The sequence below is a fragment of the Cupriavidus sp. 96C5-1 genome, from assembly GCF_057798855.1.
In genome coordinates this window covers 1-56,824 of sequence record NZ_JBYOJU010000007.1, presented here as the reverse complement: position 1 = coordinate 56,824, position 56,824 = coordinate 1, and the positions used below count along the sequence as shown (strand labels likewise).

50 protein-coding genes, 1 other RNA gene and 1 pseudogene (1 of these 52 cut by a window edge) are annotated in these 56,824 nt (G+C 65.4%); 39 read left to right on the top strand and 13 right to left on the bottom strand.

Going from position 1 to position 56,824, the window contains the following annotated elements:
* A protein-coding gene (locus tag AC3FOF_RS11040) for a DUF1653 domain-containing protein (protein ID WP_488726608.1) crosses the window boundary here: on the top strand, positions 1 to 573 show its 3' portion. Its footprint begins 297 nt before the window's first position; the window shows 573 of its 870 coding nt (coding positions 298-870); the start codon falls outside the window, past its left edge; its stop codon occupies positions 571 to 573.
* Positions 574 to 577: 4 nt separating this feature from the next.
* Positions 578 to 1,414: pseudogene (locus AC3FOF_RS11035) on the top strand (phosphatase PAP2 family protein); the annotation flags it as partial.
* A 157-nt stretch (positions 1,415 to 1,571) separates the two neighbouring features.
* Here AC3FOF_RS11035 and paeA read toward each other — a convergent pair.
* On the bottom strand, positions 1,572 to 2,885 hold the full coding sequence (gene paeA / locus AC3FOF_RS11030) for a polyamine export protein PaeA (protein ID WP_017230342.1): 1,314 nt from the start codon (positions 2,883 to 2,885) through the stop codon (positions 1,572 to 1,574).
* A 99-nt stretch (positions 2,886 to 2,984) separates the two neighbouring features.
* Positions 2,985 to 3,938 carry a LysR family transcriptional regulator gene (locus tag AC3FOF_RS11025; protein ID WP_488726607.1) on the bottom strand — a complete coding sequence of 318 codons (954 nt, stop codon included), beginning with the start codon at positions 3,936 to 3,938 and terminating at the stop codon, positions 2,985 to 2,987.
* A 122-nt stretch (positions 3,939 to 4,060) separates the two neighbouring features.
* On the opposite strand from AC3FOF_RS11025, the gene AC3FOF_RS11020 reads away from it, so the two are divergent.
* The 4 genes from AC3FOF_RS11020 (at position 4,061) to AC3FOF_RS11005 (ending at position 8,149) form a co-directional block, all read left to right on the top strand.
* Positions 4,061 to 5,323 (top strand): D-amino acid dehydrogenase, encoded by a 1,263-nt coding sequence (locus AC3FOF_RS11020; protein WP_488726606.1) that lies wholly within the window; start codon positions 4,061 to 4,063, stop codon positions 5,321 to 5,323.
* Between the two features lie 149 nt (positions 5,324 to 5,472).
* Positions 5,473 to 6,393, top strand: coding sequence for a glutamate/aspartate ABC transporter substrate-binding protein (locus AC3FOF_RS11015; protein WP_276269001.1), 921 nt, complete (start codon positions 5,473 to 5,475; stop codon positions 6,391 to 6,393).
* A 178-nt stretch (positions 6,394 to 6,571) separates the two neighbouring features.
* The gene (locus tag AC3FOF_RS11010) at positions 6,572 to 7,369 is read left to right on the top strand and encodes a transporter substrate-binding domain-containing protein (RefSeq protein ID WP_017230324.1); all 798 of its coding nucleotides are present in this window, start codon (positions 6,572 to 6,574) and stop codon (positions 7,367 to 7,369) included.
* A 120-nt stretch (positions 7,370 to 7,489) separates the two neighbouring features.
* Positions 7,490 to 8,149 carry an amino acid ABC transporter permease gene (locus AC3FOF_RS11005; protein WP_017230323.1) on the top strand — a complete coding sequence of 220 codons (660 nt, stop codon included), beginning with the start codon at positions 7,490 to 7,492 and terminating at the stop codon, positions 8,147 to 8,149.
* A 228-nt stretch (positions 8,150 to 8,377) separates the two neighbouring features.
* On the opposite strand, the gene AC3FOF_RS11000 is transcribed toward AC3FOF_RS11005, so the two are convergent.
* The 3 genes from AC3FOF_RS11000 to cphA (AC3FOF_RS10990) are packed head-to-tail and all read right to left on the bottom strand — an operon-like array spanning position 8,378 to position 14,003.
* On the bottom strand, positions 8,378 to 8,755 hold the full coding sequence (locus AC3FOF_RS11000; RefSeq protein ID WP_488726605.1) for a hypothetical protein: 378 nt from the start codon (positions 8,753 to 8,755) through the stop codon (positions 8,378 to 8,380).
* A 20-nt stretch (positions 8,756 to 8,775) separates the two neighbouring features.
* Complete coding sequence (gene cphA / locus AC3FOF_RS10995) at positions 8,776 to 11,346, bottom strand: cyanophycin synthetase (protein ID WP_035816849.1); 2,571 nt, start codon at positions 11,344 to 11,346, stop codon at positions 8,776 to 8,778.
* 20 nt (positions 11,347 to 11,366) lie between these two features.
* Entirely contained in the window at positions 11,367 to 14,003 is a 2,637-nt protein-coding gene (cphA, locus tag AC3FOF_RS10990) for a cyanophycin synthetase (protein WP_276267685.1), read from the bottom strand.
* 239 nt (positions 14,004 to 14,242) lie between these two features.
* Here cphA (AC3FOF_RS10990) and AC3FOF_RS10985 point away from each other — a divergent pair, with 239 nt between their 5' ends.
* Positions 14,243 to 16,555, top strand: a complete 2,313-nt coding sequence (locus AC3FOF_RS10985; RefSeq protein ID WP_488726604.1) for a cyanophycin metabolism-associated ABC transporter — start codon at positions 14,243 to 14,245, stop codon at positions 16,553 to 16,555.
* A 14-nt stretch (positions 16,556 to 16,569) separates the two neighbouring features.
* Positions 16,570 to 17,043: a cyanophycin metabolism-associated DUF1854 family protein gene (locus AC3FOF_RS10980; RefSeq protein ID WP_017230319.1), complete on the top strand. Its 474-nt coding sequence runs from the start codon at positions 16,570 to 16,572 to the stop codon at positions 17,041 to 17,043.
* A gap of 36 nt (positions 17,044 to 17,079) precedes the next feature.
* On the opposite strand, the gene AC3FOF_RS10975 is transcribed toward AC3FOF_RS10980, so the two are convergent.
* A complete protein-coding gene (locus AC3FOF_RS10975) occupies positions 17,080 to 17,952 on the bottom strand; it encodes a hypothetical protein (protein ID WP_488726603.1) in 873 nt (290 codons plus the stop codon).
* 505 nt (positions 17,953 to 18,457) lie between these two features.
* On the opposite strand from AC3FOF_RS10975, the gene AC3FOF_RS10970 reads away from it, so the two are divergent.
* From AC3FOF_RS10970 to AC3FOF_RS10945, 6 genes are read left to right on the top strand one after another with little or no spacing between them, the layout of a single operon-like run.
* A complete protein-coding gene (locus AC3FOF_RS10970; protein ID WP_017230317.1) occupies positions 18,458 to 19,051 on the top strand; it encodes a TetR/AcrR family transcriptional regulator in 594 nt (197 codons plus the stop codon).
* A 51-nt stretch (positions 19,052 to 19,102) separates the two neighbouring features.
* Complete coding sequence (locus AC3FOF_RS10965; RefSeq protein WP_488726602.1) at positions 19,103 to 19,588, top strand: hypothetical protein; 486 nt, start codon at positions 19,103 to 19,105, stop codon at positions 19,586 to 19,588.
* Positions 19,589 to 19,595: 7 nt separating this feature from the next.
* Positions 19,596 to 20,720, top strand: coding sequence for an ABC transporter permease (locus AC3FOF_RS10960; RefSeq protein WP_488726601.1), 1,125 nt, complete (start codon positions 19,596 to 19,598; stop codon positions 20,718 to 20,720).
* Positions 20,721 to 20,730: 10 nt separating this feature from the next.
* On the top strand, positions 20,731 to 21,462 hold the full coding sequence (locus tag AC3FOF_RS10955; protein ID WP_017230314.1) for an ABC transporter ATP-binding protein: 732 nt from the start codon (positions 20,731 to 20,733) through the stop codon (positions 21,460 to 21,462).
* Positions 21,455 to 22,396: an HlyD family secretion protein gene (locus AC3FOF_RS10950; protein WP_276267690.1), complete on the top strand. Its 942-nt coding sequence runs from the start codon at positions 21,455 to 21,457 to the stop codon at positions 22,394 to 22,396. The genes AC3FOF_RS10955 and AC3FOF_RS10950 overlap by 8 nt, the downstream gene beginning before the upstream one ends.
* A 10-nt stretch (positions 22,397 to 22,406) precedes the next feature.
* On the top strand, positions 22,407 to 23,840 hold the full coding sequence (locus AC3FOF_RS10945) for an efflux transporter outer membrane subunit (RefSeq protein WP_488726600.1): 1,434 nt from the start codon (positions 22,407 to 22,409) through the stop codon (positions 23,838 to 23,840).
* 223 nt (positions 23,841 to 24,063) lie between these two features.
* Here AC3FOF_RS10945 and AC3FOF_RS10940 read toward each other — a convergent pair whose 3' ends face one another.
* From AC3FOF_RS10940 to ompA, 5 genes are all read right to left on the bottom strand, one after another.
* Entirely contained in the window at positions 24,064 to 24,264 is a 201-nt protein-coding gene (locus AC3FOF_RS10940; protein WP_276267691.1) for a hypothetical protein, read from the bottom strand.
* Positions 24,265 to 24,625: 361 nt separating this feature from the next.
* Positions 24,626 to 24,984, bottom strand: a transfer-messenger RNA (tmRNA) gene (ssrA, locus tag AC3FOF_RS10935).
* 54 nt (positions 24,985 to 25,038) lie between these two features.
* Positions 25,039 to 25,743 carry a phosphoglycolate phosphatase gene (gph, locus tag AC3FOF_RS10930; RefSeq protein ID WP_488726599.1) on the bottom strand — a complete coding sequence of 235 codons (705 nt, stop codon included), beginning with the start codon at positions 25,741 to 25,743 and terminating at the stop codon, positions 25,039 to 25,041.
* 2 nt (positions 25,744 to 25,745) lie between these two features.
* Positions 25,746 to 26,495 carry a bifunctional 2-polyprenyl-6-hydroxyphenol methylase/3-demethylubiquinol 3-O-methyltransferase UbiG gene (gene ubiG / locus AC3FOF_RS10925; RefSeq protein ID WP_488726598.1) on the bottom strand — a complete coding sequence of 250 codons (750 nt, stop codon included), beginning with the start codon at positions 26,493 to 26,495 and terminating at the stop codon, positions 25,746 to 25,748.
* 110 nt (positions 26,496 to 26,605) lie between these two features.
* Positions 26,606 to 27,268 (bottom strand): outer membrane protein OmpA, encoded by a 663-nt coding sequence (gene ompA / locus AC3FOF_RS10920; RefSeq protein ID WP_017230569.1) that lies wholly within the window; start codon positions 27,266 to 27,268, stop codon positions 26,606 to 26,608.
* Positions 27,269 to 27,725: 457 nt separating this feature from the next.
* Here ompA and gyrA point away from each other — a divergent pair, with 457 nt between their 5' ends.
* The 7 genes from gyrA (at position 27,726) to aroA (ending at position 37,267) form a co-directional block, all read left to right on the top strand.
* On the top strand, positions 27,726 to 30,419 hold the full coding sequence (gene gyrA, locus AC3FOF_RS10915) for a DNA gyrase subunit A (protein ID WP_017230570.1): 2,694 nt from the start codon (positions 27,726 to 27,728) through the stop codon (positions 30,417 to 30,419).
* Positions 30,420 to 30,500: 81 nt separating this feature from the next.
* Complete coding sequence (locus tag AC3FOF_RS10910) at positions 30,501 to 31,064, top strand: DUF2059 domain-containing protein (protein WP_017230571.1); 564 nt, start codon at positions 30,501 to 30,503, stop codon at positions 31,062 to 31,064.
* Positions 31,065 to 31,184: 120 nt separating this feature from the next.
* The gene (gene serC / locus AC3FOF_RS10905; RefSeq protein WP_488726597.1) at positions 31,185 to 32,345 is read left to right on the top strand and encodes a 3-phosphoserine/phosphohydroxythreonine transaminase; all 1,161 of its coding nucleotides are present in this window, start codon (positions 31,185 to 31,187) and stop codon (positions 32,343 to 32,345) included.
* Between the two features lie 141 nt (positions 32,346 to 32,486).
* On the top strand, positions 32,487 to 33,626 hold the full coding sequence (gene pheA, locus AC3FOF_RS10900; protein ID WP_035817268.1) for a prephenate dehydratase: 1,140 nt from the start codon (positions 32,487 to 32,489) through the stop codon (positions 33,624 to 33,626).
* 117 nt (positions 33,627 to 33,743) lie between these two features.
* The gene (gene hisC, locus AC3FOF_RS10895) at positions 33,744 to 34,859 is read left to right on the top strand and encodes a histidinol-phosphate transaminase (protein ID WP_488726596.1); all 1,116 of its coding nucleotides are present in this window, start codon (positions 33,744 to 33,746) and stop codon (positions 34,857 to 34,859) included.
* A gap of 109 nt (positions 34,860 to 34,968) precedes the next feature.
* Positions 34,969 to 35,877, top strand: a complete 909-nt coding sequence (locus AC3FOF_RS10890; protein ID WP_017230575.1) for a prephenate dehydrogenase/arogenate dehydrogenase family protein — start codon at positions 34,969 to 34,971, stop codon at positions 35,875 to 35,877.
* A gap of 79 nt (positions 35,878 to 35,956) precedes the next feature.
* Positions 35,957 to 37,267 (top strand): 3-phosphoshikimate 1-carboxyvinyltransferase, encoded by a 1,311-nt coding sequence (gene aroA / locus AC3FOF_RS10885; protein WP_488726662.1) that lies wholly within the window; start codon positions 35,957 to 35,959, stop codon positions 37,265 to 37,267.
* Here the strand turns inward: aroA and AC3FOF_RS10880 are convergent, their stop codons facing one another.
* Positions 37,268 to 37,495 (bottom strand): DUF2061 domain-containing protein, encoded by a 228-nt coding sequence (locus tag AC3FOF_RS10880; RefSeq protein WP_017230577.1) that lies wholly within the window; start codon positions 37,493 to 37,495, stop codon positions 37,268 to 37,270.
* A 134-nt stretch (positions 37,496 to 37,629) separates the two neighbouring features.
* Between AC3FOF_RS10880 and cmk the strand changes: the two genes are divergently transcribed.
* From cmk to cysM, 11 genes are all read left to right on the top strand, one after another.
* Positions 37,630 to 38,292, top strand: coding sequence for a (d)CMP kinase (cmk, locus tag AC3FOF_RS10875; protein WP_276267698.1), 663 nt, complete (start codon positions 37,630 to 37,632; stop codon positions 38,290 to 38,292).
* A gap of 149 nt (positions 38,293 to 38,441) precedes the next feature.
* Positions 38,442 to 40,136: a 30S ribosomal protein S1 gene (gene rpsA, locus AC3FOF_RS10870; protein WP_006158411.1), complete on the top strand. Its 1,695-nt coding sequence runs from the start codon at positions 38,442 to 38,444 to the stop codon at positions 40,134 to 40,136.
* Between the two features lie 32 nt (positions 40,137 to 40,168).
* Positions 40,169 to 40,666 carry an integration host factor subunit beta gene (locus tag AC3FOF_RS10865; protein ID WP_035817269.1) on the top strand — a complete coding sequence of 166 codons (498 nt, stop codon included), beginning with the start codon at positions 40,169 to 40,171 and terminating at the stop codon, positions 40,664 to 40,666.
* Positions 40,667 to 40,879: 213 nt separating this feature from the next.
* A complete protein-coding gene (locus AC3FOF_RS10860; RefSeq protein WP_276267700.1) occupies positions 40,880 to 41,206 on the top strand; it encodes a LapA family protein in 327 nt (108 codons plus the stop codon).
* A gap of 3 nt (positions 41,207 to 41,209) precedes the next feature.
* Entirely contained in the window at positions 41,210 to 42,457 is a 1,248-nt protein-coding gene (gene lapB / locus AC3FOF_RS10855; protein WP_017230581.1) for a lipopolysaccharide assembly protein LapB, read from the top strand.
* A 43-nt stretch (positions 42,458 to 42,500) separates the two neighbouring features.
* On the top strand, positions 42,501 to 43,874 hold the full coding sequence (locus tag AC3FOF_RS10850) for a UDP-glucose dehydrogenase family protein (RefSeq protein WP_276267701.1): 1,374 nt from the start codon (positions 42,501 to 42,503) through the stop codon (positions 43,872 to 43,874).
* Positions 43,875 to 43,944: 70 nt separating this feature from the next.
* Positions 43,945 to 44,892, top strand: a complete 948-nt coding sequence (gene rfaE1 / locus AC3FOF_RS10845) for a D-glycero-beta-D-manno-heptose-7-phosphate kinase (protein ID WP_017230583.1) — start codon at positions 43,945 to 43,947, stop codon at positions 44,890 to 44,892.
* 47 nt (positions 44,893 to 44,939) lie between these two features.
* Complete coding sequence (gene rfaD / locus AC3FOF_RS10840; protein ID WP_488726595.1) at positions 44,940 to 45,935, top strand: ADP-glyceromanno-heptose 6-epimerase; 996 nt, start codon at positions 44,940 to 44,942, stop codon at positions 45,933 to 45,935.
* Positions 45,936 to 46,162: 227 nt separating this feature from the next.
* Entirely contained in the window at positions 46,163 to 46,549 is a 387-nt protein-coding gene (locus tag AC3FOF_RS10835; protein ID WP_488726594.1) for a ComEA family DNA-binding protein, read from the top strand.
* 293 nt (positions 46,550 to 46,842) lie between these two features.
* Positions 46,843 to 48,159: a solute carrier family 23 protein gene (locus tag AC3FOF_RS10830; protein WP_488726593.1), complete on the top strand. Its 1,317-nt coding sequence runs from the start codon at positions 46,843 to 46,845 to the stop codon at positions 48,157 to 48,159.
* Positions 48,160 to 48,261: 102 nt separating this feature from the next.
* A complete protein-coding gene (gene cysM / locus AC3FOF_RS10825) occupies positions 48,262 to 49,164 on the top strand; it encodes a cysteine synthase CysM (RefSeq protein ID WP_035813465.1) in 903 nt (300 codons plus the stop codon).
* A 104-nt stretch (positions 49,165 to 49,268) separates the two neighbouring features.
* Here the strand turns inward: cysM and mltB are convergent, their stop codons facing one another.
* Positions 49,269 to 50,375 (bottom strand): lytic murein transglycosylase B, encoded by a 1,107-nt coding sequence (mltB, locus tag AC3FOF_RS10820; RefSeq protein ID WP_017228222.1) that lies wholly within the window; start codon positions 50,373 to 50,375, stop codon positions 49,269 to 49,271.
* 117 nt (positions 50,376 to 50,492) lie between these two features.
* On the opposite strand from mltB, the gene AC3FOF_RS10815 reads away from it, so the two are divergent.
* From AC3FOF_RS10815 to AC3FOF_RS10785, 7 genes are all read left to right on the top strand, one after another.
* Positions 50,493 to 51,416, top strand: coding sequence for a histone deacetylase family protein (locus AC3FOF_RS10815; protein ID WP_276264199.1), 924 nt, complete (start codon positions 50,493 to 50,495; stop codon positions 51,414 to 51,416).
* 42 nt (positions 51,417 to 51,458) lie between these two features.
* On the top strand, positions 51,459 to 52,262 hold the full coding sequence (locus AC3FOF_RS10810; RefSeq protein ID WP_488726592.1) for an enoyl-CoA hydratase: 804 nt from the start codon (positions 51,459 to 51,461) through the stop codon (positions 52,260 to 52,262).
* 160 nt (positions 52,263 to 52,422) lie between these two features.
* Positions 52,423 to 53,457: a methionine ABC transporter ATP-binding protein gene (locus AC3FOF_RS10805; RefSeq protein ID WP_276264201.1), complete on the top strand. Its 1,035-nt coding sequence runs from the start codon at positions 52,423 to 52,425 to the stop codon at positions 53,455 to 53,457.
* Positions 53,447 to 54,100, top strand: coding sequence for a methionine ABC transporter permease (locus tag AC3FOF_RS10800; protein ID WP_035813463.1), 654 nt, complete (start codon positions 53,447 to 53,449; stop codon positions 54,098 to 54,100). The genes AC3FOF_RS10805 and AC3FOF_RS10800 overlap by 11 nt, the downstream gene beginning before the upstream one ends.
* Before the next feature lie 61 nt (positions 54,101 to 54,161).
* Positions 54,162 to 54,959 (top strand): MetQ/NlpA family ABC transporter substrate-binding protein, encoded by a 798-nt coding sequence (locus AC3FOF_RS10795; RefSeq protein ID WP_017228227.1) that lies wholly within the window; start codon positions 54,162 to 54,164, stop codon positions 54,957 to 54,959.
* Positions 54,960 to 55,162: 203 nt separating this feature from the next.
* Positions 55,163 to 55,912, top strand: a complete 750-nt coding sequence (locus AC3FOF_RS10790) for an electron transfer flavoprotein subunit beta/FixA family protein (protein ID WP_488726591.1) — start codon at positions 55,163 to 55,165, stop codon at positions 55,910 to 55,912.
* 19 nt (positions 55,913 to 55,931) lie between these two features.
* Positions 55,932 to 56,824, top strand: an 893-nt coding sequence (locus tag AC3FOF_RS10785) for an electron transfer flavoprotein subunit alpha/FixB family protein (RefSeq protein ID WP_488726590.1), incomplete at its 3' end; no start/stop codon positions are given.

Genomic DNA, 56,824 nt, shown 5'->3' with positions numbered 1-56,824 from the left:
CCGCGGGCGGCGGTGCTGCAGGTGCTGGCTTGCTACGATGCGCCATACCGTCGCTACCATGATCGCCGGCATGTGCTGGAGATGTTCGCGGTGGCGCAGGCGCGCGGCCTTGCGCTGACGCCGGCGCAGGCGCTTGCCGTGCTGTTCCACGACGCGGTGTACGTGCCGGGATGCGAGCACAACGAGGCCGCTTCGGCGGCGCTGATCGAGACCATGGCGCAAGGCGTCGATACGGCGGCGATGTCGCTGGCCGCGCGCATCGTGATGGATACCTGCGGACATCGCGCCTCGACGCCGGAATCTGCGCTGGTGCTGGATCTCGATCTCTATCGCCTGGCAGCGCCGGCGGCGGACTTCGATGCCTATACCCGCGCCGTGTTCGAGGAGAACCGGACGCTGCTGGCCAACCGCTCCGGGCTGGCCGGCGATGCCCTGTACGCTGGCTTCATGCAGCGCCGGATCGCTTTCCTGCAGGCGCTGGCGCAACGTCCCCAGCTATTCCTCAGTCCGGCCTTCTCCGATTGCGAAGTGCCCGCGCGGGCCAATATCGCACGCATGGCAGCGGGAGGCTGATCCGATGGTTGCTGCTCCCGTTCAGACGCTTGCCCTGGCGCAACCCGCCTCCGCCCCCTGGCTTACGCCGGCCACCGCGCTGGGCGTAGTGGGCCTGCTCGCCTTGTTCGCATTGTTGCTGTTATGCCTGGTGCGCGGGCTGTTGCTTGTGATCCGGCCGCTGGTGCGCCGCCTCGATAGCGCTCGCCTGCGCGGACACCTTGCACTGCAGGCCCGCCCGGGCCAGTGGCCGCGCCTGGTGCGCATGCTGGAGCGCGATATCGTGGAATTGCTGCTGCTGGCGCTGGGCGGCGTCCTCTTGCTGGCTTGCGCCGCTGCCTTGCTGTGGCTGGGCGAGTCCATTGTCGAGGGCGCACCGCTGGTACAGGTGGACCAGGCGGTGTACGCCCAGTTGCGGACCTGGCAGCAGGGCTGGCTGGATACGGTCATGGTGGGCCTGACCGAACTGGGCGGCGCGCGCGTTTCCGTGGCCGTGGGCGTGACCGTCTTCGCCTGGCTGGCGTGGCGCCGTGCCTGGGTGGCGGCGGCGTATTGGGTGGGTGCGCTGGTCGGCGCCCGCGCTTGCGTGATGGTGCTCAAGCTGGCGCTCGAGCGTAGCCGCCCGGCCAGCATCTACGGTGGCCTGGAGTCATTCTCCTTTCCCAGCGGCCATGCCACCAGCAGCATGGTGACCTATGGTTTCCTGGCCTTCCTGCTGTGCCTGCGCCAGCCCTGGCGGGTGCGCATGCCGGTGGTCGCCCTGACCGCGGTGGCCGTGACGCTGATCTGCCTGTCGCGCCTCTATCTGGGCATGCACTGGCTTTCCGACGTGCTGGCCGGCTGCGCGCTGGGCTTTGCCTGGATCGTGCTGCTCGGCACCGCGTATGCCACCCTGCACGAGCCGGAGCGGCTGGCGCCGCTGTGCCTGGGCGCGGCCGCGGCGGCGGCGGTGGTGGTGGTCGGCGCGTGGATCGTAGCGTTCCAGCTGCCCGCCACAGTCGAGCGCTACCGCCGTGCGCTTACGGCTGAAACGGCTGCGCCGGCGGCAGGCGCGACACCAGCAGCTGATCGATCTTGTGATGATCGATATCCAGCACTTCGAAGCGATAGCCTGCCACCTCGATGGCTTCCGATTTCTTCGGGATGCGCTTGAGCGTATAGATCACCAGCCCGGCGGCGGTATCCACGTAATCCTCGCCGGGCAGATCATCCAGTTCCAGCGCCTTCTTCAGGTCCACCAGCGGCGTCACGCCATCGACCAGCCATGAGCTGTCGTCGCGCCGCACGATCTGTTCGTCCTCGGTGGAGTAGATGATATTGCCCATCAGCGCGCCCACGATATCGTCGAGCGTGACGATGCCGACCACCAGCCCGTATTCGTTCATCACCACGCCGAAGCTCTGGTGCATCTCGCGAAAGCGCGTGAGCGATTCGGTGAGCGTCAACGTGTCCGGGATCACCAGCACGTTTTTGTTGTGGTGCTTGCCGATATTGCCGATGTTGCCGATCACGCCGGTGGAGTCGTCGGCCAGGAACATCTGCAGGATGTCTTCGGAATCGATATAGCCCAGCACGTCGTCGAGGTTATGGCCGCATACGGGATATTGCGCATGCGGGTGGCTGACGAGCTTGCGGCGCAGGCTGTCGGCGGACTCGTCCAGGCCGAGGTAGGTCACGTCGTCGCGCGGCGTCATCACCGCGGTGATGTTCTTGGCATCGAGCTCGAACACGTTCTCGATCAGGTGGATCTCATGCTTGTGGAGTACGCCCGCCTCCGCCCCGGCGTCGACCATGGCGGCGATGTCCTCCGAGGTGATCTGGTCGATCTGCTTGGTCGGCACGCCGAACAGGTGCAGCATGGCGTCGGCGGCGCCGTTGAATACATAGAGCAGCGGCTTGAAAAGCTTGATGAGCGTCAGCATCGGCCCGATCACCACCAGCGCGCAGGCTTCGGGGAACGTCATGGCGATGCGCTTGGGAATCAGGTCGGCGAACTGGATGAAGAGCAGGGTGACGATCAGGAAGGAACCGACATTGGCGATGCGCTGGGTGGTGGCGGCGTCAAGGTAGGGCAGCAATGCCGTCTGCACCAGGTCGGAGACATGCTTCTCGCCGACGATACCCGCCAGGATGGCGACGCTGTTGACGCCGATCTGCACGATGGTGAAGAAGTTGCCCGGCTCCTCCTTGAGCAGCATGATCTTGGTGGCGCGGTGGTCGCCACGCTCCGACAGCGTCTGCAGTTTGGTGCGGCGCGATGCGGTCAGCGCGATCTCGGATATCGAGAAGAAGGCACTGATCAGGACGAGGAGTAGCAGCAGAAGGGCGAACATAGGTTTGGAAGGGCACCGGTCAGGCGCTTTGATGATGGTGCACGGCGTACGGAACTGTCAAATTCTGCAAAGGGCAGCGGCGCCGGCCGGCAAGGTGTTTCATTTCGGGGCGTGCTCGAAACTGACCGCTGGCGCTTCCAGCCGCTGCGGCAGGGTGGCCGCAAGTTGCAGTGCCGCATCGGCGAACTGCTCGCGCATATCGTCGGTCAGGCTGGAACTGCCGCGGTGGCTGGCGCGCAGCAGCTGGATCTCGAATGGCAGCGCCGGCTTCACTTCATGCAGCGAGACGCGCTCCGGGTTGGCTCCCAGCGCGGTGTACTGGTCCAGCAGGGTGAGGCCGAGGCCGGCGTCGACCAGGGACAGCGCCAGCGAGTAAGTCTGGACCTCCAGCGTGGAGCGCGGTTCGAGGGCATTGCGCGCCAGCGTCTGGCGCACCAGCAGCCCGAGCGAGCTGTTGTCGTCGTAGGCAATGAAGGGGCGCTCCACCAGGCGGTGCATCGGCACGTCGGCCCGCCGCCCGCGCGCCGACAGCGGTTCGCCGCGCGGTACCGCCAGCAGCATCTGCCCGCCGGCCACCGGTTCGCTGGCGATGGCCTCGTGGCGCGGCGGCGAGAAGGCGAATCCCAGGTCGATCTGGTTGGCCAGCAGAGCCTGCACGATTTCGTCGGTATGGTGGGTCAGCACCTGAACCTGGGTTTCGGGATGGCGCGCGCAGAAACGGCGCACGGCAGGCACCAGCAAGGGGCTGGCCAGGCTCGGCGTGGCCGCCACCCGGAGCCGGCCGGCGCCCTTGTGGCGCAGGCTTTCGGAGACACGGCGCACCCGCTCGATCTCGCCATAGAGCCGCTCGACATCGCCATATAGCGCGCTGGCCTCCGGCGTGGCCTGCAGCCGGCCTTTGACGCGGTCGAACAGCCGGAAGCCGAGCGTAGCTTCCGCATGTTGTAGCACGCGCGTGACCACCGGCTGGGAAACGTGCAGCAGCCGCGCGGCCTCGCTGACGGTACCGGTCAGCATGACGGCACGGAAGACTTCGATTTGTCGCAGTCGCATGGTGGCAGAGGGAGGGGATCCGGAGTCACCTATAGCTTAAAGACATATTCTTGCACGTATTCGCATTGGGCAAACGGACCTGCCTGATCTACCCTGCCCGGATCGGATCAAAGAGGCGGGTGATGAAGGTTGCAATCGTGGGGGCGGGGGTGGTCGGGATGAGCACCGCCTGGCGGCTGGCGGGCGACGGGCACGAGGTCACCGTGCTGGAACGGCGCGGCGGGCCGGGCGAGGAAACCAGTTTTGCCAATGGCGGGCAGCTCAGCTACAGCTATGTTGCGCCGCTGGCCGGGCCCGGTGTGCTGGCCAAGGTACCGGGCTGGCTGATGCGGCCGGATTCGCCCATGCGCTTCCGTCCGTCGGGCGATCCGGCGCAGTGGCGCTGGCTGGCGGCGTTCGCGCGGGCCTGCAATGCCCGCACCAGCGAAGCCACCACGCGCAAGCTGCTGCGCCTGGCCTTTTATTCGCGTGACCTGATGCAGGCGTTTGTCGACAGCCAACCGGTGGAGTTTGGATTTGCCCGGCGCGGCAAGCTTATTGTGCACCGCGATAAAGACAGTTTCGAGGCAGCCTGCCGCCTGCTCGACTACCAGGCCAGCCTGGGCTGCGAGCAACAGGCACTGGACCGCGATGCATGCGTGGCGCTGGAGCCGGCGCTGGCCGGCATCCGCAGCAAGATCGCCGGCGCGATTCATACCCCCAGTGAGGAAGTGGCCGACTGCCATCGCTTCTGTCTGGCGCTGGCACAGTTGCTGCGTGAGCGGCCCGGCGTGACGCTGCGTTTCGGTACCGGCGTGCTGGGCATCGAGCGGGAAGGCGATCGCGTGACAGGGGTGCGCACCGGATCCGGGCTCGAGCGGGCGGACGCGGTGGTGGTCGCCGGCGGCATCGGCAGCGTGGCGCTGCTGAGGCCCTTGGGCCTGCGCGCGCCGCTGTGGCCGCTCAAGGGCTACAGCATCACGGTGCCGCTCGCCGACGGCGCCGGCGCACCGCATATCAGCATCACCGACTTTGCGCGAAAGATCGTCTATGCCCGCATCGGCAACACGCTGCGCGTGGCGGGTATGGCCGACCTGGTGCGCGCAAGCAACGCGATCGACCCGGCCCGGATCGCCACGCTGGCTGGCGAGACGCGCGCCTTGTTTGGCGACATTGCGCCACGCTCCGGGGCAGATCGGCTGCAGCCGTGGGCGGGCCTGCGTCCGGCCACGCCGAGCGGCTTGCCCCTGGTGGGGCCGTCGCGCCTGCGCGGCCTGTGGCTCAATATCGGCCACGGTGCGCTCGGTTTCACGCTGGCGCTCGGCAGCGCGGGCTTGCTCGCCGATCGCCTGGCCGGGCGCAGGCCCGTCATCGAGGCCGAGGATTTTGCCGCAACGCTGGCATGAGCCGGCGCGGCCGCGCTTGAGTCGATCCGCATTTCCTGTAGTGCCTTGCCTGTTTGTCTTGCTGAAGTTTGTCTTGCTGAATACCGAAGCGTCATCGAAGCATCATCAACACACCACGAGCCATGTCCCTGTCCAAGGAGAGCCACACCATGAAACCGCAAGCGCGTCCCAACCGATTTTCCCGTGGCCTGCTGAGCGCGGCCGTCCTGGCACTGGCTGCCGGCGCCGCCGGCAGCGCCTTTGCCGACGACGGCGACACGCTGCGCAAGATCAAGGACACCGGCGTGATCTCGCTGGGCTACCGCGAGTCGTCGATCCCGTTCTCCTACACCAACGGAAAGGACGTGATGGGCTATTCGCACGACATCCTGCTGCAGATCGTCGACAAGGTGAAGGCGCAGCTGCAGATGCCCAACCTGCAGGTGAAGCTGATTCCGATCACGTCGCAGAACCGTATTTCGCTGATGCAGAACGGCACCATCGACATCGAATGCGGCACCACCACCAACAACCTCGAGCGGCAGAAACAGGTGGCGTTCTCCAACAGCCTCTTTGTCTATGGGCTGCGCATGCTGACCAAGAAAGACTCGGGCGTGAAGGATTTTCCCGACCTGAAGGACCGCAATGTGGTGACCACCGCCGGCACCACGGATGAGCGCCTGCTGGTGAAGATGAATGGCGAGAAAGCCATGAACATGAACCTGATCAGCACCAAGGACCATGGCCAGTCCTTTCTGATCCTGGAGACCGGCCGCGCGGTAGCCTTCGTCATGGACGAGCCGCTGCTCTACGGCGAGCTGACCAAGGCCAAGAACCGCGACGAATGGACCGTGGTCGGCACGCCGCTGCAGACCGAGAACTACGCGTGCATGTTCCGCAAGGACGATCCCTCCTTCAAGAAGCTGGCCGACGGCGTGATTGCCGGCCTGATGAGCAGCGGCCGTGCCGAGCAGCTCTACCAGAAGTGGTTCCAGTCGCCGGTCCCGCCGCGCGGCATCAATCTCAACTATCCGCTTTCCACCGATATGAAGGACCTCTACGCGCACCCGAACGACAAGGCTTTCCAGTAGGCGATGGCAGGACAGGCGGCCGGGTGGGGAGGGCGAATCGTTATTGCTGTGTACTCGGGGTTTGCTGTAGGCTGAAAGCCGGACTACGCTCGGACTATGCTCCTGGCGTCGTCATGGGCTAACGCTTGCCGCAGCGGCGCGGACCGTGTTCGCGTCGCTTGTGCTGACTGGAGAACATATGCGATCGCTTCGTACTGGCTGCCTCGGGGCACTGCTTGCCGTTTCGTTGCTGGCCGCGGGCGCCCCGGCGCGGTCCGCCGATCTCCTGGACACCGTGAAGCAGGCAGGCGTGCTGAAGATCGGGCTGGAAGGTACCTATCCGCCTTTCAACTATCGCGGCGCCAGCAACCAGCTGGAAGGCTTCGACGTCGATGTGGCAAAGCTGGTGGCGGCCAGGCTGGGCGTCAAGCCGGAGTTCGTCACCACCGAGTGGAGCGGCATCATTGCCGGGCTGCAGGCTGGCAAGTTCGACGTCATCGTCAACCAGGTCGCGGTGACGCCGCAGCGCAGGCAGGTGCTGGATTTCTCCACGCCTTACGTCTATTCGGCCGCGCAGCTGATCCAGCGCAAGGACGACAAGCGACAGTTCAAGTCCCTCGATGACCTGAAGGGCAAGAAGCTCGGCGTCAGCCTCGGCAGCAACTACAACGAACTGGCCAAGTCGGTGCCCGGCATCGATGTCAAGACCTATCCCGGCGCGCCCGAGTACCTGCGCGACCTGGCCGCGCAGCGCGTGGACGCCGCGCTGAACGACCGGCTGATGATCGGCTACCTGATCAAGACGTCGAACCTGCCACTGCGGCCGGGGGCGCTTGTCGACGGCGGCAACTCCGAGGTGGCGATTCCTTTCCGCAAGGACAATCCCAGGTTCGCGCAGGCGATCGACCGCGCGCTGGACGAGGCGCGCAAGGATGGCAGCCTGGCCAGGATGTCGGTGAAGTGGTTCGGCAGCGACGTGACCAGGCCGGCGAAGTAGGGGCCGCCGGCGGCCGGGGTGCGAATGCCGCCGATGCCCCCTTGTGATTTCGCAGTACCGCCATGGCATGGCCGCTAACGCCATCGCCGTTGCCATGGCCGGCACGATCCAGGGCTTCCCATGTCCGCTCTCCAGCTCGTCGTCGATTCGCTGCCAGTGCTGCTGCAGGGCATGCTGCTTACCATCAAGTTCGCCTTGCTGTCGATGGCCTTCGGGCTGGCGATCGGCATCGTGGTCGCGCTGATGGGCATCAGCCACCGGCGCGTGCCGCAGGCGGTCGCGCGGGTGTACGTCAGCGTCATGCGGGGCACGCCGCTGCTGGTGCAGATCTTCGTGGTGTACTACGGCCTGCCGGGCATCGGCATCGCGCTGGAGCCCACGCCGGCGGGTGTGCTGACACTAAGCCTGAACGTGGGGGCGTACCTGTCCGAGAGCATGCGCGGCGCCATCCTCGGCATCCCGCGCGGGCAGTGGCTGGCGGCTTATAGCCTGGGCCTGACGCAACGCCAGACCTTGCGCTTCGTGGTGGGGCCGCAGGCGCTGCGGCTGGCGGTGCCCAGTTTGTCGAACAGCCTGATCAGCCTGATCAAGGATACTTCGCTGGTGTCGGTGATTACGGTGACGGAGTTGCTGCGCACGGCGCAGGAGGTGATTGCGGCGACTTACCAGCCGTTGCCGCTCTATCTTGCCGTGGCGGGGATTTACTGGGTGCTGAGTACGGTTTTGGCGCAGGTGCAGCGGGTGTTGGAGCGGAGGTTGTCGTTGCCGGGGCGGCATTGAGAGGGCTTTGAATGATGCGATGGGTTTGCTGGCGTTATTTCTGGGTTTTGTAGGGGGCTGATGATGGTCTGCAGGGTGGTGTCAGGGTCTTGGGATTGGGTGGGTTTCCAGACAAGTCTGCAGGGCCTGAAGGCGGAGTGGCGGCGGGCTCTTGGGCTTGGGTGGGTTGAGACAGGTCTGCAGGGCCTAAAGGCGGAGTGGCGTCAGGCTCTTGGGCACATGGAGGTGTCACTTTTCTTTACTCGTAAAGAAAAGTAACCAAAAGAAAGCGACCCCTTGCAGGGGGGCTGGCTTGTCGGGCTTGGTTGCTTTGCGGATTCGTGGTGGGCGCGTCAGTTCTGCCTGACTGCTGGCGCTACCGGCGCGAACCGCATCACCACTGCGGACGGCATTGGTTTTATTGTAGTGCCCCTGATGGCAATGGCCCGTGGTGGTTCGCGCTTCTGCCGTTACCCGGATGGCCACTGCCTCCCGATCCTTGCTGGTTTCGTCGTGGGCTCGGTGGCCCGGTTTGCGGGTGCGCTCAGGGGGGGCGGAGCGAATTCCCCGGCTTTGGACTTGCCCCAAAAACAAGAAAGCCAGCCTCGTCGGCTGGCTTTCCTGCATGGCTGCTGCATTGCCTGGGATCAGTCTCCGGCGATGCGTTGCGCGATATGCGCCAGCGCTTCTTCCACCTGGTCCACCAGGATCAGGCACAGGTCGTCTGGCTGCAGATGCGACAGTGCGGTATCGATGGCGAGGAATTCCCCGCGGATCTCTTCTACCGCGCTGGCGCGGGTCGCGCCTTCCAGGCCTTCGCGCAGCAAGGCCAGCACTTCGCCGTCTTCGCGCCCGCGCTGGCACTGGTCCTGGTACAGGATCACTTCGTCGAACACGCCGCCGAGGATTTCGGTCTGGCGGCGGATGTCGACGTCGCGGCGGTCGCCGGCGCCGCTGATGACCACGGAGCGGCGCTTGGCCGGCATGCCTTCGATGGCGTTGCACAGCGCCTGGATTGCGTCCGGGTTGTGGCCGTAGTCGGCGATCACGGTCGCGCCCTTGTAGTCGAACACATTGAAGCGTCCGGGGGCCGTTGCCGCATCGTTGACGAAGGTGGCCAGGCCGCGGCGGATCACTTCCCAGTCGATGCCCAGTGCCCATGCCGCGGCGACGGCGGACATGGCGTTCTCGACCTGGAAGCCAATGGTGCCGCCGCGCGTCAGCGGGATGGCCGACAGCGCGATGCGCACCTGGTTCTCGCCCTCGGCGGCCACGATATGGCCATCTTCGACATAGACCACGCGCTTGCCCTGGGCGCAGTGCGTGGCCATCACCGGGTTGTTGAGGTCGGCCGCGAAGAAGGTCACGGCGCCGGGGCAGGCGTCGGCCATGCGCACTACCATGGGGTCGGCGGCATTGAGCACGGCCATGCCGTGCGGCGCCACGTTCTGCACGATGACGCTCTTGAGCACGGCGAGATCTTCCACCGTGCTGATGTAGGACAGGCCCAGGTGATCGCCTTCGCCCACATTGGTCACCACCGCCACGTCGCAGCGGTCGAAGGCCAGGCCTTCGCGCAGCAGGCCGCCGCGCGCGGTCTCGAATACGGCGGCGTCGACGTCGGGGTGCATCAGCACATTGCGCGCGCTGCGCGGGCCGCTGCAGTCGCCGGTGTCGATGCGTTCCCCCATGATGTAGACGCCGTCGGTGCCGGTCATGCCCATGCGCAGGCCGCTGGAGGCGAGCAGGTGGGTGATCAGCCGGACCGTGGTGGTCTTGCCATTGGTGCCGGAGACCGCCACCACCGGGATGCGGCCATCGTCGCCGTCGCCGAACATGGTGGAGATGATGGCCTCGCCCACCGCGCGGCCCTTGCCGTAGGAGGGCTGCAGGTGCATGCGCAGCCCCGGCGCTGCATTGACTTCGACGATGCCGCCGGCCTGTTCCTCGAACGGCTTGAGCACGGTTTCGCAGACCGCGTCGACGCCGCAGATGTCGAGACCGACCATTTGCGCGGCGGCCACGGCGCGTGCGGCCATTTCGGGATGCACGTCGTCGGTGACGTCGGTCGCGCTGCCGCCGGTGGACAGGTTGGCGTTGTTCCGCAGCACCACGCGGGTGCCCTTGGGCGGTACCGAATCCGCCGTCAGGTTCTGCTTGGCCAGCGTGGCCAGCGCGATATCGTCGAAGCGGATCTTGGTGAGCGAGGTGGCATGGCCTTCGCCGCGGCGCGGGTCGCGATTGACCTCTTCGACCAGTTCGCGCACGGTGTGCTTGCCGTCGCCGGTGACCTGGGGCGGGTCGCGGCGGGCCGCGGCCACCAGGTGCTTGCCGACCACCAGCAGGCGGAAGTCGTGGCCGGGGATGTAGCGTTCGACGATGACGTCGGAGCTGATCTCGGCGGCGACCTCATAGGCGGCGATCACTTCCTCGCGGGTGCGGATGCGCACTGCCACGCCCTTGCCCTGGTTGCCGTCGCGCGGCTTGACCACGACCGGCGCATCGATTTCCTGAGCTGCAGCCCAGGCTTGCTCGGCGTCAGACACCGAGCGTCCCATCGGCACCGGCACGCCGGCGGCGTGCAGCAGCGTCTTGGTGAGTTCCTTGTCCTGCGCGATGGATTCCGAGACCGCGCTGGTCAGATCGGTTTCGGCAGCCTGGATGCGGCGTTGCTTGCTGCCCCAGCCGAACTGCACCATGCTGCCCTGTGTCAGGCGACGGTACGGAATGCCGCGCGCCACGCCTGCATAGACGATCGAGCCGGTGCTCGGCCCCAGGCGCACGTCTTCATCGAGTTCGCGCAGGCGATGCAGCGCATCGGCCAGGTCGAAGGGAACATCGTCGCGCGCGGCGCGGCACAGCGTGGCAGCCAGTTCCAGCGCGAGCCTGCCGACTTCTTCCTCGCTGTACTGCACCACCACCTGGTAGGTGCCGGGCTCGACGGTGGGTGCGGTGCGGCTGAAGCTGACCGGGCAGCCGGCTTCGGCCTGCAGGCGCATCGCGGCGCATTCGAGTGCGTGTGCCAGCGACACCACGCCTTCGTTGTCGTCGGGCCGCAGCGGGCCGACTTCGGGGAAGCGTGCGCGCAGGCGTTCCTCGAAGCCGGGCAGCTGGGCCAGGGTGTGGGCCTCGTCGGAGCACGATACGATGGCTTCGATGGCGGTGTGGCGGCACCACAGGTTGGGGCCGCGCAGGGCGCGGATACGTGAGACTTCCATGAAATCGGTTTCCTTCCGGATCAGGCGCGGCGGCCCGGTTGGCCCATCCACTGGTGCACCTGGTCGATCGTCGGCAGGGTCGTGGCTTCGTCGCATTGCAGGACCAGCAGGTCGCCGGCCACCACTTGCGCGAGGGCAGCCTCGATGGCCTGGCGGCGCGTGCCTTCGTCGATGATCTTGGTCACGCGGCGGCCTTCGTAAAGGCCCTGCTTGAGCAGCGCGCGCGCCTCGGCATCAGGCAAGGCACGTTCGACCGAACGGTCCTCGCACAGGAAGACGCGGTCGAAGGCGGCGCCCAGCACCTTGCCCTGCTTGACCATGTCTTCGTCGCGGCGCTGCGCGCCGGCGCCGTACACCACCACGCGCCGCTCGCTGGGGAAGCGGTCCAGCGATGCCACCAGCGCTTCCAGCGCGGGGGCATTGTGGGCGTCGTCGATTACCACGGTGGCGCCGTTGCGCTCGAACAGCGTGAAGCGGCCCGGCACATCCACCTGGCCCACGTCGAAGGTCACCACGCCGGCACGGATGAGGTCGTTGGAGATGCCCAGCGCCCAGCCGGTGGCGACAGCCGCCAGCACGTTCTCGACCTGGAAGGCCACGCGGCCGGCATAGGTAAGGGGGATCGCGGCCACGTCGGCCAGCGGCGTCTCGCGGCTGCCGGTGGCGAGCACCACCTTGCCGTCGCGCAGGTAGACCGCGCGGCGGCCGGCGGCGCGATGCGCGGCAATGGCGGGCAGGTCCGCCGACAAGCCGAAGAAGATCACGTCGCCGTCGCACAGCTCGGCCATCTCGACCACCAGCGGGTCGCGCGCGTTGAGCACCGCGACGCCGCCGTCCAGTACCACGTCGACTTGCGTACGCAGCACGTTGTACATCTTCTCGACTTCCTCGACGTAGTACTGGCCGAGATGGTCGGGCACGTCGATATTGGTCACCACGCCGACCTGGCAGCGGTCGTAGGCGAGGCCTTCGGAGAGGATGGCGCCGCTATCGTTCTCGAACACGGCGGCATCGACCGCGCGGTTCATCAGGATGCGGTGAGCCGCGTCCCAGTTGGCGCGGTCGCCGCCCTGCACCCGGCGGCGGTCCAGGTAGAGGCCGTCGCTGCAAGCCAGGCCGGTATGCTTGCCGGACAGTTGCAGCAGGCGCGCCACCAGCTTGGCCACCACGGTCTTGCCGTTGGTGCCGGTGATGCCCACCACCGGGATGCGGCCGTTGTCGTCGCCTTCGCCCGCGGGGAACAGGTGATCGACGATGGCGCGGCCCACCGGGCGGGCTTCGCCGTTGGAGGGCTTCAGGTGCATCAGCAGGCCGGGGCCGGCATTGACCTCGACGAGGGCGCCGCGCTGCTCGGCGAGCGGGCGCGAGATGTCCTGCGCCACCAGGTCGACCCCGGCGATGTCCAGGCCCACCACGCGGGCGGCCAGCGAAGCGTGCGCGGCCACGCTGGGATGCACGCGGTCGGTCACGTCGAAGGCGACATTGCCGTTGCGCTGTATCAGCACATGCTTGCCTTCGGGCGGCACGGAAAGCGCGTCGAGGCCCTGGCGCTTGAGTTCGAGGCGCGCGGCCGAATCCAGCCGCACTTTGTTGAGCGGGTGGTCTTCGGTGCTGCCGCGGCGCGGGTCGGAATTGATCTGCGACTCGATCAGTTCCTCGATGGTCGACTTGCCGTCGCCGCTCACGCTGGCGGTCTCGCCCATGGCGGCGGCCACCAGGCGGCCGCCCACTACCAGCAGGCGGTGTTCGTTGCCCAGCACGAAGCGTTCGACGATGACGCCGCTGCCTTCGTCGATGGCCACGCCATAGGCGGTCTCGACTTCCTCGCGGGTGGTCAGGTTGGTGAATACGCCACGGCCATGGTTGCCGTCGTAGGGCTTGACGACCACCGGCAGGCCGATGTCCTCGGCGGCGTCCCAGGCGTCGGCGGCGCTTTCGACCATCCGGCCTTCGGGTACGGGCACGCCGCAGGATTCCAGCAGGCTCTTGGTCAGGTCCTTGTCGCGCGAGATGCTCTCGGCGATGGCGGCGGTGCGGTCGGTCTCGGCGGTCCAGATGCGGCGCTGGCGGCTGCCATAGCCAAGCTGCACCAGGTTGCCCTCCGACAGGCGCAGCGCGGGGATGCCGCGGTCGTCGGCGGCGTCGACGATGCAGGCGGTGCTTGGACCCAGGCAGTGCTTGTCCACCAGGCGGCGCAGATGCTCCACCGTCTCCTGGACGTCGTAGGGGCGGTCCTCGATGGCGGCCATCACCAGGTCGCGGGCGGCGAACAGGGCGGCGCGAGTGACGTCCTCGTGCCAGGCCCGCACGATCACCTTGTAGACGCCGCGGATCGGTGTCTCCCGTGCCTTGCCGAAACCGCCAGGCATGCCGGCCAGGTTCTGCAGCTCAAGCGTAACGTGTTCCAGGATATGGCCCGGCCAGGTGCCTTCCTTGAGCCGCTGCAGGAAGCCGCCGCGCTCACCGATGCTGCAGCGATGCTCGATCAGCGAGGGCAGCCATGCCGACAGGCGCTCGTAGAACCCCGGAATCTTGTTGGAGGGAAAATCCTCCAGTTCCCCGATATCGACCCACGCCTCCAGCACAGGCCGATATGTCCACATATTCGGGCCGCGCAGCGACATGACATCGAAAATCTCAATGTCCTTCTTTTTCATTGATTTAGCTTGAGGCAGTGGGCGAGTGCCCGAGAAATAGAAGCCTAACCTTTCAGTAACGTTACTACGGTCAGCCGGTTGACTTTCTTGATCAAAAAGCGATTGTGCAGTGCATCAGGGACGCCCGTGTGTTTGGCCTTATGTATACTGCGGGCAAATTGGCGGGCCGCCATGGCGCGCCCGCACTAAATTGTTTCAAGTTATGTCCATACCAAGGGACGCAGCATGCATTGCCAACGATGACCCAACCTTCCTTGCCCGTGATTGACAGCAACGCCACGAACGAGCCGTGGCGTAATGAACTCGGCACCCGCCTGCTTCCTGGCGAGGCCGTTCTGGCCTGGCTGGGAGTGGACCTCGACGCGAAGCTGCATTTTACCCAAGGCTGGGTACTTGTGACGGATCGTCGCTTGCTGGCGCGCATGCCCGGACAAAACGACTGGCAGCAATGGGCGATCCAGCCCGGATTATCGCTGCTTCACGCCGATCACGCGGGGGTCGGCACGCTCGAACTGCAAGAGAGTGGGCGATTGCTGTCCAGCTGGCGCTACACGCTGGGCCACAATCCGGCCGCGCTGCGCCTGATCGACCAGTTCCATGCCCAGCGCAACCTGTCGGGTTCGGGGCGGGGCGGGCTGGCCGGCGACGAGGCCGAAGCGGTCTGCCCGACCTGCAAGGCGCCGCTGCCCCCGGACGACGACCAGTGCCCGCAATGCAGCCGCGACCTGGAGACCCCGCCTTCGACCTGGGCGCTGCTGCGCCTGTGGCGCTTTGCCAGGCCGTATCGCTTCCAACTGCTCGCGGGCTTCTTGCTGACGTTGCTGTCCACCGCCGCCACCCTGGTGCCGCCGTACCTGACCATGCCGCTGATGGACAAGGTGCTGATCCCCTATCAGAACGGTATGCCGATCGACTACGGCCGGGTCAAGCTGTACCTGGCCGGGCTGCTGGGCGCCGCGCTGGTGGCCTGGAGCCTGGGCTGGGCACGTACCTACCTGCTGGCGCGGGTGTCGGAGCGCATCGGCGCCGACCTGCGCACCACCACCTACGAGCACCTGCTGCGGCTATCGCTGGAGTACTTCGGCGGCAAGCGCACCGGCGACCTGATGGCCCGCATCGGCTCGGAAAGCGACCGCATCTGCGTGTTTCTGTCGCTACATTTGCTGGATTTCGCCACCGACGTGCTGATGATCGTCATGACGGCCGGCATCCTGATTTCCATCAATCCGTGGCTGGCGCTGGTGACGCTGGTGCCGCTGCCGTTCATTGCATGGATGATCCACCTAGTGCGCGACCGCCTGCGCCATGGCTTCGAGAAGATCGACCGGATCTGGTCGGAAATCACCAACGTGCTGGCGGATACCATTCCCGGCATCCGGGTGGTCAAGGCCTTCGCCCAGGAAAAGCGCGAGGTCGAGCGCTTCCGCGAGGCCAATCGGCACAACCTGGCGATCAACGACCGCGTCAATGCCGTGTGGTCCCTGTTCACGCCGACCGTCACGCTGCTGACCGAGATTGGCTTGCTGGTGGTGTGGATCTTCGGTATCTGGCAGGTCTCGCAAAACGCGATCACGGTTGGCGTGCTGGTGGCCTTCCTGACCTACATCAGCCGTTTCTACACGCGGCTGGATTCGATGAGCCGCATTGTCTCCGTGACGCAGAAGGCCGCCGCCGGCGCCAAGCGCATCTTCGATATCCTGGACCACGTATCGAGCGTGCCGGAGCCGGTGCGCCCGACCCACCTGGAGCGCGTCGAGGGTGCCATCGAACTGCGCGACCTCGGTTTCCGTTACGGCAACCGCGCCGTGATCCGCGGGCTCAACCTGTCGATCGCGCCGGGCGAGATGATCGGCCTGGTGGGCCACAGCGGCTCGGGCAAGAGCACGCTGGTCAACCTGATCTGCCGCTTCTACGACGTCTCCGAAGGCGCGATCCGCCTCGATGGCGTCGATATCCGCTCGCTGCCGGTCTCGGAATTCCGCAGCCATATCGGGCTGGTGCTGCAGGAGCCCTTCCTGTTCTTCGGCACGATCGCCGAGAACATCGCCTACGGCAAGCCCGGCGCCACGCGCGAGGACATCGTCGCCGCCGCGCGCGCCGCCCACGCGCACGAATTCATCCTGCGCCTGCCCCATGGCTACGATTCGCTGGTGGGCGAGCGCGGCCAGGCCCTTTCCGGCGGCGAGCGCCAGCGTATCTCGATCGCCCGCGCGCTGCTGATCAACCCGCGCATCCTGATCATGGACGAAGCCACGTCCTCCGTCGACACGGCCACCGAGAAGGAAATCCAGAAGGCGCTCGACAACCTGGTGCAGGGCCGCACCACCATCGCCATTGCGCACCGGCTGTCCACGCTGCGCAAGGCGGATCGCCTGGTGGTGATGGACCGCGGGCAGATCGTCGAGGTGGGCGGGCATGAAGAACTGCTGGCGCGCGAAGGCCACTACTACAAGCTCTACCAGGCGCAGGCCCGCAACGTCGACACCGATGCCGACGAAGATATCGACGCCGCCGAAGCGGTCAACGTGCCATCAGTGCCATCAGTGCAATAAGGAAGGCGGCCCCTATGCAGCAAGCAGCCAATTTCAAGCTTCACCGCAATGCCCTCGGGCGGCTCGTGATGACCACCGCGGACGGCCTCGTCCACGAGGGCGTGGTGCCCGTACGCGCGTTCCCTATCGCAGCGCCCGACGATGGTATCGGCATGATCAGCGCCGATGGCCGTGAACTGGCCTGGCTGCCGCGGCTGGACCAGCTGCCCGCAGCCTTGCGCGAGGCCATCGAAGCCGAACTCGCCAGCCGCGAGTTCATGCCGGAGATCCGGCGCATCCGCTCGGTATCGACCTTCGCCACCCCCAGTACCTGGGAGGTGGAGACCGATCGCGGCATCACTTCCCTGGTGCTGCGCGGAGAGGAAGACATCCGCCGCCTGGCCGGTTCCACGCTGCTGATCTCGGACAGCCACGGCATTCACTACCTGGTGCGCAACCTGCCGGGCCTCGACAAGGCCAGCCGCAAGCTGCTCGACCGCTTTCTTTGAGTCGCCGCGCCTGCTCCGGGCACGGCGGGCCGCACATCACCTGCCGGTGAAGAGCATGCCCACCTGCCGGTCCGGGCGCATGGCGAACAGGTAAAGCTGGCCGGGGGTGGGCAGGCTGTGCGTGGTGGTCGGGTCATAATAAGCAATGCCGCTCATCACGGTGTACGTGTAGAGGCAAGGCGCGCCGCCGGTCGTGATGGTCACGTCATAGACCTTGCCCTGGCGGCGTGGCGTGGCGGTGCCTGTAAAGCCGCAGCCCGTTCCCGCGTCGGTCGTGATCTTGCCGGTGGCATCGATGTGCACCACCACCCCGTTCGACCGCAGCGCACTGGTGTCGAGCGTCACCGCGTTGCCCGCGTAATCGCCCTTCAGGCCGCTGGCGCTGGCGATGTAGTTGTAGTCGGTGCTGTAGTTGCTGCTGAGCGGCACGGTCTTGCCGTTGCGGTAGGTCAGCCAGCCGGACATCGAGGTGCTCGGCACATAGGACACATTGAGGTCTGCCGCGGCCAGGCTGTAGCCCGCGCCTTCAAGATTGAAGTCCTTGCCGTTGCTGTTGGTGGTGAGCTTGCCGCTGCCGGAACTGTAGTTGCCGGTGACCACGCCGGCCGGTGCGTCCGGCGTGCCGGGGGACGAGTAGAAGACGTAGTAGACGTTCTCGTCGAGGACCAGCACGTTGAGCCGCTCGTTGGCGGGCGTACTGCCGATATAGAAGCCGGTGCCCAGCGCATTGGTGGCTGGCGCGGCCGGCACGGCAGGGTCCGGGGTAACGGGCGTCGTCGGCGCGGTGGGCGTCGTCGTGGTAGTGGCGGGCGGGTTCCGTACCACGCTGAGCCCGCCGTCGTTCTCTCCCGATCCACCGCACCCCGCCACGGCAAGTGCGATGCTTGCTGCTCCAATGAGTCTCTTCATCTGTCCGTTTCCGTCAGCCTGGGCGCTCCGGGCGCCACCATTCAATTGCAGGAAAAATGACGGACTGTAACAGATGATTACAAATTATTGGCTGGTCACATGAGCATGACGCCACTTCTCCGGGGCTGGGTGTATCGAGGGGGCCTATTGCCAGCGGGAATAAGTGGGGGTGCATTGCGACTGCGGCTTTCTTGGGCAGTCCACGCAGATGGTTCCTTGGCGCTTCCGGCAAAAAAGACGCCCGCACAGGAGTTGGCGGGCGCTTGAGGGCAACGCCGGAGGGGGAGGGTGAGCCCCCGACCGGCAAGGCCGCCACGAAGGGGCCTGACGTAATGATGCCGGCCCTTTTCAATTATGTGAATCAGACAGCTCCTAATTTGGCCATGGCAATCCAAATTTGGCGGCGCATTCGCACTCGCGCCTTCCGGACGGGGCCATCGCATCGTAGTTGACAGGACATCCGTTGTGCATATAATGCGACGGACTAATCCGTTTATTAGACGCCATGGCCAGAACGAAGGACGAACAGCTGCACGCGCAGCGCCGGGACGGGATCCTCCAGGCAGCGGCACGCACCTTCAAGACAAAAGGGTTTCACTCCGCCCGAACCGAGGACATCTGCGTCGAGGCGGGACTGAGCGCCGGCACCGTGTTCCGGCACTTTGCCAGCAAGCACGAAATGATCATGGAGATCGTTGCCCGCGAGTTCGCGCGCTACCAGGGCGAGATTCGGCAGCTGGCCAGCAGGGAAGGGCTGGAATGGCTGAGCCAGGTGGATGCGGCCGGCCTGGCGGCGACCCTGGCGCCGTCCGGGTACAACCTTGGCGCGGACAGCTGGCTGGAATTGCAGCGCGATCCGGAATGGCGCCAGAAGGTGCTGGCCTTTGATCGCGGTTTGCGCGAGACGCTCGTCGCGGAACTGGAACTCGGGCAGCGTGAAGGCTGGGTGCGTGCCGCGCTGGATCCCGTCGGTGCGGCCAATCTCATCCTGGCCATGTTCTCGGGCCTCGACTTCGACCGCGACACGGGAGTCGACATCGATATGCCGGCTACCGCCCGGGCGCTGGCTGACTTCTGCCGGACCTTCATCTTCGCCTGATTCGACGCAATCAACGCCCGCGGGCACCGGATCCAGAAAAATTCACCTCCCATGCCAATTCCTCCAGCTTGTATTGAAATTGGACGGATTACTCCGTTTATTATTGCGGCTCTGTTCGCCATCTGCGCCGGTCAGGCATGGCCAGCGGGCATGGCGGGGCAATGGACCTTCATGGACGATGGCACCGTCATCGACTTCAGCTCGTGTCCGGACATGTCGGAGAATGCCTGCGGCACGATCGTGCAATTGCCCCGGCGGGCTGATCGCCCGGGCGTGCAGCGGCGGGAGACGCTCTGCGGCGCGGACTTGATTGTCGGACTGGTTCCGCGCAAGGCGGCAAGCGGCGCTTCCCGGCTGACCGGCTGGATCGCCGACCCCGACACCCTCCTCGACGAAAAGGGCGCGAGCCGCTATCCGGTAGACATCAGACTGGAGTCGGCGCACAGGGCGCTGATGGAGGTGCGGGGCCCGCTGGGACTGGTGGCCGAGCGCTACACGCTGGTTCGCCGCATCGCGCCGGTGCGCCGCTGCGAGTGAGGCGAATATGATCTCCCTCGCGCGCGCCACGCTGGCTCATGAATGGCGGCGCTACCTGGCCGCCGTGCTCGCGATTACCTTCGCGGGATTGCTGATCGTTGTGCAACTGGCGTTGTTGCTAGGTTTGTTCGGCTCGGTCGCGGTGGTGGTCGACCGGTCCGGCGCGGATCTCTGGATCGGTTTCCGCAATACGCAAAGCGTCGATCTGGGGCGTGCGCTGGTCCGGGGCAGCGATGCGCTGGCGTGGTCCCATCCGGGCGTCGACAGGGTCGAGGGTTATACCACCGCATACGGTGACCTCCGGCGCGCGGACGGGGTACCGGTTTCGGTGCTGCTCCATGCCATGGACGTTTCCCGTGCCGGGCTTGTTTTTTCGGGGCTGCTCACGCAGGACGAGCGCGCGTTGCTGCGCGAGCCCAACGCGATCCTCATCGACGCTGCGGACATGCGCAAGCTGGGGGCCCGGGTTGGCACCATGGTGGAGATCAATGGCCGGCGCGCGCGTATCGCTGGCGTGATCGAGGGCATACGAACGGTGGGCGGGGTCAATGTGCTGGCGTCCTTCGCGACGGCGCGCTACCTCGCTCCGGATATCGCCGATCAGATTGCCTTTTACCTGGTTCGCCTCAAGCCGGGATTCGACCCGCTGGCGGTCAGTGCCGAGATTGCGGACAAAGCGCGTTTTCCGCGCTACAGCGTCTGGACGGCGCCTGCGCTATCCGTGCAGTCGCAGGCCTACTGGCTGCTCGAGTCGGGTTCGGGAATCGGCTCGGGGTTTGCATCGCTGCTCGCGCTGGTGGTGGGCATGGTGATCACCAGCCAGACGCTCTCGGGAGCCATCCTGGCTTCGATCAAGGAGTTTGCCGCGCTGCGTGCGCTCGGCGTGTCGCGTAAATCGCTGCGCGCCATCGTGGTCGAACAGTCGCTCTGGGTCGGGGTCAGCGGCCTGATCGTGACGGGGCTCCTCACGCTCGCCATCGCATGGCTCGGCGACACCTTGCGGATCGCAATGCGGTTTCCCGCGTGGATGCTGGCAGGCGCTTGCGTGCTGCTGCTTGCGATCTCGATGGTTTCCGGTTTGCTGGCGCTCAGGCCCTTGGGCCGCGCCGATCCTGCGGCACTGCTGCGTTGAGGTGGAATCCATGAATACCAGACCGTCGATCGTCAGCCGCGGCATCGCCAAGGCTTTCACAGTCGGCAAGATCACGCAGCAGGTGATCAAGGACAGCAGCCTGGATATCTACCCTGCCACGCTGACCCTGATCATCGGGCCATCCGGTTCGGGCAAGAGCACGATGCTGTCGATGATGTCCGGCCTGCTCAGGCCGGATAGCGGGCAGGTTCTGGCGCTGGACACCGAGTTGTGGACGCTCGGCGAAGCCGCGCTGGATCGCTTCCGGCTCGAGAACTGCGGCTTTATCTTCCAGGGCTTCAATCTGTTCGGCGCGCTTACCGCGCTGGAGAACGTACTGCTGCCCTTGCAGTACCTCGGCAAGCGCGGCGCCGCGGCCATGATGCAGGCGCGGCATGTGCTCGAGGAGGTCGGACTGGCCCATCGCTGCCATCTGCGGCCGGCCGAGCTTTCGGGTGGAGAGAAGCAGCGGGTGGCCATCGCCAGGGCGCTGGTCAAGAACCCGAAACTGATTTTTGCCGACGAGCCCACGTCGGCTCTGGACAAGATCAATGGAGGAATCGTGATCGACCTGCTGAAACGGATTGCCATCGAGCACGGTGCGACCGTGCTGGGCGTGACCCATGATCCCAGGCTTCTGGGCCATGCCGACCGGGTGATCGAGCTCGAGGACGGTGTTGTCATTCGCGATCGCGAGCAGACCGGGGAAGCTCCGGCCGAGCAGGAGCGGCGTCGTGCTTAAGACAGGATCGACGAAGCTGCCCCGTGGCGGCTCTGCCCGAGGCAAGGCTTGCTGGCTTGTGGCCGCCGCGCTGTGGCTGGGCGCATGCGGCCGCGTGGGCCCTGGGGCCGAGACGCGAACGCCCCTCCAGTCGGGCGCCCCTGCGGATGTTCTCGCCAGCGCGAAGGGACGCGTCGACATCGCGGGTGGGCTGGTACGCCTGGCCGCCAGGCGCGACGGCGTGATCTCTCGCGTCATGGTCGAGGAAGGTGACCGGGTGCGAGCCGGCCAGCTGCTGGCGACGCTGGATGCGGAGGTCGCCTTGCGCGGTCTTGCACTGGCGCGCGCCGAAGTTCGCCAGGCCGAGCAGGAACGAAGCAAGGCGCGCATCGAACTCGCTGCAGCCGCACGCGAGCGCAAGCGGCTGCAGCCGCTCGCCGAAGACGACACCGTTGCGCGGCAGGACCTCGATCTGGCCAGCGACCGGCATGCCTTTGCCACGGTGGCCTTGCTTGCCGCTGACGCCGCCTTCGCCACGGCCCAGGCCAGGCATGCCATCGCCGAGCGCGAAGTGGAAGAGCGCAGGGTCACGGCGCCGCTGGATGGCCAGATCATCCAGCGGCAGGCCCGGCCGGGCAACGGCGTCAGCACGCTCAATGTCACGCCGCTGTTTCTCTTCGCGCCGGATGGCGCGCGTATCGTGCGCGCCGAATTGGAGGAGCAGTACCTCCCGGGCATCAAGGCTGGCGGCGCCGCGCAAATCATCCTGGATGCGGATCCCGCCCGGCGATGGTCCGGCAAGGTGCTGCGCGTAGGCCGTATCGTCGGGCAGCGCAGCGCTGGCGACGACCCCGCCGAGAAGCAGGACAACCGGGTGGTGGAAGTGGTCGTTGCGCTGGATGCGCAAGACTTGCTGATTGGCCAGCGCGTGGTAGTGCGCTTTCTTGCGAAGTGAGGGGAGCCTGATGCCTCGCTTCGCCACGATCCCCATGGCCATGCTGGTACTTTCGTCCTTGTTGACGGCCTGCGCGTCGGTGCCCGCAAGCTCGCCGCGCCCGGAGCCGCCGGCGCAGCGATGGTCCAGCTTTGCGGCGCAGGCTGCCGGTTTACCCGGCGCAGACGACATGGCTGTGCCATCCAACTGGTGGGCCGCGCTTGACGATCCGGTCCTGGACGGTTTGATCGGCGCCGCACTGGAGGATAGCCCGGACCTGCGCGCGGCCGCTGCGCGGGTCGCGCAAGCGCGCGCCTTGCAGGACATGGCACGAGCAAGACGGATGCCGCGTGCGCAAGCCGGCGTTGGTGCGGAACGCGGGCGCGTGCAGGCATCGGCGTTCCGGGATGGCGAGGGGGGCCGCTTCAGCGTGCCTCCTTATCGCAGTTCCAGCTTCAGCGCGCAGGTTTCCGCCAGTTACGACATGGATCTGTTCGGCCGCCTTGCGCTCGCAGAGCACGAAGCACAGCGCAATACGGATGCAACGCGGGCCGATCGGCTCGCAGTGCGGCAGTGGCTGATCCACGATGTCGTACGCGCCTATGCGGACATACGTATGGCTGACGCACTGCGCCCGGATATCCGGAACGAATTGGGTCTGGCCCGGCAACTGCTGGCTGCGGAAGCGTCGAGGAAGGAAGCCGGCCTGGTGTCGGCCGCTGAACTGCGGCGGACTGCGGATCTGGTGGCGGAGCGCGAGCGCTTGCTGGCCGAGGTGGAGGGGCGGCGTCATGAAGCCCTGTCACGGTTGGCAGTGCTGATGGGCAGGGCACCGTCGCAATTGGAGCTGGCTGCGCAGGAGCGCTACTTCACCAGCCTGAAGATCTCCGGATCGCTGCGCGCGGGCCTGCCCGCTTCGGTCGTCGCCAATCGCCCGGACATCGATGCGGCGTGGCATCGCGTGCTCGCCGGCAACGCGGCGGCGGAGCGCGCGCGGCGCGACCGCTACCCCTCGCTCTCCCTCACCGGCACCACCGGATTCCTCAGCGAGTCTCTGCGCAGGTGGCTCACGGGAGATGCGCTTGGCTGGGCACTCGCTGCCGCGGTGAACGCGCCTTTGTTCGACGGCGGCGGCCTGCGGGCGGAAGCCGCGCGCGCCGCGGCTGCCGGCGAAGAGCAGGAGGCAGCTTATCGCAAGACGGTGCTGGCGGCGCTGGGAGAGGTCGACGCGACGCTTGGTGAGATAGTCACAGCCAAGGTCAGGCGTGAGATCGCGGCAACCGGCCTTGCGCGGCGCAAGGCCGACCACGCGGCGGCGCAGGCAGCGCTGGCGGCAGGGGCAAGCCGGCGGGACACGGTGTTGCGGGCGGAAATGGCAATGGCGGAGTCAAGCCGGGAACTCTCGGAGCGCCAGTATGAACTCCTGCTCTGCTGGGCATCGGCGCACAGGGCGCTCGGGCTTTGAGCTTTGAGCAATGGCATCGGCTGGACCAGCCGCAGGCCACGGGCCAGTGCCGGCTTCATGGCAAGGTGCCGGTGTGCACCTGGGGATAGTGGACGGGCAACAACAGGTCGCACCTGCTTTTTGAAACGCCCGTTTCGCTGCATCCCGGATCAGCGATGCGGATCACCCCGGGCAGTGTGCAGCATCAGGGCACGGTGGCGGCGTGGCCGGGGCCGGGTGGAGGTCAATGCTTTCCGGCAATAGCGTCGAGAACGTGGCGGCCGTGGTTGGTAAGGTGCAGCCGCCGGTCATGGACTTGAGGCTGAGGCTCCAGCCAGACGAGCCGGCGGTCAAGCAAGGCATTGAGATCGGCGGGGTTCAGTTCATGGTGGTGCTGGGCATTCTCGATCAGCATCAACGCGGCAATTTCGTGAGGGCTTAGCATCGTCGTCTCCTGGGAGGGGGATTTGCATAAGTGCTGCACGGCAGCAGGCACTGGTTGTGCCAGCAGGAAATCAGTTTACTTTTTCCCAGGACGCTCGACGTCTCAATGCTTGATACATTTAATTACGCCGGGTTACAGGAGGTGTCCGCTGCGGGTGATGATTTGGGCATGCGGATACGCTTGGGATTGTGCCGCCCCTTTTTCCGCGATTTTTTGGCGCGCTCCGTTTTTTCGAGCGGATGGGATCGGGCGCCAGGTTGATTATGGCGGCCAATTATAGGCGACCCCGGAAAAGAAAAACCCCCGAGGCGTTGCGCCATCGGGGGTTTGGGAGGTCCCGGGATTATCCAAGACCTAATGTTGGTGGAGCCGGCGGGAATCGAACCCGCGTCCGCAAGCCCTCCACAGAGAGTTCTACATACTTAGTTCTGTCATTTGATTTAACCGGTGCATCGCGGACGAACACGCTCTACAACGGCGAGTCACTAGATTTTCGTCCCTGGGTTCGTGACTCACTCAGGGCTTATCTGGCGTATATGACCTCGCGTAGTCTTGCGACTCTAGCCCGCCAGCGAGCCAGTGCGAGGACGGCCGCAATTAAGCGGCCAGTGCGTAACGTTCGTCGTTAGCAGTTATTGCATTCCCATTGATTAACGAGGTGACGGGTCCTCGGTATGCCCTCCACTGCTTTGTAACCCACGTCGAAACCAGGTCGGCCCCTCTGTGAACTGCGTGAACAGTGTCAAGAAGACAGATTGTACTCCGTTGGCGGCCTCAAGTGTTGGCGGCTTCTTCTGTCCCGCGCTGCCAGTGCTGCCCGGCGGGCGTCAGCAGCGCGATCAGTTCGCTCGGGTGGCGCACGAGGTAGTCAGCGCCCCAGGCCTCTGGCGGCTCGCCGTCGCCGCAGTAGCCATAGGCCGCGGTGATGGTGAGCATGCCGGCGGCCTTGCCGGCCTGGATGTCGCGCAGGTCGTCGCCCACATAGACGCATCGGCCGGGCTGCACGCCGCTGACGTCCGCGGCGTGCAGCAGCGGGGCGGGGTGGGGCTTGGCGTGCGCCGTCGTGTCGCCGCTGACCACGGCGGCGGCGCGCGGCGCGAGGCCAATAGCCGCGACCAGCGGCGCGGTGAAGCGGGTGACCTTGTTGGTGACGATGCCCCAGCGGATGCCGGCGGTTTCCAGCGCATCCAGCACCTCGGCCATGCCATCGAACAGACGCGTATGCACGGCGATATCCGCCTCGTAGTAGGCGAGGAAGGTGTCGCGCAGGGCGGGAAACTCGGGGTCGGACGGGCTCTTGCCGAAGGCGGCGCCAATCAGGCCGCGCGCGCCGTGCGACGCGACCGGGCGGAGCTTTTCATACGCCACCGGCGGGCGCCCGTGCTCGATGACAAGCCGGTTGGCCGCCGCCGCCAGGTCCGGGGCCGTGTCGGCAAGGGTGCCGTCCAGGTCAAAGAAGACTGCGTCGAAGCTTCGCATGTTCAGGCTGTCCGGCGAAATGCCATCAGGTAGTTCACATCGGTATCCCGGCCCAGCGAATAGACCTGGGTCAGCGGGTTGTAGCTCATGCCGCGCATTTCGATCAGTTCGAGCCCGGCGTTGCGCGCATAGCGCGCGAGTTCGGACGGCGTGATGAATTTGTCGTAGTCATGGGTGCCGCGAGGCAGCATCTTGAGCACGTATTCGGCACCCACCACGGCCAGCAGATAGGCTTTGAGATTGCGGTTGATGGTGGAGAAGAATACCTTGCCGCCCGGCCGTACCAGCGTGGCGCAGGCGCGGACGATGGATTGCGGGTCGGGGACATGCTCCAGCATTTCCATGCAGGTCACTACATCGAAGCTGGACGGCATGCGCGCCGCCAGCACCTCGGCGGCGATTTCCTCGTAGGTGACGGAGACGCCGGATTCCAGGCTGTGCAGGTCGGCCACCCGCAAGGCCTTGGTGGACAGGTCGATGCCGCGCACGGTGGCGCCGGTACGCGCCATGCTTTCCGCCAGGATGCCGCCGCCGCAGCCGATATCGACCACCTCCTTGCCTTGCAGGCCGGCAATGCCGTCGATCCATCCCAGCCGCAGGGGGTTGAGCTCGTGCAGTGGCTTGAACTCGCTTTCCGGATCCCACCAGCGGTGGGCCAGCTCGCTGAATTTGTCGATCTCGCGAGCGTCGGCGTTCTTGCCGACGAAGGTCGTTTCAACGGTGGGGTGAATAGGGGGGAAGGTCTGCGTCATCGGTATAGGCAGGCCGCCGGGCGGCGGCGCGGAAGCGGAGGGGTTGCAGCAACTGTATCAAAAAAAAAGCCCAGCTCGCGCTGGGCTTTCTTTCATCGGAAAGGATCCGATTAACGTGCGTTGCGGGTGCCGACCACTTCGACTTCCACGCGGCGGTTCGGCTGCTGGCAGGCGATCTGTGCCTTGTGGGCGCCCTTGCACGACTTCGGGTCAACCTTCAGCTGGCGCTTGCCCTTGCCTTCCGTGTACACACGGTTGGCTTCCACGCCCTTGCTCACCAGATAGGCCTTGACGGCTTCGGCACGACGGATCGACAGGCGATCGTTGTACTTGTCCGAGCCGAACGAGTCGGTGTGACCAACGGCGATAATCACTTCCAGGGTGATGCTGGACAGCTTGGAGCTCAGGTCGTCCAGCTTGGACTTGCCTTCCGGCTTCAGCACGGCCTTGTCGAAATCGAACAGGGTGTCTGCAGCGAAAGTGACCTTTTCGGTCGAAACAACCGGGGGAGCAACCTGGGGTTGCGGTTGCGCTGCCACCGGAGCGGACGCCGGAGCCAGGGCGCCGTCGCACTGGGCGTTGGCGGTGGCCGGGGTCCACGAGCTGTCGCGCCAGCAGAGCTCGTTCGTGCCATTCTTCCACACGTACTCGCTCGTACCGTTGCCCCAGTTATCGTTCACAGCCTTCTTTTCGTAGGGGACGGACTGGGCTTGAGCGGATGCAGCCATTACTGCGGTAGCTGCAACGAGCGCGAGCTTGGCAAATTTTTTCATATTTCTCCTCTCAGGATGAGATCACCGCAGGGTTACTGCGAGCAAATGGACGGAAACAAGTCATACATTCTTCGGAGTATAACATTCTCGATGCGGTGTATGCTCCACTTCGAACAATGTCTGGCTCTTCGCTGGGGAATTGTGCCACAAGGGTCGTTTCCTAAGAAGTAAATATATTCGATTCCATCAATGGGTTTTAGGCCTGTGGTGTTTGTGCAACATGGCTCTTGCGATGCCCGCAAACCCTTGTCTGGCCGAGGTTGCAGGATTTTTGCGCGCGCCTCCGAGGGCGATTCGGGACGCTGCCGGAGGCCCTTTGGAGGGGGTGGCCGCGGCCGCGGGGGAGGGCTGCCGCGCATGTTAGAATGCAACGTTGCCCTATAGTCGGACGCCACTTGGCGAATGGCGATTCACCGGGGCGCCTCCTGTTTAAATTCGCCGCATAACCCACGCCGCAATGGATCAATTCGCCAAAGAAACCCTTCCGGTCTCCCTCGAAGAGGAAATGCGCCGCTCCTATCTTGATTACGCGATGAGCGTGATCGTGGGGCGGGCGCTTCCCGATGTGCGGGATGGCCTGAAGCCGGTACACCGGCGTGTGCTCTATGCGATGCATGAGCTTAACAACGACTGGAACCGGCCGTACAAGAAATCGGCGCGTATCGTGGGGGATGTGATCGGTAAGTATCACCCCCACGGCGACACTGCTGTATACGATACGATCGTCCGCATGGCGCAGAATTTCTCGCTGCGCTACATGCTGGTCGATGGCCAGGGCAACTTCGGTTCGGTGGACGGGGATAACGCAGCTGCCATGCGTTATACCGAAATCCGCCTGTCCAAGATTGCCCACGAGATGCTGCTCGATATCGACAAGGAAACCGTCGATTTCGGGCCGAATTATGACGGCTCCGAGAATGAGCCGCTGATTCTGCCGGCGCGCATCCCCAATCTGCTGATTAATGGTTCGTCGGGTATCGCGGTGGGTATGGCCACCAATATCCCGCCGCACAACCTCAACGAAGTGGTCGACGGCTGCCTGCACCTGCTGCGCAATCCGCAAGCCACGGTGGATGAGCTGATCGAACTGATTCCGGCGCCGGATTTCCCGACCGCCGGCATCATCTATGGCATCCAGGGCGTGCGCGAAGGCTACCGCACCGGCCGCGGCCGCGTAGTCATGCGCGCCAAGACGCACTTCGAGGATATCGACCGTGGCCAGCGCCAGGCGATCATCGTCGACGAGCTGCCCTACCAGGTCAACAAGCGCACCCTGCTCGAGCGGATCGCCGAGCTGGTGACGGACAAAAAGGTCGAGGGTATTTCCGATATCCGCGACGAGTCCGACAAGTCCGGCATGCGCGTGGTGATCGAGCTCAAGCGCAACGAAGTGCCTGAGGTGGTGCTGAACAATCTCTACAAGCACACCCAGCTGCAGGACACCTTCGGCATGAACATGGTGGCCCTGGTCGACGGCCAGCCGCGCCTGCTGAACCTGCGCCAGATGCTGGAGTGCTTCCTGTCGCACCGGCGCGAAGTGGTCACCCGGCGCACCGTGTTCGAGCTGCGCAAGGCGCGCGAACGCGGCCACGTGCTGGAAGGCCTGGCCGTGGCGCTGGCCAATATCGACGAGTTCATCGCCATCATCAAGGCCGCCCCGACCCCGCCCATCGCCAAGCAAGGGCTGATGGCGAAGGCCTGGGATTCCAGCCTGGTGCGGGAGATGCTGGCGCGCGCCGAGGGCGACACGCCGGGCGGGCGCGCTTCCTACCGCCCCGACGGCCTGCCGGCCATCTTCGGCATGCAGGGCGACGGGCTGTACCGCCTGTCCGATTCGCAGGCCCAGGAAATCCTGCAGATGCGCCTGCAGCGCTTGACCGGGCTGGAGCAGGACAAGATCGTCCAGGAATACCGCGACGTGATGGCGGTGATCTCCGACCTGCTCGACATCCTGGCGCGGCCGGAGCGTATCAGTACCATCATCACCGAAGAACTGACCGCCATCCGCGCCGAATTCGGCGACCTGCGCCGTTCGCATATCGAGCTCAATGCGACCGAACTCGATACCGAGGACCTGATCACGCCGCAGGACATGGTGGTCACGCTGTCGCACAGCGGCTATATGAAGAGCCAGCCGATCTCCGAGTACCGGGCGCAGAAGCGCGGCGGGCGTGGCAAGCTGGCCACGGCCACCAAGGAAGACGACTGGATCGACACCTTGTTCGTCGCCAACACGCACGACTACATCCTGTGCTTCTCGAACCGCGGCCGGCTGTATTGGCTGAAGGTGTACGAGGTGCCGCAGGGGTCGCGCAACTCGCGGGGCCGGCCGATCGTCAACATGTTCCCGCTGTCCGATGGCGAGAAGATCAACGTCATTCTGCCGGTGCGCCAGTTCGATGCCGAGCATTTCATCTTCATGGGTACCGCGCGCGGCACCGTGAAGAAGACGGCGCTGACCGAGTTCTCCAACCCGCGCAAGGCCGGCATCATCGCCGTCGATCTCGACGAGGGTGACTACCTGATCGGCGCCGCCGTCACCGATGGCCAGCATGACGTGATGCTGTTCTCGGATTCCGGCAAGGCGGTGCGCTTCGATGAAAACGACGTGCGCCCGATGGGCCGCCAGGCGCGTGGCGTGCGCGGCATGAACCTCGAAGAAAGCCAGACCGTGATCGCCATGCTGGTGGCGCCCGCCGAGACCAGCGAGCAGGCAGGCGCGGTCGGCAGCGTGCTGACCGCCACCGAGAACGGCTATGGCAAGCGTACCCCCATCGCCGAGTACACTCGACACGGCCGTGGTACCAAGGGCATGATTGCGATCCAGACGAGCGAGCGCAACGGCCGTGTGGTGGCCGCGGCGCTGGTGTCGCCGGAAGACGAGATCATGCTGATCACGACCGGCGGCGTGCTGATCCGTACACGGGTGTCCGAAATCCGCGAAATGGGCCGCGCCACGCAAGGCGTGACCCTGATCAATGTGGACGAAGGCACCAAGCTGTCCGGCCTGCAGCGGATTGTCGAAAGCGATGCCGACAATGGTGTGGCGGGCGACGAACCCGACGGGGCCGACGCGGCTGGCGAGGACGAGCAGGCGGGTGCGCAGGACGGCACCGAAGCCGGCACGCCCGACACGGGATCAAATTCGTAAGTTGTTGCAACATTGATCCGATAGCTGGAACTCGATTGCCGGCTATCGGACTAAAACGAACATATTTACAAGGGAGTCACAATGCTCAAAACCTATCGACGTATCGCTGTTCTGGCTGCCTTCGTACCGGCCATGATGCTGGCCAACGCGGCGCACGCCCAGGATGCCGACAAGACCGCCGCCATCAAGGAACTCCTGACCGTGATGCAGGCCGATCAGGCCGTCAAGGGCCAGGCCGAGAACTGGCAGGCCGGCGCCAAGCAGGAAGCGCCGATGGTCCTGGAGCAGGTACTGGTCGAGAACAAGACGCTCAACGACAAGCAGAAGCAGGCTGCCGTCGACAAGCTCAAGAAGAACGGCGCGGTGCAGCGCATGGTGGACGGCGCGGGTCAGGCCTTTACCACCGACGGCTTCAAGTCCGACGCCATGAAGGCGCACTATGACGCCTTCGGCAAGTACTACAGCGTCCAGGAAATCAAGGACCTGACCACCTTCCTGAAGTCGGCCACCGGCCAGAAGTTCATGGCCAACCAGGGCAAGGCCACACAGGAAATCTGGGGCTCGATGATGCAGAAATACGGCCCGCAGGTTGGCAAGTCGATGCGTGACGCCGCCGAGAAGGAAATCGCCGCCGCGTCGAAGTAATTCGCCGGCAAGCCGGCCGGGGCCCGGGCGTTGTCCCGGTCTCCCCAATCCGGCGCGGGTTTGAGGGATAATGGCTGCTTGGGTAAAACCGGCAGCCATTTTCCTTTCCAGTCCCAGTCCATGAACGAACCCCAGAATCCAGCACTTGCCGCCATGATGCAGCGCGCCGTGGCCGAGCGTGTCTATAACTTCTCGCCCGGTCCGGCGGCCCTGCCGACCGAAGTGCTGCTGCAGGCAGCCGAGGAGATGTTGTCGTGGCAGGGCACCGGGGTCTCGGTGATGGAGATGAGCCACCGCAGCCGGGAGTTCGAGGGCATCCACGCCGAAGCGCTGGCGAACCTGCGCGAACTGCTGCATGTGCCGAAGAACTTCCGCATCCTGTTCCTGCAGGGTGGGGCCATTGGCGAAAACGGCATCGTGCCGCTGAACCTGATGCGCCGCGTGAATCCGGATCGTGCCAAGGCGGACTTCGTCGTGACCGGCACCTGGTCGGTGAAGTCGGAGCAGGAGGCGCGCCGCTACGGCGAGGTCAATATCGCCGCCTCCAGCCTCGCGCAGAAGTTCGCGCGCATTCCGGATGTCGCCGACTGGAAACTGTCGGACGATGCCGACTATGTGCACCTGTGCACCAACGAGACCATCGTCGGTGTCGAGTTCCAGGACGTACCCGACATCGGCCAGCATCGCGACGGCGGTCCGGTGGTGGTGGCCGACGTCTCCAGCCATATCCTGTCGCGCCCGGTCGACTGGTCGCGTGTCCAGGTTGCCTACGGCGGCGCGCAGAAGAACATCGGCCCGGCCGGCGTGACCATCGTCATCGTGCGCGAGGACCTGCTGGGCCATGCGCATCCGCTTTGCCCCTCCGCCTTCAACTGGCGCCTGGTGGCCGAGCACGACTCGATGTACAACACGCCGCCGACCTACGCCATCTATGTTGCGGGGCTGGTCTTCAAGTGGCTCAAGGCGCAGGGTGGCGTGGCCGCCATCGAGCAGCGCAATATCGCCAAGGCGCACGCCCTGTACGAGTTCATCGACCAGAGCGCGTTCTACCGCAACGAAATCGATCCGAGCTGCCGCTCGCGCATGAACGTGCCGTTCATCCTGGCCGACGAATCGCGCAACGATGCCTTCCTGGCCGGCGCGCGCGCCCATGGCCTGGTGCAGCTCAAGGGCCACAAGTCGGTCGGCGGCATGCGCGCCAGCCTTTACAACGCCATGCCGCTCGAGGGTGTCGCCGCCCTGGTCGAGTTCATGCGCGAATTCGAACGCACCTCGGCTTGATTCCCGCGCCCGCCATGGCATCGCGCGGCGATGCCGGAGCGGGTGCCAGGTGCCCGTGCGGATGACGCAGCCGTTGCGCCAACCGGTTTTTTCCAGGGCCATTTCGCAATGCATTGCGAAGTGGCGAAGCGGATTCAGATAATGACAAATCAAGACAAGCACATCGCGCAGGAGGAGGCGCAGCAGGACAACGGCGCTGACGAGAAGGCGCTGGGCGTGGAGCTCACGCCCCTGCGCGAGCAGATCGATAAGCTGGACCGCGAACTGCTGTCGATGCTGAACCGCCGCGCGCAGCTTGCCCTCGACGTCGGCGAGGTCAAGAAGAAATACGGCGCGCCGGTGTTCCGTCCCGAACGCGAGCTGCAGGTGATTCGCAAGGTGCAGGGCGCCAATCCCGGTCCGTTGCTCGACGATAGCGTCGCAGCAATCTGGCGTGAGGTGATGTCGGCCTGCCGCGGCCTGGAAAAACCGCTCGAGGTGGCCTTCCTCGGTCCCGCGGGCACGTTCACCGAGCAGGCCCTTTACGCGCATTTCGGCCACGAAGTGAGCAGCGTGCCGTGCCCTAGCATCGACGAGGTGTTCCGCGCGGTGGAAGCCGGTACCGTGGAATACGGCGTGGTGCCGGTGGAGAATTCCACCGAGGGCGCGGTGTCGCGCACGCTGGACCTGTTCCTGCAGACCTCGCTCAAGATCAGCGGCGAGATCGCACTGAAGGTGCATCACAACCTGATGGCGTCGTCGCCCGACATGAACGGCGTGACCGTGGTGCGGGCGCATGCGCAGGCGCTGGCGCAATGCCAGCACTGGCTCACGGCGAACTATCCGCACCTGGAGCGCCAGGCGGTGTCGAGCAATGCGGAAGCGGCGCGCATGGCCAGCGAGGATCCCACCGTGGCCGCCATCGCCGGCGAGTCGGCGGCCAACCGCTATCACCTGCATCTGGTGCGCACGCATATCCAGGACGACCCGCACAACCGCACGCGCTTCGCGGTGATCGGCCGCTACGAGACCGAACCCTCGGGCAGCGACCAGACCTCGATGATCCTGTCGGTGCCCAACAAGGCCGGCGCGGTCTACCAGTTGCTGGCGCCGCTGGCCGACAACGGCGTGTCGATGTGCCGCTTCGAGTCGCGTCCGGCGCGCAGCGGGGCGTGGGAGTATTACTTCTATGTCGACGTGGAAGGCCATCAGCACGATGCGCCGGTGGCGCGGGCGCTGGAGGAATTGCGCCGCAATGCGGCTTATTTCAAGGTGCTGGGCTCGTACCCGTCCAGCAAGTAATACCGTGCGCCCGCCGCGCCGCCGCGCGCGGGCAAGGATCGGCGAAGCGGAAATCGCGATCCGCGCAGGAACGATCGGAACGATCAGAACGATAAGAGCGATCAGCAAGGAGACAATATGGCAGAGCAGGGCAAGCACTTCGGCCCCGAGTATGTACGGGCGATCTCTCCGTACGTGGCGGGCAAGCCGATTTCCGAAGTGGCGCGCGAGTTCGGCCTGGACGAATCCAGGATCGTCAAGCTGGCCTCGAACGAGAATCCGCTCGGCATGCCGGAATCCGCGCGCACGGCCATTGCCGCCGCCGTGGCCGATATCGGCCGCTACCCCGATGCCAATGGCTTTGAACTGAAGGCCGCGCTGTCAGCCCGCTTCGATGTGCCGGCCGACTGGCTCACGCTGGGTAACGGCAGCAACGACATCCTGGAAATGGCGGCGCATGCGCTGGTCGAGCCGGGCGAATCGATTGTCTACGCCGAGCATGCCTTCGCAGTGTATGCGCTTGCCACGCAGGAAGTCGGCGCCCGCGCCATCGAGGTCAAGGCGCGCGACTACGGCCATGACCTCGACGCCATGGCTGCCGCCATCGCGCCGGAGACGCGCCTGGTCTTTATCGCCAACCCGAACAACCCGACCGGTACCTTCCTGCCGGCCGCCGCCATCGAAGCCTTCCTGGCCAAGGTGCCGGCCGATGTCGTGGTGGTGCTGGACGAGGCCTATAACGAATACCTGGACGATACGCAGCAATACGATTCGGTGGCGTGGGTCCGCAAGCATCCCAACCTGCTGGTCTCGCGCACTTTCTCCAAGGCTTATGGCCTGGCCGGCCTGCGGGTAGGCTACGCGGTGGCCCAGCCGGAGCTGACTGATCTGCTCAACCGTGTCCGCCAGCCTTTCAACGTCAACAGCCTGGCGCAGGCGGCGGCGGTCGCGGCCCTGGGCGACACCGCCTTCCTGCGGCGCAGCGCCGAGCTGAACCGTGCCGGCAAGGCGCAACTGGTGGCGGCGTTCGACCGGCTCGGCCTGCAGTACGTGCCGTCGTCGGGTAATTTCGTGCTGGTGCGCGTGGGCCATGATGACGGCGCCGGCGCGCGGGTCAACCTGGCGCTGCTCAAGCAGGGCGTGATCGTGCGTCCGGTGGGGAACTACAATCTGCCGCAATGGCTGCGCGTGACCATTGGCCTGCCGGAAGAAAATGCTGCCTTCATTGCCGCGCTGGAGAAGGCCCTCAGGTAAGGGCTTGCCCGCCTTTGCCGGGTAGCGGCGCGGTAAATGCGGCGCTGGCATCCGGCGGAGACGATACAATGCCGGATTCCCGAACCTCCTTGCCTGGCAGCGTATCCCCGTGACCGTTCCTGCGTCCGCTCCTTATTTTTCCCGTGTCGTCATTGTCGGCGTCGGCCTGATCGGCGGCTCGCTTGCGCTCGCGCTCAAGCGCGCGGGCGCGGTCGGCACGGTGGTCGGCGTGGGCCGTTCGCAAGCCTCGCTGGAGCGCGCGCTCAAGTTGGGCGTGATCGACCAGGCGGCAACGCTGGAAGAGGCCGCCAAGGGCGCCAGCGTCATCGTGCTGTGCGCGCCGGTGGCCCAGACCTTTGCGCTGCTCCATGCACTTGAGCCGCACCTGGAGCCGGCCACCATCGTTACCGATGCCGGCAGCACCAAGTCCGACGTCATCATGGCGGCCAAGACGGCACTGGGCGACAAGGCCGCGCAGTTCGTGCCGGCGCATCCCATCGCGGGCCGCGAGTTGCACGGGGTAGAGGCCGCGCTGGACGACCTGTACGCCGGCAAGCGGGTCGTGCTGTGCCCGTTGCAGGAGAACGCCCGCATCGACGTGGCGGCCGTGCGTGCCATGTGGGAAACCGCCGGCGCGGATTGCCATGTGATGTCGGCCGTGCAGCATGATGCGGTATTCGCGGCGGTCAGCCATTTGCCGCATCTGCTGTCCTATGCGCTGGTAGCCCAGGTGGCCAACGCCGAGGATGGGGCGCTCAAGCTCGATTTCGCCGGCGGCGGCTTTCGCGATTTCACCCGTATCGCGGCGTCTTCGCCGGAGATGTGGCGCGATATCTGTCTCGGCAACCGCGACGCGATGCTGGGCGAGCTGGCCACCTTCCAGGCGATGCTGGCGCATCTCAAGACGCTGATCGAGCACGGCAACGGCGAGGGGCTGGAGCGTATCTTCCAGCGCGCCAGCCAGGCGCGCCAGCAATGGGGCACGCTGCGCGCGCCCGCCGTCAACGTCGAACCCTGAACGCCAACGCCTCGACGCCATCAACGGAGCGGTGCGCCCTTCCTTTATAGAGAGCCGCCGGCCAACTAGCATGCAAACCATGGAACATCTCACGCTCGGCCCCTTCACTCGCGCCTCCGGTACGGTTCGCCTGCCGGGTTCCAAGAGTATCTCCAACCGCGTGCTGCTGCTGGCCGCTCTCGCGGAGGGCGAGACCCGCGTATGCGACCTGCTCGACTCCGACGATACTCGCGTGATGCTGCAGGCACTGCGCACACTGGGCGTAGCGTGGCGCCAGGAGGACGGCGCTTGCGTGGTGCGTGGCGTGGGCGGCAACTTCCCGATCAAGTCGGCCGAGCTGTTCATGGGCAATGCCGGTACGGCCATCCGGCCGCTGACTGCGGCGCTGGCGCTGCAGGGTGGCAGCTACAAGCTGTCGGGCGTGCCCCGCATGCACGAGCGCCCCATTGGCGATCTCGTCGACGGCCTGCGCCAGATCGGCGCCCGCGTCGACTATCTCGGGACCGAGGGCTACCCGCCGTTGCAGATCTCGCCCGCGCAGATCCGCATCGATGCGCCGATCCGCGTGCGAGGCGATGTCTCCAGCCAGTTCCTCACCGCGCTGCTGATGAGCCTGCCGCTGGCCGACGCGCCCGGCGGCGCCATCGAGATCGAAGTCGTCGGCGAACTGATCTCCAAGCCCTACGTCGAGATCACGCTGAATCTGCTGGCGCGCTTCGGCATCGAGATCAAGCGGGAAGGCTGGTCGCGTTTCATTGTGCCGGCACGGGGCACCTACCGCTCGCCCGGCGAGATCTTTGTCGAGGGCGACGCGTCCTCGGCGTCCTATTTCCTGGCGGCCGGCGCCATCGGCGGCGGTCCCCTGCGGGTGGAAGGCGTCGGCATGTCGAGCATCCAGGGCGACGTCAAGTTTGCCGAGGCGCTCAACCGCATGGGCGCCAACGTGATGGCCGGCGCCAACTGGATCGAGGTCCGCGGCACCGAGCGGGACGACGGGCGCCTGCATGGCATCGAGCTGGATTGCAACCATATCCCGGACGCCGCCATGACGCTGGCGGTGGCGGCGCTATTTGCCGAGGGGCCCACGACGCTGACCAATATTGCCAGCTGGCGGGTCAAGGAAACCGACCGCATCAGCGCCATGGCGACCGAGCTGCGCAAGCTCGGCGTCGAGGTGGAAGAGGGCGCGGATTACCTGAAAGTGACGCCGCCGGCCCGCTCCGCATGGCTGACCCCGGCCGCCGGCATCGACACCTACGACGATCACCGCATGGCCATGTGCTTCTCGCTGGCCGCGTTCGGACCGCTGCCGGTGCGGATCAATGAGCCCGGCTGCGTGGCCAAGACCTTCCCGGATTACTTCGCGGCCTTTGGCGCGGTGGCGCGCTGATCACGCCGCAGGCGTCAGGCCGGGTTCTCCGCCGGCGGTCGCGGACGTGCCGTGATGGCGGCGTTCGCGCCCGTCCCAGTAGCGGTCGAAGAAGTAATGCGCCACAGTATTGACTGCCGGTTCGATAAAGGTGACTGCGCCGCTGACCGCGAGGTTGCCGGTCAGCGCGTAGGTGACGCCGAAGGCGATGCCAACGTGCATGATGCCGAACGACAGGGTCTTAGCCATGGTAGATTGCCTCGCGGAGATGCCGGTTTGACTGCCCGGGCTGCTGCTGCTTCTCAGGCTGCCCGCCATGGAATGCATGGTAATGATTCTCAATTGATTTAAGAAATCAATATTTTTATTTGTTTCAATAAATAATGACTATCGTCGACGTCATCACAATCGACGGGCCCACGGCTTCCGGCAAGGGCACCGTAGCGCACAAGGTGGCCGATGCACTCAGCTTCCATTTGCTGGACAGCGGTGCGCTGTACCGCCTGGTTGCGCTCGCCAGCGAACGTGTGGACATTGACGCACAGGATGTGGAGGGGCTTGCAAAACTGGCCGCCCGCCTCGATGTGAAGTTCGGTCCCGACCGCGTCTGGCTCAGCGGCGAGGAGGTCAGCCTGGCCATCCGCGCCGAAGCTACCGGCAACCGGGCTTCGGCCATCGCGGTCCACCAGCCGGTACGCGATGCCCTGACGGCGCTCCAGCGCGGGTTTCGCAAGCTTCCCGGCCTCGTCGCCGACGGCCGCGACATGGGCACGGTGATTTTCCCCGATGCCCGTCTTAAGGTATTTCTGACGGCAAGTGTCGAAGCGCGCGCTCGCAGGCGCTATAAACAATTGATTGATAAGGGAATTTCTGCTAATATCGAAGACCTTTTGCGGGACCTTGAGTCGCGCGACCTGCGGGATCGTACCCGCACGGCCGCGCCGCTGCGTCCCGCACAGGATGCGCACTTGCTCGATACCTCCGACATGACGGTGGATCAGGCGGTGGCGCAGGTGCTGCAGTGGTACGGCGCGCCGGGTTGCTGACCCGCGCATCCCGCCGCTGGCGGCACCGAAGTGCCGGCAGTGCCCTGTCATGCAGGACTGCCGGTGTTGTTCAACCTTACCCCGCTGCCCAGGCAGACTGAGCGCGATCCTCGCGCCGGCCCGTGTACTGCGGATTGATACTCAAGTTTATGTCCGACCTGCAAACTAACGAATCCTTTGCCGCACTGTTCGAGGAATCCGTCGCCCGCTCCAATATGAAGGCTGGCGAAGTGATCTCCGCTGAAGTCGTGCGCATCGACCACAATTTCGTGGTCGTCAACGCCGGCCTCAAATCGGAAGCTTTCGTGCCGGTGGAGGAGTTCCTGAACGACCAGGGCGAACTCGAAGTGCAGGCCGGCGACTACGTCTCCGTGGCCATCGACGCGCTCGAGAACGGCTATGGCGACACCATCCTGTCCCGCGACAAGGCCAAGCGCCTGGCATCGTGGCTGAACCTCGAGAAGGCGCTGGAAGACGGCGAAATCATCTCGGGCACGGTCACGGGCAAGGTCAAGGGCGGCCTGACCGTCATGGTCAACGGCATCCGCGCGTTCCTGCCGGGCTCGCTGGTCGACGTGCGTCCGATCAAGGACACCACGCCGTACGAAGGCAAGACCCTGGAATTCAAGGTCATCAAGCTGGACCGCAAGCGCAACAACGTGGTGCTGTCGCGCCGCGCCGTTGTGGAAGCGACCCTGGGCGAAGAGCGCCAGAAGCTGATGGAAACCCTGAAGGAAGGCGCCATCGTCAACGGTATCGTCAAGAACATCACGGACTACGGCGCATTCGTGGACCTGGGTGGCATCGACGGCCTGCTGCACATCACCGACCTGGCATGGCGTCGTGTGCGTCACCCCAGCGAAGTGCTGTCGGTTGGCCAGGAAATCACCGCCAAGATCCTCAAGTTCGACCAAGAGAAGAACCGCGTCTCGCTGGGCGTGAAGCAACTGGGCGAAGATCCGTGGGTCGGCATCTCGCGCCGCTACCCGCAAAGCACCCGCCTGTTCGGCAAGGTGACCAACCTGACCGACTACGGCGCGTTCGTCGAGATCGAAGCCGGCATCGAAGGCCTGGTCCACGTTTCCGAAATGGACTGGACCAACAAGAACGTGGCCCCGTCGAAGGTTGTCCAGCTGGGCGACGAAGTCGAAGTCATGGTGCTGGATATCGACGAAGACAAGCGTCGTATCAGCCTGGGCATGAAGCAGTGCAAGGCCAATCCGTGGGACGATTTCAGCCGTAACCACAAGAAGGGCGACAAGCTGGGCGGCCAGATCAAGTCGATCACCGACTTCGGCGTGTTCATCGGCCTGCCCGGTGGCATCGACGGCCTGGTGCACCTGTCCGACCTGTCCTGGCAAGAAACCGGCGAAGAAGCCGTGCGCAAGTACAAGAAGGGCGACGAAGTGGAAGCCGTGGTTCTGGGCATCGACGTCGACAAGGAACGCATCTCGCTGGGTATCAAGCAGCTGTCGGGCGACCCGTTCAACAACTTCATCTCGGCCAACGACAAGGGTTCCCTGGTCAACGGCACGATCAAGACCGTTGATGCCAAGGGTGCTGTCGTGCAACTGGCTGACGACGTCGAAGGCTACCTGCGCGCATCCGAAATCTCGGCTGACCGCGTGGAAGATGCTCGCAACGTGCTGAAGGAAGGCGAACAAATCACCGCCCTGGTGGTGAACGTCGACCGCAAGTCGCGCAACATCAACCTGTCGATCAAGGCCAAGGACAACGTCGAGCAGCAAGAAGCCATGCAGAAGTTCGCGGCCGACACCGGCACGGCTGGCACGACCAACCTGGGCGCGCTGCTGAAGGCCAAGCTCGGCCAGGACAACCAGTAAGCATTGGTTCTTACGCCTGCTAGCGGATGCCCATGACCAAGTCCGAGCTTGTCGAAAAACTGGCTGCCCGCTTCCCGCAGCTGTTGCTGCGGGATGCGGACATCTCGGTGAAGACGATCCTCGATGCCATGTCCGAAGCGTTGGCCGATGGCCACCGCATCGAGATTCGCGGATTCGGCAGTTTTGGTCTGAACCGGCGTCCGCCACGCGTGGGACGCAACCCCAAGTCCGGCGAACGTGTGCTGGTGCCCGAGAAACGGGTACCGCACTTCAAGGCGGGCAAGGAGTTGCGCGAGCGAGTCGATCGCAGCCCGGCGCTAACGCAGTCGGGTAGCGGAGGCGCCGGTGCCGGCGTCGTCGGTAGTCACGCTGGCAATGGCAGCGGTACTGCAAATGGCGGCGCCAACGGCAACGGCCACGGCGCCATGGCTGGTGCGGTACATGCGGCCGCGCCGGGCCAGGCCAAGCCGGCGGTGGTTGCCGGTGGCGCCATGAGCGATGACGGCGGGCTGAAGCTGGCCCGCTCCTGAGTCGCCGCGTTCGCTCGCGAAGTGCCTGCGATGTGTCTGGATAGTCGAAAAAGCGCCCCGATCCGGGGCGCTTTTTCATTATGGCGTCGTACAAGACGTTACCTTTAGTACGAGGCGATTCCGCTACAATGCCGGGAATCCACCGAGGGGCCCCGCCCGCCGGCGTTCGCGTCACCGGAGTCCGAGTCATCCCATCTTCCGTATGAAGCCCGCATGAAACTTGTCGCCTGGATCATCCGTATCGTCCTGTTTGCGCTGCTGTTCGTGCTGGCGCTGCGCAATACCGCCGATGTCTCGCTGCAGCTGTTCTTCGATGCCGTGTGGCGTGCGCCGCTGATCCTGATCCTGCTGGCGGCCTTCGGCCTCGGCATCCTCGCCGCGCTGGCGGCGGTTGCGCCCGCGCTGATGCGCCAGCGCCTGGAGGCGGGGCGCTTGCGGCGCGCGCTCGGTGAAGCGCGCAGCCAGGCCGCGGAAAATGCACGTGAACCGCAGGCGGCGGGTTCCGGCATTCCTTACAACGTAGTTGGCCCGAAAGTTTGAGCAATGATTTTTGAAACCTGGTGGCTGCTCGCGCTGCCGCTCATTTTCGGCCTGGGCTGGATGGCTGCGCGCTTCGACGCGCGCCAGCTCATGAGCGAGCAGGGCGCGTTGCCGCGCTCCTATTTCAAGGGGCTGAATTTTCTGCTCAATGAGCAGCCGGACCAAGCCATCGATGCGTTTATCGAGGTGGTGCGGCTCGACCCCGAGACCACCGAGCTGCACTTCGCGCTGGGTGCGCTGTTCCGCCGGCGCGGCGAGACCGAACGCGCCATCCGCGTGCACCAGAACCTGGCCAGCCGCCAGGACCTCCCCGATGCCGAACGTGAGCATGCACTCTTCGAGCTGGGACAGGATTTCCTGCGCGCGGGTCTGCTCGATCGTGCGGAGGAATCGCTGCGGCGGCTGATGTCCGGCCCCTACGCGGCGCCGGCCAAGCACGTGCTCCTGGAGCTCTACGAAGTCGAAAAGGAGTGGAAGAAAGCCATCGATGCGGCGCGTGAGCTGCAGCCGCTGGAACACAAAGACTACAGCGTGCAGATTGCCCAGTTCTGCTGCGAACTGGCGCAGGATGCGCTGCAGCGCAAGCAGCCGGAGGAGGCGGTCGGCTGGTTGCAGCAGGCGATCAAGGAAAACCCGGCAAATGTGCGCGCGCCGATGCTGTTGGGCGACGTCGCCATGGCGGCGGGCGACGCCCAGGGTGCGCTCGGGCGCTGGCTCGGCATCGAGCAGCAGGATGCGTCCTTCCTGCCGCTGGTGGCGGACCGCGTGGTCAAGGCTTACCGCCAGCTTGGCGATAACGGCCAGGCGCTGGCGTGGCTACGCGGCCTGCTCAAGACCAGCCTGGCTGCCGAGTTGCTCGACAGCGCCTATCGCGCCGAGCTGGAATTGCATGGTGCGCACGCCGCCGCCGCGCTGATGCGGGAGCAATTGCGCCGTCAGCCCTCGCTGCAGGCGCTGACCAAGTATTTCGAGGCACAGGCAGCCGAGGCCGCCGAGGCGGCGCCAGCCGCAGCCGGCGAAACCGGCGACTCGGGTGCCGCCGTGGCGCAGGCGCAGCAGGCAGCCGGCCAGGACACCGGGCAGGTGCAGGAGGTGTCCGCGATCCGCGACCTGCTGCAGCATCGCACGCGCAACCTGGCCCGCTACACCTGCCGCGAATGTGGCTTCCGCGCACGATTGTTCTATTGGCAGTGCCCCGGCTGCAACCGCTGGGAAACCTACGCACCGCGCCGTACCGAGGCGCTCGGCTGACGCTGGTTGCGTCGCACGCCAATCCCTATCTGGAGTACAAGTTATGAAAGTCACCATTATCGGCAGCGGCTACGTCGGTCTAGTGACCGGGGCCTGCCTGGCGGAGCTGGGCAACGATGTGTTTTGCCTGGATGTCGACGAGCGCAAGATCGCGCTGCTCAATGCCGGCGGCGTGCCGATCTACGAGCCGGGTCTCAAGGAGCTTATCCAGCGCAACCGGGAAGCCGGCCGCCTGACGTTTTCCACCGATGTGGCGGCCAGCGTGGAGCATGCCGACGTGCAGTTCATCGCCGTCGGCACCCCGCCGGACGAGGATGGCTCGGCCGACCTGCAGTACGTGCTGGCGGCGGCCCGCAATATTGGCCGGCACATGACCGGCTTCAAGGTGGTGGTGGACAAATCGACGGTGCCGGTCGGTACCGGCGACCGCGTTGCCGAGGCCATTCGGGAAGAGCTGGCCGCGCGCGGCCTCGAAGACCTGCAGTTCTCGGTCGTGTCGAATCCCGAGTTCCTGAAGGAAGGCGCCGCGGTGGAGGACTTCATGCGCCCCGACCGCATCGTGCTGGGCTGCGATGCCGACGTGGCGGGCCGTCACGCCAAGGCCATCATGCGCCAGCTCTACGCGCCCTTCAACCGCAATCACGAACGCACCTTCTATATGGACGTGCGCTCGGCCGAGTTCACCAAGTACGCCGCCAATTCGATGCTGGCCACGCGGATCTCGTTCATGAACGAGCTGGCGAACCTCGCCGACGAAGTCGGCGCCGATATCGAACTGGTCCGCATGGGCATCGGTTCCGACCCGCGCATCGGCTATAGTTTCCTGTATGCCGGTGCCGGCTACGGCGGGTCCTGTTTTCCCAAGGACGTGCAGGCGCTGATGCGTACCGCCAGCGCGCACGGCAAGCCCATGCGCGTGCTGGAGGCTGTGGAAGCGGTCAACGATGCGCAAAAGCAGGTGCTGGCCGACAAGGTCGTGCGCCGTTTCGGCGAAGATCTCTCCGGGCGCACCTTTGCCATCTGGGGACTGGCGTTCAAGCCCAATACCGACGACATGCGAGAAGCGCCGTCGCGGGTGCTGGCGCGGGCGCTGATTTCCCGCGGCGCCGCGTTGCGCGTGCACGATCCCATCTCGATGCCCGAGGCCCGGCGTGCGCTGGAGATCGATCTTGCCGACATCGAAGGCGGCTTTGAGCGCGTGCATTTCAGCGACGCGCAGATGGATACGCTCGATGGTGCCGACGCGCTGGTCATCGTCACCGAATGGAAGGTGTTCCGCAGCCCGGATTTCAACCAGATCAAGCGCCGCCTGAAGGCACCGGTCATTTTCGACGGACGCAATCTGTACGAGCCCGAGTCCATGCAGGAAGCGGGCATCGAATATCATGCGATCGGGCGGCCGACCACGACGCGCTGAAACGCAACCCAACGGGAACGACAAGCCAACGCCCCGGCTGACGGACCGGGCAGTGTTGCCAAGGATGTCCATGAGCAAGAACCATATTCCGCAGCAACAGATCAATCAATCGCGCATCCTGGTGACGGGCGACATGATGCTCGACCGCTACTGGTTCGGCGATGTCGAGCGCATCTCCCCGGAAGCGCCGGTGCCGGTGGTGCAGATCAAGCGCAGCGACGAACGGCTCGGCGGCGCCGCCAACGTGGCGCGCAATGCCGCCGCGCTGGGCGCCCAGGTCGGCATGCTGGGCGTGGTGGGCGACGACGAACCTGGCCGCACCCTGGAGGCGCTGCTGAACGCCAGCCATGTGCAGCCCTACCTGCATCGCGACGCCAGCGTCAACACCACCATCAAACTGCGCGTGGTGGCGCACCAGCAGCAGCTGCTGCGGGTCGATTTCGAGAATGCCCCGGCGCATGAAGTGCTGCTCTCCGTCCAGGATCGTTTCATGGCCCTGGTCAAGGATTACAAGGTGGTGGTGCTCTCGGACTACGGCAAGGGTGGCCTGACGCATGTGGGCCGCATGGTCGAGGCGGGTCGCGCGGCTGGCTGCCTGGTGCTGATCGATCCCAAGGGCGACGATTACTCGCGCTACCGCGGCGCCACGCTGATCACCCCCAACCGCGCCGAAATGCGCCATGTGGTGGGCGCCTGGAAGACCGAATCCGATCTCACCATCCGTGCCCAGAACCTGCGGCGCGAGCTGCATCTCGAGGCCTTGCTGCTGACGCGCTCGGAAGAAGGCATGACCCTCTATACCGAAGCCGAGGTCCTGCACGTATCGGCGCAGGCGCGCGAGGTCTACGACGTATCCGGCGCCGGTGACACCGTGATTGCCACGCTGGCGACCATGCTGGGCGCGGGCGTGCCGCTCAAGGAAGCCGTGCAGCACGCCAACCGCGCCGGCAGCATCGTGGTGGGCAAGCTGGGCACCGCGGTCGTCACCTATCCTGAACTGTTCGGCACGCCGGCGTAACGGCCGCGCGCTGCTTCCTGGCTCGCACCGCATTAGCACACACGACCATGACCATCATCGTTACCGGCGCTGCCGGCTTTATCGGCAGCAACCTCGTCAAGGGCCTCAATGAACGCGGCGAGGACAATGTCGTCGCCGTCGACAACCTGACGCGCGCCGACAAGTTTCACAATCTCGTCGACTGCGAGATCCGCGACTACCTCGACAAGAGCGAGTTTCTCGAGCGCTTTGCCCGCGGCGAGTTCGGCAAGGTGCGCGCGGTGTTCCATGAAGGCGCCTGTTCGGACACCATGGAGACCGACGGCCGCTACATGATGGAGAACAACTACCGCTACACCAAGGCGCTGATGGATGCCTGCCTTGCGCAGGGCACGCAATTCCTCTACGCATCCTCGGCGGCCACTTACGGCGCCACCCAGGTGTTCAAGGAAGAGCGCGAATACGAGAAGCCGCTCAATGTCTACGGCTACTCCAAGTTCCTGTTCGATCAGGTGGTGCGGCGCACGCTGCCGTCCGCGCTGTCGCAGATCGTGGGATTCCGCTACTTCAATGTCTATGGCCCGCGCGAAGCCCACAAGGGCCGCATGGCCTCGGTGGCGTTCCATAACTTCAACCAGTTCCGCGCCGACGGCACGGTGAAGCTGTTCGGTGAGTATGGCGGCTACGCGCCGGGCGGCCACACCCGCGATTTCATCTCGGTGGAGGATGTGGTCAAGGTCAACCTGTTCTTCCTCGAGCATCCGGACAAGTCCGGCATCTTCAACCTCGGCACCGGCCGTGCACAGCCCTTCAACGACATCGCCGCGGCCGTGGTCAACACGCTGCGCGAAGCCGACGGCCGGCCGCAGCTGACGCTCGACGAGATGGTGCAGGAAGGGCTGGTGGAATACATCAAGTTCCCCGACGCGCTGCGCGGCAAGTATCAGTGCTACACGCAATCCGATGTCTCGCGCCTGCGCGGGGCGGGCTACAAGGAGCCGTTCTACACGGTCGAAGAGGGCGTGTCGCGCTATTGCCGCTGGTTGCTGCAGAACAAGGCATGAGGCCGCTGGGTGCCAAATCGCCGGATTGCCCCGATGGCCAGGTAGCGCGATAGCCGGCTGGCGTACTCTCTTCCCCCTCTCTTTTTCGATTCGGCGGAAACACCTCGGTAGCGTTGAGGTGAACTTTTGTTGCATGACGCGCCAAGGCGGCCATGCGCTCCTATCCTCCGTGTTGCCGCGTCCAGCCCGGATGCGGCAACCATCACAACTGGATAGGAGAATCTCCCATGTTCAAGCAAGCACTGGCGAAGGCATCCAAGCAGGTCCTGCTGGCGGCCGCCGTATGGTTTTCGCTGTCGGGCGCGGCGCAGGCGGCAGTCGATGTGAACGCCGCCGATGAGGCTGCCCTGGTTTCGCTCAAGGGCATCGGGCCGGCCACGGCCAGCACCATCGTCTCCGAGCGCGCCAGGGGCGGCCCGTTCAAGGATGCCGCGGATCTCGCCGATCGCGTCAAGGGGCTGGGGCAGAAATCGGTCGCGCGCCTGCAGGAGGCGGGCATGACCATTGGCGCCGGCAGCGGCGCCGCCGCGCCGAAGGCCGCGGTGGCCGCCGCCAGGCCGGACGCCAAGGCGGATGCGAAGGCGGCGAAGCCGCCGGTCAAGGCCGCCCGCTAAGGCCGCCGCGCATCCTGCGGCGCGGCGCCCGCCGCGCCGATCCTCCGCCATCCCCCATCGAAGCCCCGGCAGTGTCCGGGGCTTCCCGCAGGCTGCGCGTAGCCGGTGCACCAATGCGGTTGCCCTGTGCTGGTATGGCTCGTGCTAGCCCTGTGTGGCTTCGCACGATTGCGGCCGCGCGGTATCATGCGGACGCCTCGCGGCCCAGGCCGGGTGCGTGGCCAACATAATCCAAATCGCGCCGGACCGGCCCGCAAGCGGGGTGGCCAGGCCAATAAAACGGGAGCTGGACGATGGGAAATAATGAGGACGCGGGATTCCTGCCCAAATGGCGGCTAAAGACCCACGGCGTGATTGCGCCCGATGAGCGCCTGCCTGCCGGCCAGACCCTCCTGGCGGGTATCCAGCACGTGGTGGCGATGTTCGGCTCGACCGCGATCGCCCCGATCCTGATGGGCTTCAATCCCAATATCGCCATTCTGTTTTCCGGTATCGGCACGCTGATCTTCTTCCTCTGCGTGCGCGGCAGGGTGCCCAGCTACCTGGGCTCCAGCTTTGCCTTCATTGCCGTGGTGATCGCCGCGACCGGCTATGCCGGCAGCGGGCCCAACCCCAATATCCCGGTGGCGCTGGGCGGCATCATCGCGGCCGGCGTGCTCTACCTGATGATCGGGCTGGTGGTGCAGGCGGTGGGATACCGCTGGGTCGAGCGGCTGATGCCGCCGGTAGTGACCGGCGCCATCGTCGCGGCCATCGGCCTGAATCTCGCGCCGGTGGCGGTCAAGGCCGTGAGCGGCGCCGCGCTGGACACATGGGTGGGGCTGGCCACGGTCCTGGCCGTCGGCACGGTGGCGGTGCATGCACCGGGCATGCTGCGCCGCTTGCCGGTGCTGGTGGGCGGACTGTTCGGCTATGTGCTGTACTACGTTTGCACCAACGGGCTGGGCCTGGGCAAGGGCATCGATTTCTCCGGCGTGGCCGCGGCCAGCTGGTTTGGCATGCCGGTGTTCGCGGCGCCGGTGTTCCAGGCCAGCGCGATGCTCCTGATCGCGCCGGTGGCCATCGTGCTGGTGGCCGAGAACCTCGGGCATATCAAGGCCATCAGCGTGATGACGGGACGCAATCTCGACCCGTATATCGGCCGGGCCTTCATTGGCGACGGCATCGCCACCATCATTTCCGCCAGCGGCGGCGGCACGGGCGTGACCACCTATGCCGAGAACATGGGCGTCATGGCTGTCACCAAGATCTACTCCACGCTGATCTTCGTGGTGGCGGCCGCGGTGGCGCTGGTGCTTGGTTTCTCGCCCAAGTTCGGCGCGCTGATCCTGACCATCCCGGGTCCGGTGATCGGCGGCCTGACGATCGTCGTGTTCGGCCTGATCGCCGCCACCGCGGGCCGCATCTGGGTCCAGAACAAGGTCGATTTCTCCAATTCGCGCAACCTGATCACCGTCGGCGCCACACTGACCGTGGCGGCCGGCGACCTGACCCTGAAGCTGGGCGGCATGACGCTGGGTGGCATCGGTACCGCCACTTTCGGCGCCATCCTGCTCTACCACCTGCTGGGCAACAGCAGGGCCGAAGCCGAAGCCGAAGCGAAGGCCTGACGGCAACAGGCGGGCGGGCCTCGCAGGGGCTGCCCGGCATGCCGGCAACGCGGGTTTGACGACTGGATTACAATGTCCGCCGACATTGGAATCCCGCTCACCATGGCCTACAAGACGATTGAAGACACCATCGGCAACACGCCGCTGGTGCAACTGCAGCGCATCCCCGGCGCCGCCGGCACGCCGCGCGGCAATGTAATCCTCGGCAAGCTCGAGGGCAACAACCCGGCGGGCTCGGTCAAGGACCGTCCGGCGGTCTCGATGATCGCCCACGCGGAATCGCGCGGACGCATCAAGCCGGGCGACACGCTGATCGAAGCCACCTCGGGCAATACCGGTATCGCGCTGGCCATGGCGGCTGCCATTCGCGGCTACAAGATGGTGCTGATCATGCCGGAGGACCTGAGCATGGAGCGCCGCCAGAGCATGGCGGCCTATGGCGCCGAGATCATCCTGACGCCGGTCAAGGGCGGTATGGAATACGCGCGCGACCTTGCCGACTCCATGGAGCGCGACGGCCGCGGCGTTATCCTCGACCAGTTCGCCAACCCGGATAACCCGCTGGCGCACTACGAAACCACCGGGCCGGAAATCTGGCGCGACACGGAAGGACGGATCACGCACTTCGTGTCCGCCATGGGCACCACCGGCACCATTACCGGCGTGTCGCGCTACCTCAAGGAGCAGAGCGCCGCGGTCCAGGTGGTCGGCGCGCAGCCGGCGGAAGGCTCCCGCATTCCCGGCATTCGCAAGTGGCCGGAGGCGTACATGCCGAAGATCTACGATGCGAAGTACATCGACCGCACCGAGCCGGTAGGCCAGGGCGACGCCGAGCATATGGCGCGCCGCATGGCGCGCGAGGAAGGCATCTTCTGCGGGATCTCCGCTGCCGGCGCGCTATGCGTTGCGTTGCGCATCGCCGAGGAAGTGGAGAATGCCACCATCGTGTTCGTGGTGTGCGACCGGGGCGACCGCTATCTCTCGACCGGCGTGTTCCCGGCCTGACGCTGTCGCGCCGGATGCGTGCGTGTCGCACGCGCCAGGGAAAAAGCCTCGCATTGCGCGAGGCTTTTTCGTTTCAGGAGGATGGTGGGCCGTCTTTCGTGGGGTCAGCCCATCGCCGCCTTGACCGCTTCGCCCAGCTGGTAGACGGCCAGCGCATAGAAGAAGCTGCGGTTATAGCGCGTCAGCACGTAGAAGTTGCGCAAGCCGAGCATGTAGTCCGTGGTCTCGCCCGGCGTTGGCAGATCCACCAGCAGTACCCCGGTTTCGCCTTCGCGCGCCAGGTCGATCGGTTCGTCCACGCGCAGGCCTGCCTTGAGCAACTGGTTGAGCGTGCGTGTCGGCCAGGGTTCGCCATCTGCGGCAGCGGCGGCGACGCCGCGGCTGCCCTCGTCGGGGGCGATGCGCCATACCACCGGACGCCCTTGCTCCCAGCCATGCAGCTGCAGGAAGCGGCCAACGCTGCCGATGGCGTCGGTGGCGCTGCCGCGCAGGTCGATGTGGCCGTCGCCGTCATAGTCGATCGCGTATTCGCGCAGGCTGGTGGGCATGAACTGCGGAATCCCCACCGCGCCGGCGTAGGACCCCAGCACCGAGAACACATCGGTATTGGTGTCGCGGCACCAGAGCAGGTAATCGGCCAGCTGGTTGCGGAACAGCGTGGTGCGCGCTTCGCGGTTGGGCACGTCGGGATAGTCGAAGGCCAGCGTGGAGAGCGAGTCGATCACGCGGAAGGTGCCCATGTCGCGGCCATAGATGGTCTCGACACCGATGATGCCGACGATCACCGAAGCCGGCACGCCGAACTCGGCCTCCGCGCGGCGCAGCGCTTCGCGGTTCTGCTGCCAGAAGCGCACGCCCGCGTTGATGCGGATCGGCTCGATGAAGCGGGAGCGGTAGGTGCGCCAGCTTTTGCGTCCGGGCGTGGCGGGCGGCATGATCAGGCGTGCCACCGTGGCTGAATAGACGGCCTGGCCGAACCAGGCTTCCAGGGTCTGGCGGGGGAAGCCGTAGCGCGTCACCATGTCGTCGATGAAGGCCCGGCTCTTGGGGTTGTCGCGATACCGGCCCGGCTCGATCTCTTCTTCGCGCACGCTCACGCGGCGCTTGCCGGCGGCAAGCAGGGCGGGGGAGATGCCGCACAAGCTCAATGCGGCAGCGGAAAGCGCGGCGCCCAGGAGCGGGCGGCGCAGGGAGCGCTGGGTGTCGGTCATGGTGTCCTTTGCAAGTCGCCCCGAGTATAGCGGATGGTGCCCATGCGGCAGCCCGCTGGGTGGCCGGCTCGGCATGTGCTAACGTAGCGATTGGAGACCACAAGACAGCCATAAGACATGCCGACAGGCTATTACACGCATCCCGAGTTCCTGCTGCATGAGATGGGGCATTTCCATCCGGAGTGCCCGGAGCGCCTGCAGGCCATAGAAGACCACCTGATCTCGCACGGCATGGATGGCCTGCTCGACCGGCGCGAGGCGCCTGCCGCCACCGCCGAGCAGATCGGGCGCGTGCACCGGCCCGAGTACATGGCCTCGCTGGCCGCCGCCAGTCCCGCCAGCGGCTACCACCCGATCGATCCCGACACCCTGATGAACCCGCACACGCTGTCTGCCGCCACCCATGCGGCGGGCGCCGCGGTGGCCGCCACCGATGCGGTGATGGCCGGCGAGTTCGAGAACGCCTTCTGCTGCGTGCGGCCGCCGGGCCACCATGCGGAGCCGGACCGGGCCATGGGCTTCTGCTTCTACAACAACGTGGCGGTCGCGGCGCGCCACGCGCTTGCCGCGCACGGCCTGGAACGCGTGGCCATCGTCGATTTCGACGTGCATCACGGCAATGGCACCGAGGCTGCCTTCCGCGGCGAGGAGAGGGTGCTGATGTGCAGCTTCTTCCAGCATCCGTTCTATCCCTACAGCGGCACCGAGCATATCGCCACCAATATGTCGAACATCCCGCTGCCGGCCTATACCAATGGCATGGCGGTGCGCGAGGTGGTGGAAACGATCTGGCTGCCGCGCCTCAACGAGTTCAAGCCGCAGATGCTGTTCATCTCGGCCGGCTTCGATGCCCATCGCGAGGACGACCTCGGCCAGATGGGGCTGGTCGAACAGGACTACGCCTGGATCACTGCCCAACTGGTGGATGTCGCGCGGGCCCACGCGAAGGGACGCATCGTGAGCTGCCTGGAGGGGGGCTATAACCCGAGCGCGCTCGCGCGCAGCGTGTTCGCGCACCTCAAGGTGCTGCTCGAGCGATAGAACGATGGAACGATCAAACGATCAAACGACAGGAGGCCGGCGATGGCTGAAACCGACAACAGGGCCGTCACGCAGCTGGTGAGCGAAAGCCTGGATGCGCCAGGCGTGCTGCGCTTGACGATGAACCGCCCCGAGGCGTTCAACGCCTTGTCCGAAGCGTTGCTGGATGCCTTGTCCGCGGCGTTTGTCCGCGTTGCGTCCGATGCGGCCGTCCGGGTGGTGGTGCTGGCCGCCGCCGGGCGTGCCTTCTGTGCCGGCCACGACCTGCGCGAGATGCGGGCCAGCCCCTCGCATGACTACTATCGCCGCCTGTTCGATCGCTGCACCCGCATGATGATGGCGATGCAGAAGATGCCGCAGCCGGTGATCGCCCGCGTGCAGGGCGTTGCGACTGCCGCCGGCTGCCAGCTGGTGGCCATGGCCGACCTCGCGGTGGCGGCCGACGACGCCCGTTTCGCGGTATCCGGTGTCAATCTGGGTTTGTTCTGCGCGACCCCCGGCGTGGCGCTGTCGCGCAACCTGTCGCGCAAGCAGGCGCTGGAGATGCTGCTGACGGGCGATATGATCGATGCAACGGAAGCCCGCAGCCGCGGGCTGGTCAACCGGGTGGTGCCCGCCGACGTCCTCGATGCCGAGGTGGAACGCCTGGCGGCCAGCATCTGCGCCAAGCCGGCCGCCGCGGTAGCCGCCGGCAAGGGCCTGTTCTATCGCCAGCTGGAGATGGGCATCGAGGCGGCCTACCAGCTTGCCGGGCAGACCATGGCCTGCAATATGATGGATCCGGCAGCGCTGGAGGGTGTCCAGGCCTTTATCGACAAACGCCCGCCATCGTGGCGTGATGCATAATCGGCTTTTTGTGGGTTTATATGCCGTGGGCATATAAAGACATCGATAAAAAGTCGTTTCTGGTATGAAGCGGATCGCTTAAAATGCCCGCTTCGCCCAAAAAAATAAAATACGGCAACAGCGCTAGAGAGAGACTCGCCTGTTGCCGTTTTCTTTTCACATGATCGAACTGCAAGGTCTTTCGCAGCGCTTTCCCGGAGGGTCGGGGGAAGTGCATGCACTGCGGGACGTCAACCTGTCCATAGCGGCAGGTGAGGTCTTCGGCATCATCGGTCGCAGCGGTGCCGGCAAAAGCACGCTGGTGCGCGCCATCAACCTGCTCAACCGCCCCAGCGCCGGCCGCGTGATCGTGGCCGGCCAGGACCTGACCGTGCTCGACAATGGCGCGCTGCGCCAGGCGCGCCGCGACATCGGCATGATCTTCCAGCATTTCAACCTGCTGTCGTCGCGCACCGTTTTCGATAACGTGGCGCTGCCGCTGGAACTGGCCGGCAAGTCGAGAAGCGAGATTTCCGACACGGTGCTGCCGCTGCTGGAACTGGTTGGCCTGTCGGCGCTGAAGGACCGCTTTCCTTCCCAGATCAGCGGTGGGCAAAAGCAGCGCGTGGGCATTGCCCGGGCGCTGGCGAGCAAGCCCAAGGTGCTGCTGTCGGACGAGGCCACCTCGGCCCTCGATCCGGAAACCACCCGCTCCATCCTGGAACTGCTCAAGCAGATCAATCGCGAGCTGGGCCTGACCATCGTGATGATCACGCACCAGATGGAAGTGATCAAGCAGGTCTGCGACCGCGTGGCCGTGCTGGAAGCCGGCTGCGTGGTGGAAAGCGGCCGTGTGATCGACGTGTTCCTGCGCCCGCAGCATGAGGTCACGCGCGCCATGATCGGCGACGTGATCGCGCAGGAACTGCCGCCCAGCGTGCTCAAGCGCGTGGAAAGCCGCCTGGGCAACGGGCGCGACCATGTCTACCGCCTTGCCTTTACCGGCGAAGGCGTGGACCAGCCGGTGCTGGCCCAGGCGATCCGCCGCTACGGGCTGGATTTCAATATCCTGCACGGGCACATCGACGAGATCCAGGGCCAGGCCTTCGGTTCGCTGGCCATCATGGCCACCGGCGATCTGGCCGACGTGAAGGCGGCGATGGAATACCTGCAACAAGAGGGCGTAGTGGTGGAGGAGATCGAGCATGTGGTCTGAAATGTTTGACCTGTTCCTGACCTCGTTCAACGAGACGCTGCTGATGGTGGGCATCTCGGGCGTGGTCGGCGCGGCGTTCGGCGTGCCGCTGGGCGTGCTGCTGCACCTGACCAACCGCGGCGGCGTGCTGTCGCACCCGTTGTTCAACCGCACCATCGGCGTGGTGGTCAACGCCGTGCGCTCGATTCCCTTCATCATCCTGCTGGTGGTGGTGATTCCCTTCACCCGCTTTATCGTCGGCTCCTCGATCGGCACCACCGCGGCCGTGGTGCCGCTGACCATCGCCGCGATTCCGTTTATCGCGCGGCTGGTGGAAAGCGCGCTGCGCGAAGTCGACAAGGGCCTGGTCGAAGCCGCCCAGTCGATGGGCGCGACCACCGGACAGATCGTGATGAAGGTGCTGTTGCCCGAAGCCATGCCCGGCATCGTGGCCGGCCTGACCATCACCTTCGTCAGCCTGGTGGGTTATTCGGCCATGGCCGGCGCCATCGGCGGCGGGGGCCTGGGCGATCTCGGCATCCGCTACGGCTACCAGCGCTACATCACCGAGGTGATGGTGGCGGTGGTGCTGATCCTGATCGTCTTCGTGCAGGCGGTACAGAGTTTCGGCGACTGGCTGGTGCGCCGCATCAGCCACAAGTAGGCCGGACGCCGCGCCGGTCTTAGATAGAGAATCAGAGAAATCGAGAATCAAGGAAGTCAATATGCAACGTCGTAACCTGCTGCAATGGATTGTCGGCGCCGCCCTCGGCGCCACCCTGGCCACCGGTGCCGTGGCGCAGGAAAAGCCGATCAAGATCGGCGTCACCGGCGGCCCGCACGCCCAGATCATGGAGCAGGTGAAGAAGGTCGCCGCCAAGGATGGCCTGAACATCCAGGTGGTGGAATTCAGCGACTACATCCAGCCCAACGCCGCGCTGGCTTCGGGCGACCTGGATGCCAACAGCTACCAGCACCTGCCCTACCTGGAAGCGCAGATCAAGGACCGTGGCTACAAGTTCACCCACGTGGCCTTCACCGTGACCTTCCCGATGGGCGTGTATTCCAAGAAGATCAAGTCGCTCGACCAGCTCAAGGAAGGCGCCCGCGTGGGTGTGCCGAACGATCCCACCAACGGTGGCCGCGGCCTGTTGCTCTTGCAGAGCAAGGGTCTGATCAAGCTGCGCGCCGACGCCGGCCTCAAGGCCACGCCGCTGGACATCGTGGCCAACCCGAAGAAGATCAAGATCGTCGAGCTGGACGCCGCCCAGCTGCCGCGCTCGCTCGACGACCTCGACGCCGCCGCCATCAACGGCAACTATGCCGAGTCGGCAGGCCTGTCGCCCACCAAGGATGCGATTGCCATGGAAGGCCCCAAGGGTCCCTATGCCAACCTGATCGCCATCCGCGAAGCCGACCGCAACAAGCCCTGGGTGGCCAAGCTGGTCAAGGCCTACCACTCGCCGGAGATCAAGCAGTACGTGCAGAGCACCTTCAAGGATTCGGTGATTACCGCCTGGTAAGTTGAAAAAACCTTCGAAACCCGTGTGACGCAGGGCATCCTACGGCACAATGCGGTCAGGTTGACACGTTGCCGGGCTATGCCCGGCAATTCTTTGCCGATAAAATAGTACGACCGTTCGAAAAATAAGAGTGCCACCTGCCCGGTGGTTATAATGGCGGGCGAACCAAATTTCTGACTATCGACTATCAGTGGAGTGAGCGCATGAAAGTACTCGTCGCAGTCAAGCGCGTGGTGGATTACAACGTCAAGGTCCGGGTGAAGTCGGACGGTACGGGCGTGGATCTGGCCAACGTCAAGATGAGCATGAACCCGTTTGACGAAATCGCCGTGGAAGAAGCGGTGCGTCTGAAGGAAGCCGGGGTGGCCACCGAGGTGATCGCCGTCTCGTGCGGCGTTGCCCAGTGCCAGGAAACCCTGCGGACCGCGATGGCGATCGGCGCCGACCGCGGCATCCTGGTCGAGTCGAACGAAGACCTGCAACCGCTGGCGGTGGCCAAGCTGCTCAAGGCGCTGGTCGACAAGGAACAGCCGCAACTGGTGATCCTGGGCAAGCAGGCCATCGACGACGACTCCAACCAGACCGGCCAGATGCTGGCCGCGCTGGCAGGCCTGCCGCAAGCGACCTTCGCCTCCAAGGTGGTGGTGGCCGATGGCCGGGCGTCGGTGACGCGCGAAGTGGACGGCGGTCTGGAGACCCTGTCGATCAAGCTGCCGGCGATGGTGACCACCGACCTGCGCCTGAACGAGCCGCGCTATGTGACGCTGCCCAACATCATGAAGGCCAAGAAGAAGCAGCTCGACACCGTCAAGCCGGAAGATCTCGGCGTGGACGTGGCGCCCCGGCTGAAGACCCTCAAGGTCGTCGAGCCGCCCAAGCGCAGCGCGGGTGTGATGGTGCCGGACGTTGCGACGCTGGTGCAAAAGCTGAAGAACGAAGCCAAGGTCATCTGAGCGCGCCAGGAGATAAAACATGACTGCACTCGTCATTGCTGAACACGACAACCAATCCATCAAGGGCGCCACGCTGAACACCGTGACGGCAGCTCTCCAGTGCGGCGGCGACGTCCACGTGCTGGTGGCCGGCGCCAACGCCGCTGCTGCAGCCGCCGCTGCCGCCAAGATCGCCGGCGTGTCCAAGGTACTGCTGGCCGATGCCCCGTATTTCGGCGACGGCCTGGCCGAGAACGTGGCCGAGCAAGCGCTGGCCATCGCCAGCGACTACAGCCACATCCTGGCGCCCGCCACCCCCTACGGCAAGAACATCCTGCCGCGCGTGGCCGCCAAGCTGGACGTAGCCCAGCTGTCGGACATCACCAAGGTGGACGGCCCGGATACCTTCGAGCGCCCGATCTACGCCGGCAACGCGATCTCGACCGTGCAATCGTCGGACAAGGTCAAGGTCATCACCGTGCGCACCACCGGCTTTGACGCCGCCGCTGCCGAAGGTGGCTCGGCCGCCGTGGAAAACCTGCCGGCCGTGGCCGACGCCGGCATCTCGCAATTCGTTTCGCGCGAAGTGACCAAGAGCGACCGCCCCGAGCTGACCGCCGCCAAGATCATCGTGTCCGGTGGCCGTGGCGTGGGTTCCGGCGAGAACTACACCAAGGTGCTGACGCCGCTGGCCGACAAGCTGAACGCCGCGATGGGCGCATCCCGCGCCGCCGTCGATGCCGGCTTCGTGCCCAACGATTACCAGGTCGGCCAGACCGGCAAGATCGTTGCGCCGCAGCTGTACATCGCCGTCGGCATTTCCGGCGCGATCCAGCATCTGGCCGGCATGAAGGATTCCAAGGTGATCGTGGCGATCAACAAGGACGCCGAAGCGCCGATCTTCTCGGTGGCCGACTATGGCCTGGTGGGCGA

Bases quoted from the DNA above. Each gene is read 5' to 3' on its own strand.
- gyrA (WP_017230570.1), top strand. From the start codon at position 27,726: ATGGATCAATTCGCCAAAGAAACCCTTCCGGTCTCCCTCGAAGAGGAA.
- hisC (WP_488726596.1), top strand. From the start codon at position 33,744: ATGGCAGAGCAGGGCAAGCACTTCGGCCCCGAGTATGTACGGGCGATC.
- AC3FOF_RS10985 (WP_488726604.1), top strand. From the start codon at position 14,243: ATGACCCAACCTTCCTTGCCCGTGATTGACAGCAACGCCACGAACGAG.
- AC3FOF_RS10810 (WP_488726592.1), top strand. From the start codon at position 51,459: ATGGCTGAAACCGACAACAGGGCCGTCACGCAGCTGGTGAGCGAAAGC.
- AC3FOF_RS10790 (WP_488726591.1), top strand. From the start codon at position 55,163: ATGAAAGTACTCGTCGCAGTCAAGCGCGTGGTGGATTACAACGTCAAG.
- cphA (WP_035816849.1), bottom strand. From the start codon at position 11,346: ATGGAAGTCTCACGTATCCGCGCCCTGCGCGGCCCCAACCTGTGGTGC.
- AC3FOF_RS10815 (WP_276264199.1), top strand. From the start codon at position 50,493: ATGCCGACAGGCTATTACACGCATCCCGAGTTCCTGCTGCATGAGATG.
- AC3FOF_RS10945 (WP_488726600.1), top strand. From the start codon at position 22,407: ATGCCTCGCTTCGCCACGATCCCCATGGCCATGCTGGTACTTTCGTCC.
- AC3FOF_RS10940 (WP_276267691.1), bottom strand. From the start codon at position 24,264: ATGCTAAGCCCTCACGAAATTGCCGCGTTGATGCTGATCGAGAATGCC.
- AC3FOF_RS10955 (WP_017230314.1), top strand. From the start codon at position 20,731: ATGAATACCAGACCGTCGATCGTCAGCCGCGGCATCGCCAAGGCTTTC.
- AC3FOF_RS10980 (WP_017230319.1), top strand. From the start codon at position 16,570: ATGCAGCAAGCAGCCAATTTCAAGCTTCACCGCAATGCCCTCGGGCGG.
- AC3FOF_RS11025 (WP_488726607.1), bottom strand. From the start codon at position 3,938: ATGCGACTGCGACAAATCGAAGTCTTCCGTGCCGTCATGCTGACCGGT.
- mltB (WP_017228222.1), bottom strand. From the start codon at position 50,375: ATGACCGACACCCAGCGCTCCCTGCGCCGCCCGCTCCTGGGCGCCGCG.
- AC3FOF_RS10850 (WP_276267701.1), top strand. From the start codon at position 42,501: ATGAAAGTCACCATTATCGGCAGCGGCTACGTCGGTCTAGTGACCGGG.
- pheA (WP_035817268.1), top strand. From the start codon at position 32,487: ATGACAAATCAAGACAAGCACATCGCGCAGGAGGAGGCGCAGCAGGAC.
- AC3FOF_RS11020 (WP_488726606.1), top strand. From the start codon at position 4,061: ATGAAGGTTGCAATCGTGGGGGCGGGGGTGGTCGGGATGAGCACCGCC.
- AC3FOF_RS10960 (WP_488726601.1), top strand. From the start codon at position 19,596: ATGATCTCCCTCGCGCGCGCCACGCTGGCTCATGAATGGCGGCGCTAC.
- rpsA (WP_006158411.1), top strand. From the start codon at position 38,442: ATGTCCGACCTGCAAACTAACGAATCCTTTGCCGCACTGTTCGAGGAA.
- AC3FOF_RS10800 (WP_035813463.1), top strand. From the start codon at position 53,447: ATGTGGTCTGAAATGTTTGACCTGTTCCTGACCTCGTTCAACGAGACG.
- AC3FOF_RS10830 (WP_488726593.1), top strand. From the start codon at position 46,843: ATGGGAAATAATGAGGACGCGGGATTCCTGCCCAAATGGCGGCTAAAG.
- paeA (WP_017230342.1), bottom strand. From the start codon at position 2,885: ATGTTCGCCCTTCTGCTGCTACTCCTCGTCCTGATCAGTGCCTTCTTC.
- aroA (WP_488726662.1), top strand. From the start codon at position 35,957: ATGGAACATCTCACGCTCGGCCCCTTCACTCGCGCCTCCGGTACGGTT.
- ompA (WP_017230569.1), bottom strand. From the start codon at position 27,268: ATGAAAAAATTTGCCAAGCTCGCGCTCGTTGCAGCTACCGCAGTAATG.
- AC3FOF_RS10910 (WP_017230571.1), top strand. From the start codon at position 30,501: ATGCTCAAAACCTATCGACGTATCGCTGTTCTGGCTGCCTTCGTACCG.
- rfaE1 (WP_017230583.1), top strand. From the start codon at position 43,945: ATGAGCAAGAACCATATTCCGCAGCAACAGATCAATCAATCGCGCATC.
- gph (WP_488726599.1), bottom strand. From the start codon at position 25,743: ATGCGAAGCTTCGACGCAGTCTTCTTTGACCTGGACGGCACCCTTGCC.
- AC3FOF_RS10965 (WP_488726602.1), top strand. From the start codon at position 19,103: ATGCCAATTCCTCCAGCTTGTATTGAAATTGGACGGATTACTCCGTTT.
- AC3FOF_RS10880 (WP_017230577.1), bottom strand. From the start codon at position 37,495: ATGGCTAAGACCCTGTCGTTCGGCATCATGCACGTTGGCATCGCCTTC.
- serC (WP_488726597.1), top strand. From the start codon at position 31,185: ATGAACGAACCCCAGAATCCAGCACTTGCCGCCATGATGCAGCGCGCC.
- AC3FOF_RS10805 (WP_276264201.1), top strand. From the start codon at position 52,423: ATGATCGAACTGCAAGGTCTTTCGCAGCGCTTTCCCGGAGGGTCGGGG.
- cphA (WP_276267685.1), bottom strand. From the start codon at position 14,003: ATGAAAAAGAAGGACATTGAGATTTTCGATGTCATGTCGCTGCGCGGC.
- AC3FOF_RS11010 (WP_017230324.1), top strand. From the start codon at position 6,572: ATGCGATCGCTTCGTACTGGCTGCCTCGGGGCACTGCTTGCCGTTTCG.
- rfaD (WP_488726595.1), top strand. From the start codon at position 44,940: ATGACCATCATCGTTACCGGCGCTGCCGGCTTTATCGGCAGCAACCTC.
- AC3FOF_RS10835 (WP_488726594.1), top strand. From the start codon at position 46,163: ATGTTCAAGCAAGCACTGGCGAAGGCATCCAAGCAGGTCCTGCTGGCG.
- cysM (WP_035813465.1), top strand. From the start codon at position 48,262: ATGGCCTACAAGACGATTGAAGACACCATCGGCAACACGCCGCTGGTG.
- AC3FOF_RS10970 (WP_017230317.1), top strand. From the start codon at position 18,458: ATGGCCAGAACGAAGGACGAACAGCTGCACGCGCAGCGCCGGGACGGG.
- AC3FOF_RS10795 (WP_017228227.1), top strand. From the start codon at position 54,162: ATGCAACGTCGTAACCTGCTGCAATGGATTGTCGGCGCCGCCCTCGGC.
- ubiG (WP_488726598.1), bottom strand. From the start codon at position 26,495: ATGACGCAGACCTTCCCCCCTATTCACCCCACCGTTGAAACGACCTTC.
- AC3FOF_RS10975 (WP_488726603.1), bottom strand. From the start codon at position 17,952: ATGAAGAGACTCATTGGAGCAGCAAGCATCGCACTTGCCGTGGCGGGG.
- AC3FOF_RS11005 (WP_017230323.1), top strand. From the start codon at position 7,490: ATGTCCGCTCTCCAGCTCGTCGTCGATTCGCTGCCAGTGCTGCTGCAG.
- AC3FOF_RS10865 (WP_035817269.1), top strand. From the start codon at position 40,169: ATGACCAAGTCCGAGCTTGTCGAAAAACTGGCTGCCCGCTTCCCGCAG.
- AC3FOF_RS10860 (WP_276267700.1), top strand. From the start codon at position 40,880: ATGAAACTTGTCGCCTGGATCATCCGTATCGTCCTGTTTGCGCTGCTG.
- cmk (WP_276267698.1), top strand. From the start codon at position 37,630: ATGACTATCGTCGACGTCATCACAATCGACGGGCCCACGGCTTCCGGC.
- lapB (WP_017230581.1), top strand. From the start codon at position 41,210: ATGATTTTTGAAACCTGGTGGCTGCTCGCGCTGCCGCTCATTTTCGGC.
- AC3FOF_RS11015 (WP_276269001.1), top strand. From the start codon at position 5,473: ATGAAACCGCAAGCGCGTCCCAACCGATTTTCCCGTGGCCTGCTGAGC.
- AC3FOF_RS11000 (WP_488726605.1), bottom strand. From the start codon at position 8,755: ATGCAGGAAAGCCAGCCGACGAGGCTGGCTTTCTTGTTTTTGGGGCAA.